We start from the raw sequence: 57,671 nt of genomic DNA, 5'->3' as shown, positions 1-57,671 counted from the left end.
TAATTAGTCATGGCTTCCCAGTTTGGAGTAAAGAAGGCATTTAAGCCATCGACTGCACCAGGTAAACGTACTGCCTGAATCACCAGGATCGTGAATAAAATCACCAGCAATGGCATAAAGATTTTATTCGCCAGTTCTACCCCACGGCGTACTCCACCGTAAAGGATCAGCATCACCGCTGCCCAAACGACTACCAGACCAAAAAACAGTACCGGAACAAAACCGAAGGTCAGGCCTTCACCATTTTGCAGATAGGTATTGAAGAAGAAGCCTTGAGTATCGGTTCCCCACTGTTGTCCGAAGGAATAGAACATATAACTGCCAGCCCAGGACAATACGCTGGCATAATAAATCCCGATGATCAGGGTCACCATCACCTGCCACCAACCCAGAGATTCTGCATTCATGAGTTTTTTATAGGCCATCGGTGGTGCTTTGCGGAACTTGTGTCCAACTGCATAATCTAAAAACAATAATGGCAAACCTGCTGCGAAAATCGCAATCAGATAAGGAATCAGGAATGCGCCTCCGCCATTTTCATAGGCAACGTATGGAAAGCGCCAAATATTCCCTAACCCTACTGCAGAGCCAATCGCTGCAATAATAAATCCTGATCGTGCCGACCAATTCTCTCGAGTATCTGTCATAGAACACCTAAACCTTAGGTCTCTTTAGATGCTGCTTATTGTGGTTATCGCGCGAGCAAAAAAAGTACCAATAAAAATAATTCTGGGTGCTTCAATTGGAGCCTTGCCTTGTGAGCTTCAGCTTCTAAATCAGCCAACGGTCTAGCATGTCAAATCCTGGATAAAGCATCTTGCCCACACTGTCCGTGTATATGGATTTAACAATACTGAGTTTTAAGTATGATTTGTGTAAATTCTGCTCCTAATATTAATTTTTTATAATATATCTTGTTCAACCGTTCAATATTTCTCCAGGCTTAGCTTGATTTATTAAGTTATAAGTGAATTAACTTTTAGGAATATATTGTTTTTTAAGTATATCTTGATGAGTTATAAAAATTATTCCTGTTCTCTTCTTATTGAATAGCTGAACTTTAAAAACTCAGATCATGAGCAAATGTGCGCATGATCTGAACACTTAAAATTTAAATCATTATTCAGGCTTTAATCACCAGTATTCGTTCTTCCTGCATGTCACGAATTGCAGACTGGATGCCTTCACGCCCTAATCCCGAATCCTTTACACCGCCATACGGCATATTATCAACACGGAAGGATGGAATGTCGTTGATGATCACGCCACCGACATGCAACTGGTTCCAGGCATATAGCATCTTGTTCAGGTTCTGGGTATAAACACCCGCCTGCAAACCAAAACGACTGCTGTTGATGCATTCAATCCCGGCCTCAAAATCGCTGTATTTTTCCAAGATTGCCATTGGACCAAACACTTCATCTTTATACACTTCTAGCCCATGATCGACATCTTCCAGTAAGGTCGGCTCAAACATCACGCCATCCAGCTTGCCGCCACTGAGCACTTTAGCGCCTTTCTTCACGGCTTTATCCAGCCATTTTTTCAAACGTTGGGCTTCAGCTTCCTTGATCATTGGACCGACTAGGGTGGTGTCCAAATCCGGATCCGCTGGTTTAAGCTTTTTCAGTTTGGTTACCAGTTTTTTCTTCACCTCAGCGTAGATATCTTGATGCACCAAAATACGCTGCACGCTGATGCAGACCTGTCCGGCATGACCAAAAGCACCACCGATCAGGCGATCAATAAAGCTATCCGTAATTTCAGTATCCGGCTCGATCATTACTGCGGCATTACCACCCAGTTCCAGCGTGACTTTCTTGCGCCCTGCCCGCGCTTTCATATCCCAACCGACCACATCAGAACCGGTAAAGCTGAGCATTTTGAAACGGTCATCTGTCACCAGTACATCCGCCAGTTCACGTGGACAGGGCAGTATCGAGAACGCATTTGGTGGTAAATCAGTCTCTGCCAGAATCTCAGCAATCTTTAAGGCAGATACCGGTGTCAGGCTGGCAGGTTTTAAGACAAAGGGACAACCCGCTGCAATTGCAGGCGCAATCTTGTGAGCGGTCAGATTCAGCGGAAAATTAAAAGGACTGATCAGGGAGACGGCGCCAATCGGAACCTGTTTCACAAAACCCTGATAGCCCGATGCAGCTGCTGTAACTGCTAATGGCATCATACGGCCTGAATCAACCTGAGTCACGGCATCAGCAGCAATCTGGAAAGTATTGATCAGACGTTCCACTTCAGCTGCGGCAGCTTTACGTGGCTTACCCCCCTCAGCAATCAGAATCTCGGTCAACTGACTGCGAATTTCATTAAAGCGCTTCACACAGTGCAACAGGATTTTCTGTTTCTGATAAGGCTCCAGAGCCGCCATTTCCGCTTCGGCTTTGACTGCTGCTTTAATGGCTTTTTCCAGAATTTTGGCATCTGCCAATGACACACGTGCGCAAACCTTATGCGTATATTTATCCTGAACCTCCAGCCACTCTGAGGTTTCCACTGGCTTACCTGCAACATAAAGCGGATAGTCGATTACTGCTCGGGGTTTAGTCATGTCATGTCCTTTCAGGGTCACGCAATATTTCGATATATTTGATTATATGCTCAAGATCCAGTGACATGCGTTTTTAAAATGTAGACCTTGATTGAAATGGCTGAAAAGCCTGCTATGCAATTGTTCTAGATCTAGCAAAATAAAACTGAACAATTAAGCTCAATCTGACTGGATGGTTCCCTACTTGCTGCCATATACATTTTGAAAATTACCTATATGATGCAGCTAGCCAGAAATACTAAAAATATGGATTTAGGTCATAAAACTGCTCAATTTGAGTCAAGCACAAGGAAATTCAACCTATGCACGCAAGAATCATCAATACTTTATTATGCGGACTGGCGCTGAGTAGCGTCAGCCATGCCGATATCATTGGTCTGAAAGCAGATGCCAGCTACTGGAATTTTGACGGATATAGCCAGTCTGACAATGCCAATAAACATGATCTGGACCGTCAAGGTACGGCACAGCTGTCTGTAGCTTTGGAACATCCGGTACCGTTGTTGCCAAATGCGAAAATCAAATATGTAAATCTCGACAGCAACAGCGAGCAAAGCACTGTACTTAATGCTTCAGATATCGAGCTGAACAATATTGACTATATTCTGTATTACGAATTGCTGGATACGGTTGTGCATGCGGATGTCGGTGTCGGCTTAACAAACTTAGATGGTACGGTGAAAAACCTGAACGCCGGTGCTTTAAGCCAATATGATCTGGATGAATACAGCCCTCTGCTCTACGCAACAGCAGGTGTCAAACTGCCATTTACCGGGATGAGCGCCAAAGCTGAAGCTGTTTACAGCCATGGCAGCGACACTAAAAAGACCGATGTACAAGCTGAACTTCAATACGACTTTATTGATAATCTAGCGGTAGACCTTGGTGCCAAACTGGGTTATCGCATGATGAAAATTGATGCGGAGCAAAATAATGTGCCAGATCTTCAGCTGGAATTTAAAGGTCCTTATATTGGTCTGGACATGCACTTTTAATGAAAAGAATGACTTACATAATACCACTTACATTCTGTAAGCCCAGGCGTACAACATAAGCTGTTATCTGCGTCTTTCAAGCTACATTAAGCTGCAGTATCTTAAACCCATAGAGAGCAGGATGCTCCAAAACATAAAAACAAAAATAAGCAGATGCACCAGGACGTGAGGTACGACAGGAGTTATACCTAAATCACGAAATACGGAAAAGCCCCGATAGGATATCGGGGCTTTTTTCCATCTATTGTTTTTCTCTGTTGTTCTATCAGGCTTTTCTTCTATAAATGCTTACAGTCCTCGGCTAAAAAAGCAACATTTCTAAAAATGCCTTATTGCTAAGCTAAAGACCCCTGCAGATATTGAGATTTACAATCATGGTCAAGAAAGTTCTGATTATCACCTCGAACGAAGGCATTGAACACGATGAATTAGTCCAGCCCCTGGATTTCTTGCAGTCACATGGTTTTGTGGTGATTCATGCTGCAGAAAAAAATGAAGATGTCCACACCATGGAAGCTGACAGCAAGCCAAGTGCACAATACACACCTGATACAACCATGCATGAAGTCAGTGTAGAAGATTATGATCTGCTGGTGATTCCTGGCGGAACAGTGAATGCGGATAAATTACGTACCAATGAAGATGCTCAACGCATCATCCAGTACTTTGCCGATAACCAGAAACCGATTGCGGCAATCTGTCATGGTCCATGGGCACTGATTGATGCGGGTCGCGTCAAAGATAAAAACCTGACTTCTTATAAGAGTATCAAGCTGGATCTAGAGAATGCCGGTGCAAAATGGGTCGATGAAGAAGTACACCGTTGCAATACCAATGGCTGGGTGCTGATTACTTCACGTAATCCGGATGATTTACCGGCTTTTAATACTGCAATTGTGGAAGAACTGGAAGCGGATATGGATATTATTCCGTAATCCTAAACCGTTCTCAAAAAGAAACCCCAGCTTGTGGGGTTTCTTTTTTTATTCTTTTTATTTAGGAATGCTGCCTTTCAGGCTTTTTAAATATTCCACGACATCTTTATTACCTGCCATTTCAGCCAGCTCTAAAGCAGTATAAGTACTGCGATGATCGACATCTGCACCTTTACTCACCAGTAACTTTACCACTTCAAGATGATCATTTTCGGCAGCAGCCTGTAATGCGCTATAGCCTTCTTTATCGGCGGAGTTAACGTTTAGACCCTCTTGTAAGCCCTGCTCGACCTGTTCAACGTCGCCGACTGAAGCCCAGTACACCAGTTCAGGAAGATGTAGTTCATCATCATCTTCAGGGATTGGGGAGATCGAATTGAATTCCATATACTTTACCCATTACTATTTTTACTTAAATAATGGACTATATCTTGCCATAAGTTCTTCTTCAGTCCTTCCTGTAATTTTTGATATTTTTTTATAATCAGGTAAAGGACATTCCTCTAGTAAGAGATGAATTGCTTTATTCGTTTTCAAATCAAGATGTAATATAAACCCATAATTTTTCAATAAATTTAAATCTATTTTCTTACTTACAGCTGCAGGAAATTCGTTTAAAAATTTATAAAACTCAATAATTAAGTCATCGGTAAGCCGCAAACTACGTTCTGTTAGATCAATTAAACAAGATAAATCACTTTGATTAATTTTTGACTCTATTTCTTCATCACTTAAATCAGCATATGCTATATTTAAATTATTAGCTTTAAAGAACTGTATACGAACTTTATCGTTAATTTCATTTCTAATATTCCACATTGAAAGCAAAGTATTGTAATTAGCGAAGAGAGTTCTTAGATAGGCTACGTTCAACCATTTAGTTTCTTTTTGGTCTGTAATAAAAACTAATTCATGATATTCGAATTGATAATTTTGACCCATACCAATAATTGATGGAACAGCAAGAAATCTCTGATAGGGATGTGAAGTTAAATTACCGTAATAATTATATTTAGTAGCAAGTAATGATTGATGTATTTCATCTGCGATCAAAATCCATTTATTAAGTATATCTAGCTTTCTTCTTTCTGCAGTTAGCTTTTCTTGTCTTAAATAGACCCTATACCCCTACTATTGCACCAATTAATGAAGAAACAAGTGCCATAGCTATAGGGAAAATATAATCTTTAATAACATTTGATTCTTGTTTAAGTTGCAAAATTGCTTCAGCTATTAATTGTTCTTCATTCATCTTTTAGAATTTATTTTTAAAAATTAGATTCTTATAACATAAAAAAGCCCCCTTTCGGAGGCTTCATTTTAAAACTCAATTTTTTAAGCTTTCGACACTGCTGGCTCGACTGAACCAATCTTGTTAGCCTCATTTTCATGCATGATCAATGCAACCGCAATTGCTGTAATCAGAACCGGTAAACCGACTGCCATAAAGTTGAAGTGTGCAGGCAGGTTCATACCCAGTAAGCCACCAATCAGGATTGGACCTACAATCGCACCCATACGACCAATCGCAGAAGACCAGCCAATACCTGTAGAACGTACTGCCAGTGGGTAGTACTGCGCTACATAACTGTATAGCAACATTTGTGAACCGATTGATGCTGCACCAGCCAGGAACACCAAGATATAAAGTAAGAACTGGTTAGACGCAAAGCCCATTGAGCTCATCACAATCGCACCCATAATACCCAGGAACATCAGTACTGGTTTCAGGTGGAAACGGTCAGCCAGAATACCACCGCCGACGATACCAACTACTGCACCCACATTCATGACCATCATGAACATCAGGCTGTTATCCATTGAGTAGCCCGCAGTCATCATTAGTTTTGGCAACCAGCTGCTAAGTGCATACATCGTCAGCAAGCAAGTGAAGAATGCTACCCAGAACAATAATGTATTGACTGCACGACCGCGGCGGAACAGGCTAACCACGTTCGCAGCTTCAGGTACATTTTCCTGGGGTAAAGTGAATACTGTATTTTCAGTTACTTTTAAATCTGGTGCCATACGACGCACAATCTCTCGTGCTTCCGCTTGGCGATTTTGTTTCACCATAAATGAAATAGATTCAGGTAAAAACTTCCAGATCACAGGTAATAAGAACAGTGGAATTCCCGCGATAAAGAACATGATCTGCCAACCAAAATCTGGAGTAAACCATGAGCCAAGTAAAGCGGCCATGACACCACCTACGGCATAGCCACTGAACATTGTGGTTACTAAGGTACTACGCATCTTTTGTGGCGCATATTCAGAAGTCAGTGCTACCAGGTTTGGCATTACACCACCAATGCCTAAACCAGCAAGGAAACGTAAAATCCCAAACTCAGTCGGGTTAGATGCAAAGCCGCCCGCGAAAGTTAAACCACTAAACAGCACGATACAGATCATGATCACTTTTTTACGGCCAATCTTGTCTGCCAGCGAACCAAAAATCATAGCACCAAACATCATGCCTGCAAGTGCTGTACTGGCCAGCATACCTGCTTGTACTGCGCTTAAGCCCCAATCTTGCATTAAGAGTGGCAGCGTCACACCATTAATTGCTAAATCGTAGCCATCAAATAAGATAATGAGTAAACACCAAGCAACTACATTGAAGTGAAAAGGCGTAAATTTCGCATTATCGACTACAGAATTAACATCTATTTTTTCCGTTGTCATCGTTCTCATCTCCCATGAGTACTTGTCCATAAATCCTGCTGACTATTACGACAAAACAGTCAGTTCGAGCGAATATACTGAAGTGGATTTCGCGTTACAATAAGACCATAGTTAAGGTAAATTAAAGCTTTAGAGATATACATTTATGTGATTATTCACGTTGTTATTAATATTTAAATGCTTGTTTTATATATTTAAAATCTATTTTTAAGTGGGTCTTTTAGTAATTTTTCTAAGCAAGAAATATATTTTGATTTCTATTAAAAATTATGAATTTAAACGTTGAAACCCCTTATTTGAAGGGGTTTCAACGTTTTTAAAGATTAAAAATGAATATAAGAACCAGTGGGTCATTAAGCCTTGACAGTTTTAAGCTTCGGCTCTGCCATTGGATCTGCATTTACAACGCGGTCTTTACGCACAATCAGTGATACGGCAATGGCTACAATCACCACTGGTAGGCCAACAGCCATGAAGTTCAGCTGATGTGGTAATTCCATACCCAGCAGCATCCCGATCAGGATTGGACCGACAATTGCCCCACTACGCCCTACCGCTGAAGCCCAACCAATACCGGTTGAACGAACAGTTAATGGATAGTATTGCGCCACATAGCTATAAAGCAGAATCTGACCACCAATCGCTGAAGCACCTGCCACGGCAACCAGGAAGTAAATCACAGGTTGAGGAGATTTAAAGCCTAATAGCGATAATGCCACTGCACCTGACAAACATAGAGTGATAATCACAGGTTTTAAGTGGAATTTGTCTGCTAGGATACCGCCGCCTACGGTACCAATGACTGCACCAATATTCATTGCCAGCAGGAACATTAAACTGTTACCTAACGAATAGCCTGCTGCCATCATCAGTTTCGGTAACCAGCTGCCTAAGGCATACAGTGTCAGTAAACACATAAAGAAGGCTAACCAGAATAACAGTGTGCTTGCGGTACTCCCCTGCTTAAACAGGCTGCTCACAAAAGCAGGTTCAGCAATTTTAATCTCGCTTAAAGCCAATTGAGTCTGGTCATTTAAACTGAGCTGATCATCTAAACGCTGCATCATTTGACGAGCATTATCATGCTTCTGCGCTTTCACCAAGAATGTCAGAGATTCTGGCAGGAATTTCCAGATTAGAGGCAATAACAGTAAAGGCACACCTGCGATAAAGAACATGATTTGCCAACCAAAATTAGGAGTAAACCATGCACCTAATAAAGCAGCCATTACACCACCCACCGCATAACCACTGAACATGGTAGTGACCAAAGTTGCACGTAAGCGTGGCATATTCAAAAGTTAAAGCCACCAGGTTCGGCATTACACCGCCAATGCCTAAACCAACAAGGAAACGTAAAATACCGAATTCTGTCGGGTTAGACGCAAAGCCACCTGCAAAGGTAAAACCGCTAAACAGCACCACACAGATCATGATGACTTTCTTACGGCCAATCTTGTCTGCCAGCGTACCAAACATCATCGCGCCAAACATCATGCCTGCAAGTGCTGTAATCGCCAGCATACCCGCCTGTACTGCACTTAAAGACCACTCCTGCATTAAGAGCAGTAAAGCCACGCCATTATTGCCAGGTCATAACCATCAAATAAAATAATCAGCAAACACCAGAACACGACATTAAAGTGAAATGGAGTAAATTTGGCCTTATCAATGACCTCATTCACATTGACTGTATTCATTGTGACGTCTCACCTCCTGTGAGTTTTCAATTTCATTGTTTTAAACCGCGACACATGACATTTAACTATTTAATCTTATTTTTATTGATTTATCCCGCCATGCTTTCGCAACAGCCCTAGTTGAGCACGCTGAGCTTTGCTCAAATACTATACAAAGGTCGCAAAATGGCATAGAAAGTTAGACCGTGTGGTTCAGTTTTTAATTAATTTAATAGCAGACTAGGAAAGACAATTACATGAATATTCAAGTTTTAGAAGATAGAAGATCCATATTTAATATGGCTTGAAGATGAATTTGGGGACATATCCGCTCCATAGACTGGTTTAGTATACGCCTCTCAATTTTATTTTTATGTGATATTTCAGTCGAAATGACATATAAATAACATTTATTTGATTAAATTCTTCCCATAAAAAAACACCCCCTTCTATTGAAGGGGGTGTTTAGAATAATGAGCTGGCGATGACTTACTCTCACATGGGAAACCCCACACTACCATCAGCGCTAAGAGGTTTCACTTCTGAGTTCGGGAAGGGATCAGGTGGTTCACTCTTGCTATGGTCGCCAGCACAACTGTTTATGACTTTGCGTTTGGTCTTATTTAGATGCCAATGCTTGGTCAAATGAGTTTAACAGATAATATCTGAGTTGCAGTATTTTGTTCTTTAGCGTTCACTAAATCAAGTTTTTGTTTGATCGTTAGATCAATATGAAATCAATTGAGCGTTACACAACAACTGTTTGGGTGTTGTATAGTCAAGCCTCACGAGCAATTAGTATTGGTCAGCTTCACATATCGCTATGCTTCCACATCCAACCTATCAACGTCGTAGTCTTCAACGGCTCTTTAGGTGACATAAAGTCACAGGGAAATCTTATCTTGAGGTAGGCTTCCCGCTTAGATGCTTTCAGCGGTTATCCCTTCCGAACATAGCTACCCGGCGATGCGACTGGCGTCACAACCGGTACACCAGAGGTTCGTCCACTCTGGTCCTCTCGTACTAGGAGCAGATCCTCTCAAATTTCCAGCGCCCACGGTAGATAGGGACCGAACTGTCTCACGACGTTCTAAACCCAGCTCGCGTACCTCTTTAAATGGCGAACAGCCATACCCTTGGGACCTGCTTCAGCCCCAGGATGAGATGAGCCGACATCGAGGTGCCAAACACCGCCGTCGATATGAACTCTTGGGCGGTATCAGCCTGTTATCCCCAGAGTACCTTTTATCCGTTGAGCGATGGCCCTTCCATACAGAACCACCGGATCACTAAGACCTACTTTCGTACCTGCTCGACTTGTGGGTCTCGCAGTTAAGCGCGCTTTTGCCTTTATACTCTACGCGTGATTTCCGACCACGCTGAGCGCACCTTCGTACTCCTCCGTTACTCTTTAGGAGGAGACCGCCCCAGTCAAACTACCCACCAGACATGGTCCTCGTCCCGGATAACGGGACAGAGTTAGAACCTCAATATTACCAGGGTGGTATTTCAAGGACGGCTCCATGGCAACTAGCGTCGCCACTTCAAAGCCTCCCACCTATCCTACACAAGTAAGATCAAAGTTCAATGTCAAGCTGCAGTAAAGGTTCACGGGGTCTTTCCGTCTAGCCGCGGGTACACCGCATCTTCACGGCGATTTCGATTTCACTGAGCCTCTGCTGGAGACAGCGCCCCCATCATTATGCCATTCGTGCAGGTCGGAACTTACCCGACAAGGAATTTCGCTACCTTAGGACCGTTATAGTTACGGCCGCCGTTTACTGGGGCTTCGATCAATAGCTTCGCTTGCGCTAACCACATCAATTAACCTTCCAGCACCGGGCAGGCATCACACCCTATACGTCCACTTTCGTGTTTGCAGAGTGCTATGTTTTTAATAAACAGTTGCAGGGGCCTGGTTTCTGAGGCTGCCAACAGCTCAAGGAGCAAGTCCTATCACCGCCGGCAGCGTACCTTCTCCCGAAGTTACGGTACCATTTTGCCTAGTTCCTTCAGCAGAGTTCTCTCAAGCGCTTTGGTCTACTCGACCTGACCACCTGTGTCGGTTTCGGGTACGATTCCTGTTTAACTGAAGCTTAGAGACTTTTCCTGGAAGTATGGTATCAGCCACTTCACTGCACAAGTGCAGCTTGCTATCAGTTCTCAGCATAGAGTACCCCGGATTTGCCTAAGATACATGCCTACAACCTTCCACCTGGACAACCAACGCCAGGCTGACTTAACCTTCTCCGTCCTCTCATCGCATTAAACAGAAGTATTGGAATATTAACCAATTTCCCATCGACTACGCCTCTCGGCCTCGCCTTAGGGGTCGACTCACCCAGCCCCGATTAACGTTGGACTGGAACCCTTGGTCTTTCAGCGAGCGGGTTTTTCACCCGCTTTGTCGTTACTCACGTCAGCATTCGCACTTCTGATACCTCCAGCAGACTTCTCAATCCACCTTCATCGGCTTACAGAACGCTCCCCTACCACTTGCAATAAATTGCAAATCCGCAGCTTCGGCATATAGTTTTAGCCCCGTTACATCTTCCGCGCAGGCCGACTCGACTAGTGAGCTATTACGCTTTCTTTAAAGGGTGGCTGCTTCTAAGCCAACCTCCTAGCTGTCTATGCCTTCCCACATCGTTTCCCACTTAACTATAATTTAGGGGCCTTAGCTGGCGGTCTGGATTGTTTTCCTCTTGACTACGGACGTTAGCACCCGCAGTCTGTCTCCCGGATAGTACTCATTGGTATTCGGAGTTTGCATCGGTTTGGTAAGTCGGGATGACCCCCTAGCCGAAACAGTGCTCTACCCCCAATGGTATTCGTCCGAGGCGCTACCTAAATAGCTTTCGGGGAGAACCAGCTATCACCGAGTTTGATTAGCCTTTCACCCCTATCCACAAGTCATCCCCTGGCTTTTCAACGACAGTGGGTTCGGTCCTCCAGTCAGTGTTACCTAACCTTCAACCTGCTCATGGATAGATCACCCGGTTTCGGGTCTATACCCAGCAACTAAACGCCCTATTAAGACTCGGTTTCCCTACGGCTCCCCTATTCGGTTAACCTCGCTACTGAATATAAGTCGCTGACCCATTATACAAAAGGTACGCAGTCACCGAACAAGTCGGCTCCCACTGCTTGTATGCATGCGGTTTCAGGATCTATTTCACTCCCCTCACAGGGGTTCTTTTCGCCTTTCCCTCACGGTACTGGTTCACTATCGGTCAGTCAGGAGTATTTAGCCTTGGAGGATGGTCCCCCCATATTCAGACAAGGTTTCACGTGCCTCGCCCTACTCGACATCATCATATCAGCCCTTTCGTGTACAGGACTATCACCCACTATGGTTGCACTTCCCAGAGCATTCCACTAAAACTGATATGACTTAATGGGCTGTTCCCCGTTCGCTCGCCGCTACTGAGGGAATCTCAATTGATTTCTTTTCCTAGAGGTACTGAGATGTTTCACTTCCCTCCGTTCGCCTCGTATGACTATGTATTCATCATACGATACCTGGCTTATACCAGGTGGGTTTCCCCATTCAGACATCTCCGGATCACAGGATATTTGCCGCCTCCCCGGAGCTTTTCGCAGGCTATCACGTCTTTCTTCGCCTCTGACTGCCAAGGCATCCACCACATGCACTTAATTACTTGACTATACAACCCCAAACAGTCGTTAATCCTTACAAGTAAGATTAACAACAAGATCAACTAGTAAACTAGCCTTTCTCACAGTTAGAGTTTCGTGCACTTAAGCACTGTACAGCTTCAATTAGATTCATATACCAAAACGCTTGATTCAGTTTAATCGCTAGAACTCATTTCTTAATCTTCATGTCTCAGTAATAAATTACTGTTAATGTTGATCTTAAAACGAGTTTGAACAAATTATTTCAACTCAAATATATTCTGTTAATGATTCACTGTATCCTCGTCGGACTACAGTCAACTGTGATAAATCACAGAGCTTAATAACAATGCCGCGCATTATACGCAACTTAATCACTAAGCTCTATAAGCTATCAGTTCGTTTGCTTACTACGTAGTCTTTCAACTGCGCGAAGCGTAGCTTCTTGCTTAAATTTCAAGGAAAAGCATGCTTTTCTTATCTTGAAATTTGGTGGAGACTAGGAGAGTCGAACTCCTGACCTCCTGCGTGCAAAGCAGGCGCTCTACCAACTAAGCTAAGTCCCCAGCTTATCATATAGGATTCAATGTTCTGATTTTCTGTTTGCAGATGGTGGGTCTGACAAGACTTGAACTTGTGACCCCACGCTTATCAAGCGTGTGCTCTAACCAACTGAGCTACAGACCCTCAGATACATCGTCATGAAGAACAACTTGTTGTGGATTCTTACCAATCGTCAATCTTTCGTTAAGGAGGTGATCCAGCCGCAGGTTCCCCTACGGCTACCTTGTTACGACTTCACCCCAGTCATCGGCCACACCGTGGTAAGCGTCCTCCTTGCGGTTAGACTACCTACTTCTGGTGCAACAAACTCCCATGGTGTGACGGGCGGTGTGTACAAGGCCCGGGAACGTATTCACCGCGGCATTCTGATCCGCGATTACTAGCGATTCCGACTTCACGCAGTCGAGTTGCAGACTGCGATCCGGACTACGATCGGCTTTTTGAGATTAGCATCCTCTCGCGAGGTAGCAACCCTTTGTACCGACCATTGTAGCACGTGTGTAGCCCTGGCCGTAAGGGCCATGATGACTTGACGTCGTCCCCGCCTTCCTCCAGTTTGTCACTGGCAGTATCCTTAAAGTTCCCGGCATGACCCGCTGGCAAATAAGGAAAAGGGTTGCGCTCGTTGCGGGACTTAACCCAACATCTCACGACACGAGCTGACGACAGCCATGCAGCACCTGTATCTAAGTTCCCGAAGGCACCAATCCATCTCTGGAAAGTTCTTAGTATGTCAAGGCCAGGTAAGGTTCTTCGCGTTGCATCGAATTAAACCACATGCTCCACCGCTTGTGCGGGCCCCCGTCAATTCATTTGAGTTTTAGTCTTGCGACCGTACTCCCCAGGCGGTCTACTTATCGCGTTAGCTGCGCCACTAAAGCCTCAAAGGCCCCAACGGCTAGTAGACATCGTTTACGGCATGGACTACCAGGGTATCTAATCCTGTTTGCTCCCCATGCTTTCGTACCTCAGCGTCAGTATTAGGCCAGATGGCTGCCTTCGCCATCGGTATTCCTCCAGATCTCTACGCATTTCACCGCTACACCTGGAATTCTACCATCCTCTCCCATACTCTAGCTTTCCAGTATCGAATGCAATTCCTAAGTTAAGCTCAGGGATTTCACATCCGACTTAAAAAGCCGCCTACGCACGCTTTACGCCCAGTAAATCCGATTAACGCTCGCACCCTCTGTATTACCGCGGCTGCTGGCACAGAGTTAGCCGGTGCTTATTCTGCGAGTAACGTCCACTCTCTTTAGGTATTAACTAAAGGAGCCTCCTCCTCGCTTAAAGTGCTTTACAACCAAAAGGCCTTCTTCACACACGCGGCATGGCTGGATCAGGCTTCCGCCCATTGTCCAATATTCCCCACTGCTGCCTCCCGTAGGAGTCTGGGCCGTGTCTCAGTCCCAGTGTGGCGGATCATCCTCTCAGACCCGCTACAGATCGTCGCCTTGGTAGGCCTTTACCCCACCAACTAGCTAATCCGACTTAGGCTCATCTATTAGCGCAAGGTCCGAAGATCCCCTGCTTTCCCCCGTAGGGCGTATGCGGTATTAGCGTTCCTTTCGGAACGTTGTCCCCCACTAATAGGCAGATTCCTAAGCATTACTCACCCGTCCGCCGCTAGGATATGTAGCAAGCTACATCTCCCCGCTCGACTTGCATGTGTTAAGCCTGCCGCCAGCGTTCAATCTGAGCCATGATCAAACTCTTCAGTTTAAAATCAATAGTGCTTTATTCAAAGCACCAAATCTTGGCTCATCAATTTTCTGACAAATATTTCTCAAATAAACTTCGAGTAATTTCTACCATCAATCAATGAAAATAATTTCGATCAATCAACCAGTAAAAATCCACACAAGTTGTTCTTCATAATCTCTTAATGATCTTTCTAACACCTCGTCAGTGCCAGAAGCTGGACTTAAAACACCGGATAACTCAGCATCTCGCTTCGTTCATCACCGTGTATCTCGTCGGTATGGGTGCATTCTAGAGGATTTCAGAATCATTGCAACCCCCAATTCACTATATTTTTCACGTATGTATCTTTTTTCTACGAAAATCACTAAAAAATCGCTTTTTTATCTAAAATTTAACCGTTTTTTTGAAATAAAACCTGTATTCAGTGCAATTCATTTTAAAACGGTTATTTTCATTAAGACCTAATAGCTCTCAAAAAAGTACTAAATCTTAATAAGACTGTGAAATTTCAGCTCTGTATTCAGAATTTTTCAAAACTTGCTTATATCAGCTTACATATTTTGCTATTTTCTATCCGACTAATAGATATAGGTCCTATCAGTAAAGTCAGTTTGCTGCTTTCATAGCGACTTCTTTTTCTAGTTCCAGGTTTTAAAAAGTAAAAATAGTCGAATCAGCCGTATTCAGCTTTATATAAGTTACGAAACCTGACTTTTTAATATCTATATAAAGCCAAAGAGAATATTAAGATAGCTAAGCTACGTATTGGCGATACTTATGTCCCACCCAGTGATGCATGACTTCTTCAATCACTTCTTTCTTACCTTTATAGTCCTCAGCAGCAAATAACAATTTAGCCCGACGAGGTAACCGCTCTTTGACTAAGGAAAAGAGAAGATAGTGTGATGCGAGATCGAGTTGCTGTAATAAAGTATATGCCTGTTTAAAAGATTTCTGTTTCTGCTCAGGCGTATCGTATTCAAATAGAAAACGTAAAATAAAATCAATTTCCTGATCAAAAATATCCTGAGTCCGATAGTGATACATAAACACTGCTTACCCTCTTATTTTAAATTTCTAGATCTTCTTTGAGACCTGATGTGATCAGCATACTGATAACTTTCTGGATGTCAGTATCTATCCGGCGATCTGTAGTGGATTTAAAGCAAATAAAAAATTTGATTTTTAAAAGATAATATAGAAAGGAAAAGTGGAGTTTTTCAAATAAAAAAGGAAGAGATCTCTCCCAAAATCTCTCCCTCGGAATTGAATCTTTACCCGATCCAGTATGTCATTATTATAGTTATTTGCTTCAGTATCTTAAAAAAAGTCTCTTGGGGAAGAGACTATAAGTTGTGGAGTTATTTATTATTACCACTACCCTCTAGATGTGCTTAAAGCGAATTCTCTAGATGAATAAATCTTATACATAATAATAGGGAAACGCAAGGGATTCGGCAAAATTTAACTCTTGTTTTTATAAGGTTTTTTTTGAATTTGCTTATTTGATTTTTGAATATAGAGTCATATAAAAAAAAGCAGGCCGAAGCCTGCTTTTAATTCAATAACTTAGAAAGTGTCTTAATTAACAAAGGTCACTTTTGCAATCGCTTTTTTGCTCGCCTGAACAATCAAAGTCACGTTTTCTTTCACAGAAAAAGACGTATCAACTGGTTGCCAGTCTACTTTTACTGCACCACGACCCAGCGCATCTTTGGCTTGTGCCGAGTTTTTAGTCAGACCCGCTTCACGCAGGATTGAAGTAATAAAGATTTCACCACCGAACTCGCTTAATGAAATGGTTACTTCCGGTGTGCCTTCAGGAAGTTCACCCTCAGTAATGATATTACCCGCGCCTTTATGTGCATGCTCAGCAGCCTCGCTTCCATGGAAACGCTCAACCAGTTCCAGTGCAAGAATGCGTTTCACTTCCTGTGGATTACGACCTTCTTCAATCTCTTTCAGCAATACCTGAATTTCCTCTACAGATTTGAAGCTAAGCAGATCGAAATAACGCTCAATCAACGAATCCGGCATTGACAGTACTTTCTGGTACATTGCACCCGGCGCATCAAATACGCCAATATAGTTACCTAAAGATTTAGACATTTTATTAACGCCATCTAAACCTTCAAGAATTGGTACTGTAATACAGACTTGTGGCTCCTGGTCATAACGCCCCTGAAGAGTACGACCCATCAACAAGTTAAAGGTCTGGTCTGTACCACCCAACTCTACGTCTGCTTCTAGTGCTACTGAGTCATAACCTTGTACCAGTGGATACAGGAATTCATGAATCGCAATCGGTTGCTGGTTGTTATAACGTTTTGTGAAGTCATCACGCTCAAGCATACGGGCAACAGTTTGCTGTGATGCCAGTTGAATCAGATCAGCAGCAGTTTTTTGTGCAAACCATTCCGAGTTAAACACCACTTTGGTTTTGTTTGGATCAAGAATTTTAAATACTTGTTCTTGATAAGTTTTAGCGTTTTCTAAAACTTGCTCTCGCGATAATGGTGGACGTGTTGCACTTTTGCCGGTTGGATCACCGATCATCGCAGTATAGTCACCAATCAGGAAGAAAACTTCGTGGCCCAGGTCTTGGAACACTTTTAGCTTATTGATCAGTACAGTATGACCTAAGTGCAAGTCAGGTGCAGTGGGGTCAAAACCCGCTTTAATTTTTAGTGGACGATTCTGCTTTAATTTCTTTAGAAGATCTTCTTCAGAAATAATTTCGTGTGTGCCTCGTTGGATGAGGGCAAGTTGTTCTTCAGCCGGCAGGAAATTTGACATCACAAAACCCAAATACATCAGTTATTCAATTTGTGCGATATACTAACACTTTTTCAGCATATTGCAGGCTTAAGAATAACCATGACAGCGATCTATATTGGGGTAATGACCGGCACAAGCATGGATGGTGTCGATATTGTTGCTGCTTCTTTTGATCCACTCCAGCTTCATGCCACCCTCACCCTACCTTTTGATCATGATCTTCGTGATGAATTGATGGCGCTTACACTGCCAGGCGATAATGAAATTGACCGCATGGGTAAAGCAGATGTTGCGCTGGCACAGATGATTGGTCATGGTATTAATGCGCTGATAGAAAAAAATAAGCTGGATCGCACACAAATCAAAGCCATTGGCTCACATGGACAGACTATTCGCCACCGTCCTGAACATGGTTTTACACTGCAGATCGGTGATCCAAACATTATTACTGAAATTACCCAGATTCCAGTGATTTCCGATTTCCGTCGCCGTGACCTGGCGGCTGGTGGCCAAGGTGCACCGCTAGTTCCGGCTTTCCATCAGGATATTTTTCAGCATGACAGCATTCACCGGGTGATTCTAAACCTGGGCGGTATTGCCAATGTCAGTATTCTACCTGCCGGTCAGCCAGATCAAGTCTACGGCTTTGATACTGGTCCAGCCAATATTCTGATGGATGCCTGGTGTGAGCGTTATACCGGCCAGCCTTTTGATGAAAATGGCAACTGGGCAGCCTATGGTACACCCATCCGTAGCCTGTTAGATCGTTTGCAGGAACATGCATTTTTCTCCAAAGAACCCCCTAAAAGTACTGGCCGTGAAGACTTCAACCTAGAATGGCTGGATGAACAGATTGCCGACTGGCGTAGCGCTTTAGAATATGATGAGCTGGAAGATACTCCAGAAAATGTTCAGGCGACGCTCATGAAGCTCACCACACGTGCCATTAAAAAAGCGATTTATCGCTCTGGTCTGGATACAGGTGAAGTCTATGTTTGTGGAGGTGGTGCTTATAATTCACATCTACTGGAACAGCTGCGCTGGCGTTTGCGCAAACATCACTGGAGTGTGCAAACCACAGCTGATTTAGGCTTAAATCCAACATGGGTCGAAGGTACTGCCTTTGCCTGGCTGGCGATGCGCTTTATGAATCAGCTGAGTGGCAATTTGCCAGCTGTGACCGGGGCTTCAGGCTATCGTGTGCTCGGTACGATTACAGCAGTTTAATCTCATGAACTCTTATAACTATATATAGGTATAAAAAGGTCTGCATTATTGCAGACCTTTTTTCCATCTCTGTTATTGCATCATCAGTTTGGCATTCTCATTCCGAAACGCACGTAAAATCTGCTGACCTGCCCGTCCGGTTGGAGTTAAGCCTAAACGGATCTGCTCTTGGCGGATCGCCTGACGGGTTTTATCCCCAATCAAACCATCCACTGCACCAATGTCATAACCTTTATTGAGCAAAAATTGCTGAATCTCTCGACGTTCTGCACGTGATGTGCCAGCATCATCGGTTGGCCATGTTTGCACCAAGCCACCTTTACCTTGCAAACGATCTGACAGATGTGCAATGGCTAAAGCATAGCTTTCGGCTGCATTATAACTATAGATGGCGTCAAAGTTTTTAAAGACCAGGAACACCGGGCCATTGGCACCGGCAGGCGCCAATAAACCAGCTTGAGAGGATTCCGATAAATTCCCTTGAACTAATGCCGAACCATCGGCACGAACCAGACCTTGATTGATCCAACTACTCAAGGATTTTTTATTACGACGCCCTTCACCCAAAACTGACATACCTTGAGGAATTTTGACTTCAAAACCCCATGGCTGCCCGGTTTGCCAGCCGCGTTTTTTCAAGAAGTTGGCTGTTGAAGCCAAGGCATCCGGGATGCTGCTGACGAGATCACGACGCCCATCACCATCAAAATCGACCGCCAGTTCATCATAAGTGGATGGCATAAACTGGGTATGACCAAAAGCTCCTGCCCATGAACCTTTAAGCTGGTTTTCATAGACATCACCACGTTGCAACAGCTTCATGGTAGTAAAGAACTCACCACGGAAATAGCTTTGACGACGACCTTCACAACTCAAAGTACCGAGTGCCTGCAATAAAGGATATTTACCAGAAATATCACCATAATTACTTTCCACGCCCCAGACTGCCACCACAGTTTCAGCCGGAATGCCATAAGCAGCACTAACTCGATTTAATACGTCGCGATGCTGCTGTAATTTCTGACGACCCTGCTGTACGCGCTCCTCATCGACCAGACCAGACAGATAGTCCCAAATTGGCGTTGAGAATTCTGGCTGATAGTTGAGTCTTTCAATTACAGAATAATCAGGGGTTAAATTTTGAGTATATCGGTCATAGGTCGCTGCATGGACACCTTTAGCGAGTGCCTGGGGTTTTAATCCAGCCAGACAGCTTTGAAATGAACTGGAACTTGGCGTATAGATGCCAGGACTCGAGGACAGCTTTGATGTACTTACACGCTGTCCATTAATGATCAGTTCAGCCTGTGCCTGAGAGGCAGCCAGAACGATTGAGCCAAGAAAAAGTGCAAGCCGTTGCATAGTACCCTTGAATACTTATATTTCGAATTATGTTCCTATTCACCTTATCAGCTTGTGGATAAAATTAAAGCACAAATACGTAAAATTTAAATTCATATTTTCTTCACTTTTAAATTTATTTGTAAGTTTTGAATTTAAAAACTTATCCACAAGATGCTTTAAATTCAAATTTGAACTAACTTTTAAATTTAAATTCAAAGCCATGTTATCAGCCTTTTAAATTCAAAATTGACTGTATGGATAACCAACATCACATAAGCTTAATAACAAGTAATTGCAGACACTTAGGATTTAAATTCATTTATAAAATACAAGAAGGATTTTTAAATTCAAAACTTTGAATTCATTCCTTGGCTTTTAAATCTATTGTTTTGAATTTAAATTCAAAATAGAAAATTTAAATTCAAATGACCTCTTTTTAAATTTGAATTTATTTCTATGAATTTAAATTCAAAGTACACTTTGTAAGTTTTAAATTCATTTTAAATTTAAATCTGCATAGCCGAACTAATGCAGTAACAGATTAAATTTGCATCAATTATTTATAAATTATTGTCTGTTTTATAAGCAATTGATTTTTAAAATAATCCGATAAATGGCAGGGTATTTTCAAAGAGGCGCAATCATGCCTGAAAGCCGACAAATAAAAAAGCGACCACAGGTGTGATCGCTTTTTTATCAGCAAGTTAAAGCTTAGATGCTCATATCTTCGCTCAATGCCAATGGATTCGGTAAAATCTTCGCCAGTTGACGACATAGCGTAGTCAATTGTGCACTGTCGGTTGGCATTAGGGTGATGTGACCAATCTTACGGCCTTCACGTTCTGACTTATTGTATAAGTGCAAATGCGCGCCTTCCAAGGCTAGAACATCTTCAGATTTTGGATGTTGACCGATGATATTCACCAGCACGGTTGGACGGATCACCTCAGTTGAACCTAAAGGCAATCCAGCCACCGCACGCACATGGTTTTCAAACTGCGAACACACTGCACCTTCAATCGACCAGTGACCTGAATTATGCACACGGGGTGCCATCTCGTTGGCGTATAGCCCCTTATCTGTCACAAACAGCTCAAGAGTTAATACACCCACATAGTTCAGATGATTCAGCAGGCGAGTAATATAGTCCTGCGCGACTGGCTGCAAGTCCGCACTGTTGGGTGCAGGTACAATCGAATGAGACAGAATGCCATTATGATGATGATTTTCAGCCAATGGCCAGGTCTTCACATCACCATCTTGACCACGTACCGCAATAATTGAGACTTCACGCGAGAAGGTAACAAAACTTTCTGCAATCAGTTCACCGGCAGGACCCAGTTCTGCCCAAGCCTGATCAATCTGATCTGCTGTACGCAGTACAAACTGGCCTTTGCCATCATAACCGCCACGTGAAGTTTTCAGTACGATTGGCAAGCCCAGCTCCGCGACAGCGGCTTTTAAGCTTTCTAGAGAGGTGACTGCTTTATACGGTGCTACCGGAATTGCCAATTCATCAAACAGGGCTTTTTCAGACAGACGATGCTGTGCAATTGCCAAAGCCTGACGTGGCGGATGCAGGTCTTTGTTTTTCGTTAAAACATCTACATCCGCCAGTGGTGTATTTTCAAACTCAAGGCTGAACACATCTGCACTGTTGATAAAGTCTTGCAGACCATTTTCAGCCTTGGTGGAAAATACCGGACCTAATGCAGCCGAAGGGCAGTCTGTAGTGGCTTCAAAGAAAGTACATTGAATGTTTAAAGGCAATGCCGCTTGTGCCATCATTCGACCGAGCTGACCGCCACCAAAAATACCGATGGTTTTATCCATTGTGTTTTATCCCGTATTAAGCTTGGCCTGGAATATTGTTGCTAGCGACTTTATCCGTTTGTGCAGCACGGAAATCTGCAACATTTTTCGCGATGTCTGGACGGGTCAGACCTAAAATTTGCGCTGCCATAATGGCTGCATTGGTCGCACCTGCTGGCCCAATCGCCAAGGTACCCACGGCAATACCTGCTGGCATTTGTACAATTGAAAGCAATGAATCGACACCATTTAAAATCGAAGATTTTACCGGCACACCCAATACCGGCAGATCGGTTTTTGCGGCACACATACCGGGTAAATGCGCTGCACCACCAGCACCGGCAATAATTACCTGAATACCACGATCACGTGCTTGTTCTGCATATTCAAACAGACGGTCAGGGGTACGGTGTGCAGAAACGACTTCGGCTTCAAATGGGACACCAAGCTGCTTAAGCATATTGGCAGTGTGTTCGAGAGTTGCCCAGTCTGATTGAGAACCCATGATAATACCTACTAGAGGAGCATCTTGTGCAGCAGCCGCATTCATTGCAATGTTTCCAGAGATTAAAGTAAGAGAAGATAAATCTCGACGAGAGAGCCAAGCTTTAATGGGAGTGCGTATTATAGACTGAAAATTCAGCTTCATAAAATTTAACGGTCAAAGCAAGGCCCGATTTTTCTTATTTTTTAATGAAATCTCAAAATCTGTAATAAAAATAGGGAAGTACACCACTTGAATGATATTAGGGGCTACGGAACACGAAATAGACACAGCCACACAGGCATAATCCTGCCCAGAGATAATCCAGTTTAAATGGCTGTTTAAACATAAATAGCATAAAGGGCACAAAGACCAGTAGCGTCACCACTTCCTGGGTGATCTTCATCTGACCGACTGCGAGTCCGTGTTGCGCCATCAGCCGTGTTGCAGGAATCATCAGGCTATATTCAAATAAAGCAATGACCCAGCTAAATAAAATGATCTTCCACATTGGGGCATCATGCGGCAAAAATTTCAGATGACCATACCAGGCCAATGTCATAAAGCAGTTTGCACAAATAAGCAGGAGCAGGGGCCAGAACATAGCGGATGCCGGTAGAAAATTTACAGGATATTTTACGGATTATTGCAGCAAAAGATAATCGTGAAGCTTGGTTTTTTATCACATCTAGCATCGTTTCTTCACATAAAAAATCACGCCAGAATGCCTATCTTTTCCCGCAAAGCCTTGCTATCGTTGCCGGTAAATCGAATAAATCATGACAACAGCACAGAAAACAAAGTGATGTGTCAGTACAAAATGGAGTGAAGTAGATGCATCTGCATATCTTGGGCATTTGTGGCACCTTTATGGGCTCGCTGGCCTTACTCGCGCGAGACCTCGGACATAAGGTGACAGGTTCAGACCAGAACGTGTATCCACCAATGTCGACCCAACTGGAAAATGCAGGCATTACTTTAATGCAGGGCTATGACCGTAGCCACCTACAACCACATCCGGATCTGGTCATTGTTGGTAATGCCATGAAGCGTAGTATTGATGCCGTGGAATATATGCTGAATGAAGGTCTGCCTTATATTTCCGGGCCACAATTTCTTGCAGATCACGTACTGCAAGGTAAACACGTGTTAGGGGTAGCCGGTACGCACGGTAAAACCACGACGACAACAATGCTGGCGTGGGTACTAGACCAGGCAGGGTTAGAGCCAGGCTTCCTGATTGGCGGTGTACCACTGGGCTTTTCTGAAAGTGCACGTTTAGGTGGCGGCAAATACTTCTGTGTAGAAGCCGATGAATACGATTCTGCTTTCTTCGACAAGCGCTCCAAGTTCGTGCATTACCATCCTAAGACTGCGATTCTGAATAATCTGGAATTTGATCACGCCGATATCTTTGATGATCTGGCCGCAATTCAAAAACAGTTCCATCACTTGGTACGCACTATTCCGTCTGAAGGTCGCATCATTGCACCGATTACGGAAACCAATATTGATGAAGTACTAGAGCAGGGCTGCTGGACACCGATAGTTCGCACTTCACTGGATGCCAATGAAAAAGCTGAACTCTCTGCACAACAGTTGTCTGCTGATGGTTCACATTTTAAAGTGCTTCAGCATGGCGTAGTGAAAGGCGAAGTAAAATGGAATATGACGGGTCAGCACTCTGTTGCCAATGCTCTGGCAACTATTGCTGCTGCTGAGCATGTCGGTGTATCCATTGAAACTGCCTGTGAAGCACTCTCCAATTTTGGCGGTGTAAAACGCCGTATGGAGCTGCTCGGTACGGTACGTGGTATCGAAGTCTATGATGATTTTGCCCATCATCCGACTGCAATTGATACTACCCTCGACGGCGCACGCAAGCGTCTGGGTGAACGTAAGCTTTGGGCGATTATTGAACCGCGTTCGAATACCATGCGTATGGGCAGTCACAAAGAGGGTTTGGCTTATTCAGCACGTCTGGCGGATGAAGTGATCTGGTATCAGCCTGAAGGTCTGGATTGGGATCTGCAACCTGTGATTGAGGCTGCACCAAATAAAGCTGTGGTAGCACGTACTTTGGATGAGATCATTCAAACTGTTGTTACTGAAGCAGGGGAAGGCGATGCTGTGGTGATCATGTCCAATGGCGGTTTTGGTGGCTTGCATCGGAAACTGATTAGCGCCTTACAGTAAATTATCTAAATCAATACTTGTAGCCTTTATTCCATAAGATTTCTCAAGGATCGTAGATACATATCTATGGTCCTTTTTTAATATAAAAAATACTTAATTTTTTAAGGAATTAACTATTTTACCAATGATCTAATCCTAAAGTCCTGCTAGCTTAAAGTCATTACGTGTTTCTCAGCTGACAGTCGTCATAGCTAAATACGACTGCCAATCCTCCACAATAATCACTAAAAAGGATAGTTGCCATGTCAAATACAATGAAAGCAATGGTTTACTATGGCGCCAATGACATCCGCTTTGAAGAACGTCCCATCCCGAAAATCTTGCAGCCCGATGATGCCGTTATCAAACTGACTAAGGTCACGATCTGCGGGACCGACCTCGGCATCTGGAAAGGTAAAACCCGGAAATTGAACAGGTGGCAAAAGAAAAAACTGGCGACTTTAATGGCCGGATTCTCGGTCATGAAGGCATTGGCATCATTGAAGAAGTCGGTTCAGCAGTCAAAAACTTTAAAAAGGATGATCGGGTCATTATTTCCTGCGTCAGCCGCTGCGGTACCTGTGAAAATTGCCAGAAACAGCTGTATGCACACTGTCGTAATGACGGTGGCTGGATTATGGGTTATATGATTGATGGTACCCATGCCGAATATGTCTGTACACCTTTTGCTGACACTTCTCTTTACCATTTACCTGAAGGCTTAAATGAAGACGTCGCCGTCTTCCTGTCCGATATCCTGCCAACCTCACATGAAATTGGTGTGCAATATGGTGATGTCAAACCGGGTGACAATGTCGCGATCGTAGGTGCAGGGCCAATCGGGATGAGTGCCTTGCTCACTGCTCAATTTTATTCTCCAGTCAATATTATTATGGTAGATATGGATGATAACCGGCTGGAATTTGCCAAAACGGTAGGCGCAACTCATATCGTTAACTCTGGTAAAGAAGATGCCATTCAAAAGATTTTAGAAATTACCGATGGACGCGGTGTCGACTGTGCCATTGAGGCGGTAGGGGTAGAACCGACCTGGAATATTTGCCAGCATGTCGTGAAAGAGGGTGGACATATCGCCAACGTCGGCGTACATGGTAAAGCAGTGAATTTTGAACTGAACAAACTGTGGATTAAGAACCTGACCATTACTACCGGTCTGGTCAATGCCAATACCACTGGCATGCTGCTCAAGACCTGCTGTTCCGGCAAAATACCACTAGAAAAACTGGCCACGCATCACTTTAAATTTAACGAGTTTGAAAAGGCCTATGATGTGTTTAAACACGCGGCTGATGAAAAAGCCCTAAAAGTGATGATTGACATGAACTAATGCAAATCAGACAAAAAAAGTCCGCCATGCGGACTTTTTTATTTTTAGTCTGGATTCACCAGATCAGAAATAGGGGACATAACCACGTTGTTTATAACCCTGAGGTGAAACCAGCTGTTGATGATTTTCGTCAACACGATACAAGATCTCGAGCAAGCCATCCAGATCTTGCTGGTTCAGATAATGCGGCTGAAAAGTGCTATGACCCAGCTTGGAAAAGAACGAAGCAATCTCGCTATGCTTATGTACATATTTCATCGACCACTCAGCAAAGCTTGGCGCTTCCACGGTTGTATCAGCGAAACGATACACCTGCTGATGCCGACGGTCTTTCGAAATACTTTGAAAAAGCTGCTCTACAATCTCAGGTTCACCCTGCAAACACTGGAAAAACTTTCCATGTGCATAATACAGTGCTCCATAGATCTGATGCTCATAATTGAACTTTCGTGCAATTGCTAAAATATCACTCAGGTCTTGTAATAGATCTTGTTCTGTTTCGATGCGCATACTGGCATAACAGAGTTGTAGCATGAATGATTCCTTTAAATTTCAAGTATTGATTTTATAGTCAATATATTGGGTTTAGGTTATTTTTTAATCAAATATCAGCTATTTCTTACACTGTTTTCAGTTTGCATTTTGTAGCTAAATTATTAAAAATTAAAGAGACATCATTGAAAAATAATTACTCGAATGATAATGCTTTTAATGAGGGTGAAACATGCTAAAAGATCTTTTCATCACGTTAAGCTTGTTATGTCTGTGTTTCGCGCTAGTCATCGTGTTGCATAGCTGGGGCTTGCAACGTGAGATTAACATGCTGATCAGCAGCATGCTATTAACTTGGGCACTATTGATTTGTGTGGATCATCGCGCCTTTTTTCAGACCAGCATCTCCCTGATCATCGTTATTTTGATCATGCTGCAACAGTATGAACAGATTGTCTGGATGGGATTAGGACTCTTCAGTGGCACTCTGCTTTATAGATTGCCACAAGCCCATAAACAGGGCTTATCGTCTTTTATCCATTTGAATCTTTTTATTCCAACGGGGTGGTTTAAAAGGCTAAAGTCGCTACGTCATGTAAATTCCGATCACGCTTAAACATGACATGCACATAAGAGCATTGTGGAATAATTTTCAGCTGTTTCTGACGTGCAAATTCGACCAGAATATCCAGCATTTTACGGGCCACACCTTTACCACGCAGTGCATGTGAGACCCAGGTATGGTCAGCAACAATGGTGTCCGGTTCACGCCATTGATAAGTAATTTCTGCTACGCGCTGACCATTGTCTTCCATGTAAAATACACCGCCGCGCTTTGAGTCCTGATGTTTGATGTCGCTCATTTTCTTACCTGTTGTACTAATCCAGGATCAACCTGTTATATCGTCATATCCTCATCCATTAAACATCTTATAGATGTTTAGTCCCATCTTTGAGTTAGATGAAGTCCTACTGAAGTACATCCCGTATGCTTTCATTTTTGTCAAACACCGACTTGGCAAAAGGGCAGAGTGGAATAATTTTCAGAGCATGCATTCTGGCAAAACCGACCGCAGCTTCGACCAGCTGCTGTCCAACACGCTGTCCGCGTAGGCTGTCATCCACCCAGGTATGATCAATAATGAACTTATCATCACCTGCCCGGGAATATGTCATCTCTGCCAGGCGCTGGTCTTTCTGCGCCACATACCATTCCCCTTTAGTTCCTTGTTCCTGGTGTTCAATCTGCATAGGTTTACCTCAAGATTTTATCTCAGACTGCCATAGTCCTCAGCTTTACAATGTTGCAATTTTTTTAATTCCGCTGAGTAAAATTACAGCCTGCCTCATGTGAAATTTTCTGGCAAAAGCATAGAATGTGCCGATCCTGTATTGATCCTCCCTCATGTCTGCTTCTGCTCAACCTCTTTCTGTTACACGCCAATGGATCTGTGTGATTACCTTGGCCTATGCCGCTTTTATTTTTAATACGACCGAGTTTATTCCAGTAGCACTACTGAGCGATATAGGAAAGAGCTTTGCCATGACTCCAAGAGAAGTCGGGCTGATGCTGACTATTTATGCCTGGGTAGTCGCATTACTGTCTTTACCGATCATGCTACTCACTAGAAATATTGAACGCCGTTTCCTACTTACACTGCTATTTATGGTCTTTATTGCCAGTCATGTGCTGTCTTATTTTGCCTGGAGTTTCATTGTCCTGGTTATCAGTCGGATCGGAATTGCAGTTGCTCATGCACTGTTCTGGTCAATCACGGCATCACTGACAGTGCGTGTAGCACCGAAAGGAAAAGAATTTCAGGCCTTAGGCCTACTATCTACCGGTACTGCGATGGCAATGGTACTCGGGATTCCTTTTGGCCGGATGATTGGCGAAGCGTATGGCTGGCGTAACAGTTTTGGGCTAATTGCAGTAATTGCCACGTTAGTCTGCTTTATTCTGGTCAAAACTTTGCCACATTTACCGAGTATTAACTCAGGCTCCTTTAGCAGTTTAAAAAGCCTGATCAGACGACCCAGCCTGATGCTACTTTTTGCACTGACTGTATTGGTGATCAGTGCCCAGTTCACAGCCTATAGTTATATCGAACCTTTTGCGTTGAATGTGGCACATTTCAGTTCTGCACAGACCACAACATTGCTGCTGATCTATGGCGGAGCAGGCTTCCTGGGTTCCTACTTGTTTGGTAAATTTGCACCACAGTTTCCACGACTGACGATTCCATTTTTCACTTTAGGGCTGGGTATATCGATGCTCTTGCTATTGCCAATGTCAGTGAGCCTTTTTGGCTTAAATAGCCTGAGTCTTATGTGGGGAGTCAGTATTATTGGTTTTAGTCTGGCTTTACAGGCAAAGACTTTAAACCTCGCCTCAGATGCCACCGATGTAGCCATGGCAATCTTTTCAGGTTTATACAATGTCGGGATTGGTGGGGGTGCATTACTCGGCGGGATCGTGACCGCGCAAATTGGCTTGGGCTGTATCGGCTGGATGGGAGGATTATTGGCATTTTTTGGATTTGCGCTTAGTGTGTTTCTGGTACGCCGTCCTGATTTTCTTAAAGCTTAGTGAATGATTTTTGTAAATAAAATTGTATCCCTAATTAAAATCTGTCATGCTTAATTTATATTGAGCTATCGCTCAGACAAAATTTAGTTTGAACAAGGGGAGTAGCCTCCTCCAAACGTTTAAGAATGAAATTTCAGTTTTTGAACGTGTCAGAATATCGTCATTACACTTTGCAAAAAGTCGGTATCTGAGCATCTTTAGGTTACACTTGATGTAAAAAAGTGAAACACTAAGATGTAGGCAAGACCTTGATCATGTTGTTATAGATGTTTTTCATCTGGCAGCTGGTCAAGGTTTTTTTATGGCCAGTCGTCCGATGTGGAGAATTCACATGGAAACCATTGGTACGCTCTGGCTGTATCTTATCTTTTTCGCGATTGTCGCAGTCATGCTGGTGATCGATTTTGTCGGCTTTAAACATCAGCATGGTCAGGAAGTCAAAGTCCGTACTGCTGCCTACTGGAGTATTGCCTGGGTCAGTGTCGCGACTTTATTTGGTGGTGGATTATGGCTGTATCTGGAGCAAACTGCAGGTGCGGCAATTGCCAATACCAAGGTCATGGAATACTTTGCCGGTTATCTGCTGGAAAAATCCCTGGCAATTGATAATGTCTTTGTCTGGCTGATGATCTTTGCCGCCTTTGCCATTCCACCAGCGCTACAACGTAAATTGCTGTTATATGGTGTACTGGGTGCAATTGTGCTCAGAACAATCTTTATTTTTATTGGTGCCTGGTTTGTACAGGAATTCTCGTGGATTCTGTATGTCTTCGGTGCGTTCCTGGTGTATACCGGCTTCAAATTCCTGCGTGGTCAGCATGAAGAAGACAGCAATATTGAAGATATGGCCATTCTGAAATGGCTACGTAAACATATGCGTATCACCCCGCAACTTCAGGGCGATAAATTCTTTGTCCGTCAAAATGGTTTGCTTTGGGCAACGCCGTTATTCTTGGTGCTGATTCTGGTCGAAGCCTCTGATGTCATCTTCGCAGTCGATTCTATTCCGGCTATTTTTGCTGTCACCACCGACCCCTTCATTGTGCTTACTGCGAACCTGATGGCAATTTTAGGCCTGCGTGCAATGTTCTTCCTGCTCTCGGGTGCAGCCTCAAAAATGCATTATCTGCCTTATGGCCTAGGTTTGATTTTGGTCTTTATCGGCTTTAAGATGCTGATGCTGGATGTATTCCATATGCCGATCTGGATTTCACTGAGCTTTATTGTGATTGTCTTGACTGTGACCGCGATCTTGTCGATTCGTCATAGCAAGAAACATAACGAAACTACGCTGTAAGATTAAGCATCAAAAAAGCCTGCATCAGCAGGCTTTTTTATTTGTCTACAAGTTTGGCTGCACACACATGCTCTGTTGAAATTACGCGTGATTATTTGATCTCATAAAAAATACGCATGGTTAAATATGAATGTTCATATAAACATGCTAATTTTTCAGCTACAATCAATCGAAAAAATCAAAAAGCGCAGGTTTTAAATGTCTTCTATCATTGCAACGACGGCAGTACGCGGTCGCTTCCTGGATATCAAGAATACGGTTGCCCAAGCGCGTGAAATTCACGACCAAGTGCGATATGTAGAAGATGGCTTGCTCATCAGCCAGAATGGTGAGATTCAATGGTTTGGCAGCTGGGAAGAGGGGCAGCAGCATCTGCCTGAAGGAGTGCAGGTGGCTCATTATCCTGAGCAGCTGATCGTACCAGGTTTTATTGATACCCATATCCATTTTCCGCAAACCGAAATGGTCGGTGCTTATGGTGAACAACTTCTAGAATGGTTAAATACCTATACTTTTCCGACTGAGATCCAGTTCCAGGATCCAGCTTATTCAGAAAAAATTGCCGAATTTTTTGTAGAAGAATTACTTAAAAACGGCACCACGACCGCATTGGTCTTTTGTACCGTCCATCCTGAATCAGTCAATGCTTTATTTAATGCAGCGACGACGCGTAATATGCGTCTGATTGCGGGTAAAGTGCTAATGGACCGTCATGCACCGGAAGCACTGACGGACACCGCAGAAACAGCGTATACCGACTCTAAAAAGTTGATTGAAAAGTGGCATGGCAAGGGCCGTAACCTGTATGCGATCACGCCACGCTTTGCTCCAACTTCGACAGCTGAACAGCTGAAAAAAGCAGGACAACTTAAAGCGGAATATCCGGATGTGTATGTGCATACTCATCTCAGTGAAAACAAGAATGAGATTGCCTGGGTCAAGGAATTGTTCCCAGAACATCAGGGTTATTTAGATGTTTACCATCACTATGGTCTGACCGGTTCTAAATCGGTATTTGCTCATTGTGTGCATCTGGAAGAGCAGGAGTGGGATTGCATGCATCAGACCGACTCGGCTATTGCCTTCTGTCCGACCTCAAATCTGTTCCTGGGCAGTGGTTTATTCCCTTTGAAAAAGGCTTGGGACAAAGGCGTTAAAGTGGGACTGGGCACCGATATCGGGGCAGGGACCTCATTTAATCAGCTGCAAACCCTGAATGAAGCCTATAAGGTGCAGCAGTTGCAAGGTAATAAACTGTCTGCCTTTGAATCGCTATATCATGCGACACTAGGTGGAGCCAAAGCCTTGAGTCTGGAGGATCAACTCGGCAACTTTAATATCGGTAAAGAAGCTGACTTTGTTGTATTAGATCTGAATGCGACGGCGTTACAACAGCTGCGTCAAAGCAAAGCCAAAAATATTGAAGATGCATTTTTTGCACTGATTATGCTGGGTGATGACCGTAATATTGCAGCGACTTATGTTTCTGGAGAGGCGGTTTATGTCAAAACAACAGCTCAGGAAAAAGCCTGAAAAATCACGCCGTCGCATATGGTTCATGCTATCAGCAATAGCCATTGGCTGCGCTTTTTTACTCAAGCGCGATTCACAATTGCCGAAAAAATGATTACATTAACACAGGGCAAAACAGGTGCATCTGCCTGCTGGATGTATTAAAATTGCTGATATATCAGGTGTTGCAGGTCAACACCTTTTTTATTTTGCTATTTTTACTTTTTAGGTATCTACCCATGACCGTTCAAATGAGCGTAATGATTTCCGCTGAAGAAATTCAAGCTAAAGTCAAAGAGCTTGGTGCTCAAATCGATGCACACTATGCCCATAGTGACAAAGAACTTGTGCTCATCGGTTTGTTACGTGGTTCAGTGATTTTTATGGCCGATTTATGTCGTGTGATTTCAAAACCACATGAACTGGATTTCATGACTGTGTCCAGTTATGGTGGTGGCACGGTATCGTCACGTGATGTAAAAATCCTGAAAGATTTAGACGGTGAAATCCGTGGTAAAGATGTACTGGTGGTAGAAGACATCATCGATTCCGGCAATACGCTGAGCAAAGTTCTGGAAATTCTGCAAACCCGTAACCCAAACTCGATTCAGCTCTGTACCTTGGTCAGCAAACCTTCACGCCGTGAAATTAATCTGGATGTGCAGTTCCTTGGCTTTGAAGTCGAAGACAAGTTTATTGTCGGTTACGGTCTGGACTATGACCAGAAGTACCGCCATTTGCCTTTTATTGGTGAAATTGGTCTTTAAGAGATCCAACTTTAAAAAGTGGCGATAGCCACTTTTTTTATGTCTGCTTCACATGAACAAAAAGCTAACATTCCGTTTCAGGACTTCGCTAGATTGAAGACTTGACTTATCCGATGATGATTTCTGAACATGACTTAAAAACAAAGACATGATAAGAAAGGAGCATACATATGTGGTCACTTATAGTTGCAATTGTTATTGGTTTTATCGCAGGTTTAATTGCGCGTGCAATCCATCCTGGAGATGACAAGGCAGGCTTTATTATGACAACCCTACTGGGGATTGCCGGTTCATTACTTGCGACCTATGGCGGTCGTATGCTAGGTCTTTATGAGGAAGGTTCAGCAGCAGGCTTTATTGCTTCGGTGATTGGTGCCATTATCATTCTGTTTATCTACAACATGGTCACCAAACGCAGAACTGTCTAAATATTTAATTGAATAATTTCTGTTTTGCATTGAAAAAAGCACCCTGTCGGGTGCTTTTTTATTGCTAGCTTTTTCAAGATTCAATTCAAAGCTTCTGCTCTCGATATACTTCAGATGACCAAGCAAAAGTTAAGATTAAAGACCGAGTTCTGTCAGAATCTTTTCAATCTGTTCAGCCGGATAGGCACCCATGACTTTAAAACCATTCGAGAAAATAATTGCTGGGGTACCTTGAATATTTAGGGATTTAGCCAAGGCCAAGTTGCGTTCTACCGGATTAGCGCAGCGATTGCCAGATTTAGGCTGAATACCTTTACTAATCAGATCCTCCCAGGCCTGAGCCGGATTTTTTTCACAATAAATCTGTCGTGAAGGGGCTATAGATTGCGCTTTCAGTGGCAGAACAAAAGTGTAAAGGGTTACGTCATTAAGCTTTTTAAGTTCTAGTTCAAGCTGTTTGCAATAGGGGCAATTGGGGTCAGAAAAAATCGCCAACTGACGCTTGCCAGTGCCTCGTACTGTTTTCAATGCATCCTGTAAAGGCAGCTTTTTCCAGTCGATACTGTTCTGTTTCAGCACCAGATCCCGGGTAAGATTTTGCTTATCGGCAAGGCGAATCATAGACCCACCGATGAGATGCTTGGCATCCTCGTTCAGGTAAACCACTTGTCCATCCATAGAACCACTATAGATCCCTTTCATTTCAGTAGTCTGAAGATTTTCAATCTTCAGGTCTGGGCTATGTTTGGCCAGGTTAGCTTTGACTGTATTGATATCGGCAAAGCTAAGGCTCGTAGCCAATACCGTCATGGCCAGCAGTAGGATAGGTTTCAGCATGAATCTCCTGCTCATGTCAGAGTAAAGTAGTGCTGATTCTATGCGTTTCATGCAGAAAAATCAGATAATTTATGTACTATCACGGTTCAATATTCTTGATGTTTCACGTGGAACATAAACTGCTCATGAAATAGAGGTAACCGGATTAATCTCTACAGAAATATGCACGATTTCTTCATGAATAGAAATCGCTTCACGGACCTGATCAGGGCTTAAATCTAGCGTAGTCTCCAGCGCCACAAAACAGGCAAACTTGCCTTTCCCAACGCGGGAAACATGCAGGTCAGAAAGTTTTACTAAAGGACCAAATTCCGCGACAACTTCCCGGATTTCATCTACCACCGGTGCATCCATATCGGCATCCAGCAGGGTTTTGGCAGTCTGTTTCAATAAACCAATAGACCAGCGTGCGACCAGAACTGAGCCAACAATCCCGAGCACAGCATCCAGAATATCCCAGCCGAAATACTTACCGGCAAGCAGGGCTATGATGGCAAAGACTGAAGTCAGGGCATCTGCTACTACATGCATAAATGCTGCCTGATGATTCAGGTCATGCTGATGGTCAGAATGGCTAGGATGATGCTCATGATCGTGGTGATGCCCATGAGCATGTTCATGTCCACCATCATGCAGCAACCAGGCACAGATCAGATTAATAAATAAACCTAAAATCGCAATAGGAATAGCTTCATTATAGTGAATCTCTACCGGAGCAAACAGGCGTTCAATCGAATGAAAAGCCATAAAGCCCGCAATCACCAATAGCATGATGGCACTACTATAACCTGCCAGAATTTCAATACGCCAAGTCCCCATATTAAAGCGAGGATCATCGGCATAATGACGTGCTGCTTTGTAGGCGGCAAAGGCAAGTCCCAAGGCCAGGACATGGGAACTCATATGCCAGCCATCTGCCAGCAAGGCCATGGATTGAAAGACCCAGCCACCCATAATCTCAAATACCATCATCACGGCAGTCAGGATTGTGGCGAGCAGTATTTTCTTCTGTGCCAGTGGATTGCCTTGATCAAACTGATGGTTGTGCTGTGGAGCGGTATTGTTTTGCATTCGAGTGGTCTTATTTATATACTCCCCCTTAGTATATTTATTTTTGGAGACTTGTGGTGAGTCATTTGCATGAAGATAAAAAAATATTAAATCGTGTACGGCGTTTAAAAGGTCAGATTCATGCGGTGGAAGCCTCACTGACACAACAAGAACCTAGCTGTATTGATGTGCTACAACAGGTCGCTGCCATTAAGGGGGCGGTGAATGGTCTGATGAATGAACTGATTGAGGAGCACCTTAGAGAGCATGTAATCAAAGATCCAGAAGCTGTCAATGAACAGGATCTTCAGGAATTTTTAAAATTGCTCAAGCGTTATGGCTAATTTTTTCTGCTGAATATTTTTGTTTTGTTTACAGCAAGATAATTGACCGCTTTTTCATCTAACCGATACACTGCTTTCCATTCAAATTTTTATTCAACATCATTTTTCTGGAAGCGTGATGTTGAACTTCTATGGCAGCAGCATGACAATAAATACCACATGGCGACCATTCGCCATGGTCAGCCTTACATTGATTATGGGAACTATCGGCACGGCACTGGCCAGCCCGCTTTACCCTATTTATCAACAGGTTTGGCATCTATCTCCAAGCCAGATTACTTATATTTTTGTCGCCTATATGTTTGGCTGTCTAGGCTCTCTGTTGTTTCTGGGACGAACCAGTAACAGTATTGGTTTTTTAAGAACCTTACAAATCGGCTTGGTATTTATCAGTCTAGGCTTAATCATTTCCATCTTTGCAGACAATGCACTGATTTTATCAGTGGGGCGTTTCATTATCGGGATTGCCTCAGGTCTCATGACCACTTCTGCCATGATTGGCATGATGCAAACCATTCCAGAGAGTCATAAGCAGTTTGCGCCGCAACTGGTATCGATTCTGACTGCGGTTGGCTTTGGTCTGGGTCCGTTGGTCGGCGGAATCATTGCGCAGTTTTCTCAGACGCCACTGATTACTCCATATCTGCCTATTATTTGGGGGGCAGTACTGTGTTTTATTGGCTTGTTCTGGTTAAAAGTGCCAGCATTTGAACGTCAGCCCTTTAGTATTGCACCGAAATTACTGCGTCCTGAGCCTCAATATCATGCTTTGTTTATGATCGTGGGTTTGACCGCATTTTGTGCCTTTGCTGCCTTTAGTTTATTTGCCTCACTGTCGCCCTCTTTTCTGCAGGATATTCTGCCTTGGCATGGGCCTCTAGTCAGTGGTACCGCCATCACCTGCATTTTGTTGATTTCTGCCATGGTGCAGTTCTTTGCTAAAGCGGTTGCTGCAAAGAAATGTCTGAATATTGGCTTGATCATTATGTTTGCGAGTCTGATAAGTCTTGCACTGTGTATGCTCCTCAAAACGAGCATCTTATTTTTTGTCAGTGATATTCTGTTTGGAATTGGACATGGTTTTGCCCTGATGGGTGCCTTTGGCGTGATTCATGCAATCACAACTTTACAGAATCGGGCCGCAGTCATGTCGACCTATCTGTTTATGGGTTATTTAGGCACAATTGTGCCGATTATTGCAGTGGGTTATCTGGCCGATCATTTTGGCTTGGGTTTTGCTGTCATCAGCTTCTGTGCGGTGATTAGTATTTTATGTGTAATTCTCTGGGTATCACATCAGAAACTGTGTGTAAAAGGCTGATATAAAAAACCCTCTATGGAGGGCTTTTTATATATCTTGAAGATTATTTTCCAATACAGAACGACCCAAAGATCTTGCCCAACAGGTCATCCGCACTAAAGTCACCGGTGATCTCACCTAGAGCATTCTGTGCCAGACGCAAGGATTCTGCCACTAACTCACCTGCGTTATATACTACCAGTTGTTCACGAGCTTCAGCCAGATACACCTGGGTACGCTTCATTGCGTCTAAATGACGAGTACGGGCAATAAAGGTATCTTCTTCAGGCTGGAAGCCTGCATGCGCTGTAATCGCATCTATGAGCGCTTGTACACCGGTTTCCTGCTTGGCTGAGACAGTGATATGACGGAAACCCTGAAAATCATCGATGATAGCTTCGGCATCGGTCAAATCTGCTTTATTACCAATCAGCATCAGGCGTTTCGGTTCAATATGTTCAGCAAAATATTCCTGTGCCAGTTGTAATGGATCATCACCCTGACTCAGGTCATAGACCAGCAACAGCAGATCCGCCTGTTCAATTTCCTTGATTGCACGACGAATCCCTTCTTTTTCCACGATATCACCCGTTTCACGCAGACCGGCAGTATCAGTCAGGGTAATTGGCAAACCATTTAAGGTAATTTTCTCATGCAAAACGTCACGTGTCGTACCCGCAATATCGGTCACAATGGCGCGTTCAATCCCGGCCAAAGCATTCAGCAAGGACGATTTACCGGCATTAGGTTTACCGGCAATGACCACCTGCAAACCTTCACGTAGAAGCTGGCCCTGACGCGCAGATTGCTGTACTTGAGTGATTGCACTGGATACGCCATCCAGCAGATTTAGGATCTTGCCATCCGCCAGAAAATCAATTTCTTCTTCCGGGAAATCAATTGCCGCTTCTACATGCAGACGCAAATGAATCAGCTGCTCAAGTACGGCATTCACCTTGGTCGAAAATGCGCCTTGCAGAGAACGTACTGCCGAACGTGCAGCCGCTTGCGATGTCGCATCAATCAGGTCAGCAATGGCTTCAGCCTGGACCAGATCCAGCTTGCCATTTTCAAAGGCACGCATGGAGAATTCACCCGCTTTGGCTGCTATTGCCCCAAGTTCCAGCAAACGTGCCAGCAGGGCATTCTGAATCACTGGACCACCATGGCCTTGCAATTCAACCACATCTTCGCCCGTGAAAGAATTTGGATTCGGAAAGCAGATCGCTAAACCTTCATCCATGACTTCACCTGCCGCATCATAGAACTGGCGAAAACCGGCAAATCGGGCTTTAGGCAATTCTTTTCGAGTTAGCGCCTGGGCAATTGCATAAGATTTTGGACCAGACAGACGAATCACCCCAACGCCGCCACGCCCCGGTGGTGTCGCAATCGCAGCAATCGTAGTGGTTGGGTTGAGCATAAAATTCACCTGCAGAAGAACAAAAAGTACAGCCAAAAAAAATCCGCCTAAGATTACCATCTTAAGCGGATTTATTCAGCCCGTCAGTTCAACTTAGTTGACTGGCTTTGCCTCATCACGTTGTGCACGATCTTTGGCAACAGACTTGTTGATCAAGCTTTGCTGCAGGATGGTAATCAGGTTGTTGACAATCCAGTACAGCACCAGACCAGCCGGGAAGAACAGTAAGAATACTGTAAAGATCACTGGCATGATCTTGAACACTTTCGCCTGCATTGGATCAGTCGGTTGTGGGTTCAACGACTGCTGGATATACATGGTTGCACCCATCAGCAATGGCAGGATGAACCAAGGATCCATTGAAGATAAATCCTGAATCCACAGCATCCATGGTGCATGACGCAGTTCCACAGATTCCATCAGTACCCAGTACAATGCCAGGAAGATTGGCATTTGCAGCAAGAGCGGTAAACAGCCGGCAAGTGGATTTACCTGCTCGCGTTTGTACAGTGCCATCATCTCTTGAGAGAAGCGCATACGGTCTTCACCGAACTCTTCTTTCATACGCTGCATTTCTGGCGCAATCACACGCATTTTCGCCATAGAGCGGTAACTCTTCGACGACAATGGCCACAGGATCAGTTTTACCAGAATAGTCAACAGAATGATCGCCCAGCCCCAGTTACCTACCAGGCCATGGAAAAATTCCAGACCAACAAATAGTAGTTTGGCAATCGGCCATAACCAGCCATAATCTACAGTCTGGTTCAGACCTGTTGCCAGATCTTTGAGCTCTGACTGGATTTTTGGACCAGAATAGAAGGTCGCATCAATTTCAGCCACAGTACCGGCAGGTACATTGAAGGTCGGAGAGGTAAAGCCAATGATATTCATGTTATCAGTTGACTTACGTGATTCCAGCTTCGCCGTATAGGCCTCGCCATTGCCCTGTGTCAGTTTCAGGTTACCTGGTACCCATGCACTGACAAAGTAGTGCTGCACCATCGCAACCCAGCCGCCTTTGGCTTCAGTGCTGAGTTTTTCTTCAACAAAGTTGTCAAATTTCAACTTGTTGTAATGCTCATCCGGGGTACCCCAAGCGCCACCTAAGAAAGTACCTAAAGTAAAGATACCTTGATCAGATTTGCCTGGATCCTCAGAATTGTCACGCTTGATCTGGCCAAACATTTGACCTTGCCAAGCCTGTCCACTGCGGTTGATAACCTTGTGGTTCACGACAACTGGATATTCACCTTCAGTAAAATTGAAGGTTTTGATGACTTCTACACCATCTGCCGTCTTGAATACCATTGGTACAGACAGAACTTTTACATTCTCGCCATCTTTATTTTTGACTGCCTTGGCATCTGCCAGGGTATAAGCAGTTTTTTCTAGCTCATAGCTTGGACGGCCATTACGGCTGCTGTCCGGTCCATTTAGACCAATTAAACCTGACTGCGCGACATAAGTACGTTTCGCATCGCTTTCCAGCATGACGAAAGGTTCATCGCTGTCTTTGTTTTTGTCATGATTGAGTAATTCAACACGAACAATATCACCACCTTTAGGATTAATCCAAAGATGATAAAGGTCAGTTTGTACTGAAATAAGCTGCTGACTTACAGGTGCTGTAGCATCCGTGGCTTGCTGCGCTGGAACATTTGCTTGTGGCACATCAGAAGCGGCGGTAGCCGTCTGAGCATTTGGCAAATCTGCTGACACTTCTTGCGACACAACTGCAGTTTCCTGCTGAGGTTGAGTTTCCGCATTTCCATAATCTTTTTGCCACGCCAAAATGAGCAAATATGCGACAACAAACATAGCCCCGAGAATTGCAATCCTGGCCCATTGTTGCATATGTATTACCCCAAGTGGTGAGAGTGATTTTGGTTCAATAAACGATCACGAAAGGGTACAGCAACGTGAAGCGTTTGAGAATCTATTTGCTGAAATGAAATAAAACGAATCGCTTTCGGAGGAACAGGATCGTATCCTGAGCCACCCCACGGATGACAACGGCAAATACGTTTAGTAGCCAGCCACACACCACGCACAGCTCCATGTGTATGGACTGCTTCCAAGGAATATTGAGAACATGTTGGAAGATAACGACAGCGTGGTCCAAGTAAAGGACTAATCGCAATCTGATAGAAACGTATTAACCAATGCAGTAAACGTACCATTGGCCATCTCTACTTTTGTGGGGAGGGAGCTATTTTTATATGCTTTTTGGCAAGACGGTTGAGTTTCTGCCAAGCAAATTGTAGTTGCTGGTGCAATTCTGCATTCGGGACTGTATCAATACCAGCTTTTGGCATCACCACAATATCCAGATCGCTGAGCTGCTGTTGATGCAGGCGAAAACTTTCGCGAGCAAGACGTTTTACTCGATTTCGTTCATGCGCACGGCGCACTTTTTTCTTGGCAACAACTAAACCCAAACGGCTATTTGGCAGTTCGGACGGTTTTGCAAGAAATAAGAAATGGGGTTGATGCACTTTTAAAAGCGCACCATCAAAGACACCTTTATAATCGGCAGCACAGCGTAATCGTAACTCTGTGCCAAAACCATAAAGTGTTGTCATATCACCCAAAGTCGGCGAAGCCTAACTGATTAAACAGTTAAGCTGTGACGACCTTTTGCACGACGGCGAGCTAGAACTTGACGACCAGCTTTAGTAGCCATACGAGCACGGAAACCATGAACGCGTTTACGCTTTAATTCAGATGGTTGGAATGTACGTTTCATGTCGAAACTCCAAAAATGATCTTTCTATGAAGGTCCGCGATTTTAGTGCTCATTGCTTGAGCTGTCAATGCAAAAGCATATTTCTTTTCAAATTAGTCTAGGGATTGGCTTGCCTGATACTTTTCAAATTGTGTAGTCAAAGAGTGAATAAAATAGTTAACCACAATATAAATAATTGTTTTAATGTTATATTTTAGTTATTAACATCTATATCAACAGATTTATCCACAATACTATACACAATTCAAATTTAGATTCTCGTTTTGAATTTAAATTTAAACCGGGTGTTGGTTATCCACAGAAAGTCCGGATCTTATAAATAAATTCAAATTTATAAATTTAAATTTATTACTATTAGGGAGCTGTTTTTCTGTGGAAAATGCATTTTTAATTTTAATAAACATAATCTTATATTGTGGATAAAACTGTTTCTATAATTTTTATACTTTGTGGATAACTTTATGCTATATTTTATCCACAGCTTGCGGATAAACTTATCCACACTAGTTTTTAAATTTAAATTTATGCATGAAAAGCGCTTTTTTGAACGATTTATGCTGAATATTTCATGACAGATGTGGATAACTTGGTTAGAATGGCGACCCGCTTTTAGGTGCGGCAATGGCTTTTGAATAAACAATGGAATGAATAGGGGATTCACATGCTTTGGACAGACTGCTTAAATCGCTTGCGACAAGAGCTCTCTGGAAATGTCTTTACAATGTGGATACGCCCACTGGTTGCAGAGGAACTGGACGATACCCTTCGTCTTTATGCACCGAACCCTTACTGGACGCGTTACATTCAAGAACATCATCTGGAGCTGATCTCGATTCTGGCAGAACAGTTATCTGAAGGCCGGATCCGTAAAGTTGAAATTCTGGTGGATTCCCGACCTGGTGCGATTTTATCTGCCAGTGAACAGCCAGCGACCACCACGGCTGCTTTAGAAACACAGCCAATGAGTACGCCTGCGCCTCGCCTACGTAAAGAAAAAGAAGAATCGGTTAAAAATAGCCGCAAGCGTCAGCTAAATCCCTTATTCACTTTTTCTCTATTTGTGGAAGGCCGCTCGAATCAGATGGCCGCAGAAACCTGCCGTAAGGTTTTGACCCAGCTCGGTGCATCTCAACATAACCCATTATTTTTGTATGGCCCGACCGGTCTGGGTAAAACCCACTTGATGCAGGCAGTAGGGAATGCATTATTGCAAGCCAAACCGAATGCCCGCGTGATGTATATGACCGCAGAAAGCTTTGTGCAGGACTTTGTCAGCTCGCTGCAGCAGGGCAAGGTTGAAGAATTCAAGAAAAACTGTCGTTCTCTGGATTTATTACTGGTCGATGATATTCATTTATTGGCGGGTAAAGAGGCTAGTCTGGTTGAGTTTTTCTATACTTTTAACGCACTGTTGGATGAATCGAAACAGATCATCTTGACCTCGGATCGTTATCCGAAAGAATTGACGGAGCTGGATCCACGTCTGGTTTCACGTTTCTCATGGGGTTTGTCGGTAGGGGTTGAACCGCCCGATATTGAAACCCGTATTGAAATTTTACTTAAAAAAGCCGAAAGCAATGAAGTTGACCTGCCACGTAACTGCGCACTGTTTATCGCACAACAAGTGGTCGCCAATGTGCGTGAGCTTGAAGGTGCATTAAATAAAGTGGTGGCGATTTCCCGCTTTAAAGGCACACCGATTGATCTGGATGTAGTGCGTGAATCCTTAAAAGATGTTTTGGCGATTCGCGCCCGCACCATTAGTACTGAAAATATTCAGCGTGTGGTCAGTGAATATTTCCGTATTCCGCTGAAAGAACTGGTCGGTCCGAAACGTACCCGTATTTATGCACGTCCGCGTCAGCTTGCAATGGGTCTGGCACGTGAATTGACCGGAGACAGTTTCCCGGAAATTGGCATGGCATTTGGTGGTCGTGACCACAGTACCGTGATGCACGCCTGTGAAAAAGTATTGAGTCTGCGTGAGGAAGATCCGATCTTCAACGAGGACTATAAAAACCTGCAGCGCCTGCTGCAAAGCTAAGCCAAAACGCTCAAATTCTGCGCTTGCTATGCGGCTTTTTTTGCCGCATAGTACAGTGCTAAATAATTAACTTTTCCATATTAATCTTCAGTTTTCAGAGGAATGTACCGTGCGTTTAAAAATCGCGAAAGAGAGCTTACTGAATGTTCTATCACATGTCGTAGGAGCGGTTGAACGTCGCCATACCTTAAACATTCTGTCTAACCTGAAAATTCAAGTGACAGCTCAAGCATTAACGGTGACTGGTTCAGATCTTGAGGTAGAACTGGTAGCAAGTATGCCTCTGAATGAAGGTGCATGTTTGCAAGCCGGTGAAACCACGGTTCCTGCACGTAAGCTGGTTGATATCTGTAAATCTTTGCCATCAGCTGCGTTGGTAGATCTGCAAATTACTGAAGATCAGCGCTGTATTTTGAAGTCTGGAAACAGCCGTTTTGTGCTCGGTACCTTGCCTGCTGAAGACTATCCATTGCTGTCGACTGAAAACAGTCAGGGCACCCAGGTAACTGTGACCCAGCGTGAACTAAAACGCCTGTTTGAAAAAACTGCGTTTGCGATGGCGGTACAGGATGTACGTTTCTACCTGACCGGTACATTACTGGAAATTGATGCTAACCAATTGCGTGCAGTGACTACGGATGGTCACCGTCTGGCGCTGTGTGAAACAGCTGCGCAATCGACTGCAGCTCAGCCAATCCAGGCGATTGTGCCACGTAAGGCAGTAGGTGAATTACAGCGTTTACTTAGTGTTGAAGATGATCAGTTATCATTGCTGATTGGTCGTGAATTGCTAAATGTAACTATCACTGTTGCAAACCGTGATAAGGAGCAGGGGGATACTACAGTACGTTTCACCACCAAATTGATTGATGGTAAATTCCCTGACTATCGCCGTGTGATTCCACGTGGTGGTGACAAGCACGTGATCATCGCACATGACGTATTTAAGCAATCTCTGCAACGTGTTGCGATTTTGAGTAATGAGAAACTTCGTGGTGTATTCCTGAACTTTAATGCGGATTCACTGCAACTGCGTGCCAATAACCCGGAGCAGGATGAAGCGATTGAAGATCTGGCCATTCAGTATGCGGATGCACCCATGGAAATGTCTTTCAATGCGCAATATTTGCTAGAAGTCTTGGGTGTGCTGGACGGTGATGATGTCTCCATGAGCATGACCGAAGCAAACCAGTCGGTGTTGGTTCAGGATCCTGCACATACTGATCAAACTTATGTGGTCATGCCGATGCGCGTTTAAGCGGCAGCATCCAGGCACAAGCTAATCATGCATATTACGCGTCTGCATATAGAGCGTGTACGAAATTTAAAAACGGTTGCTCTCCAGGGATTGCAGCCGTTTAACGTTTTTTATGGCCAGAATGGTTCAGGCAAGACCTCTATTCTGGAAGCCATTCACCTGTTGGCCACAGGGCGTTCTTTTCGTACCCATATTCCTAAAAATTACATTCAGCACAGTGCTGCGGATGCGATCGTGTTTGCCCAGTCTGATGCTGAAAAAGTCGGTATGCAGAAAATGGCCAGTGGTGAGCAGTTGATCAAGGTAAATGGTGATCTGGTGGCGACCCAGGGGCAGCTGGCCAAGCTGCTACCTTTGCAGCTGATTGATCCACAAAGCACCGATATTATCGATCATGGTGCCAAGCCACGCCGACAGTTATTGGACTGGTTAATGTTCCACGTGGAACCAGAGTTCTATCATGCCTGGCAATATTATTCGCGTGCCTTGAAGCAGCGCAACAGCTTGCTAAAGTCCAGGCGCTATCTCAGTCTGTCAGAGCTGGAGCCGTGGAACCATATGCTCAGTCAATATGGTGAGATTCTGCATTCACAACGGGTCGGTATTGTCGAGCAATGGAAAGTTTTCTTTGAGGAAGACCTGAAACATTTGCTGCCAGATCTCACGATTAGCCTGGATTATAGCCCTGGCTTTCATGCTGAAACTGGCCTGCTCAATGACCTGACCAATCATCATGAGCGGGACGTTGAAAGACGCTATACAGAATACGGCCCACATCGCGCAGATTTGCGCCTGAAGACCCCTCTGGGAGATGCAGATGTGATCCTGTCTCGTGGACAGAAAAAGCTGCTGCTGATGGCGTTAAAACTGTCTCAAATTGCAATGCTACATTCTTGTAATAAGGAAACTGTGGTATTATTAGATGATCTGACAGCAGAATTAGATTTAACCGCCCAACAACGTTTAATTGAGCGATTGAGCCAACTTGGTAGTCAAGTTTTTATTACCACTTTAGACCACGAATCAGTACAAAAGCATTTACATGATTTGTCTATCTCATATCAGTTATTCAATGTTGAAAACGGTATCGTTCAGGTTGTTGTGCAATAGTATTTTAAAGTTTTACCCATCTTTGGATAGACCTATTTTTCACTAGGGAGAAACCATGAGTTCAGAAGATCAAGCTGCTTCTCAACCAGAACAAACCATTGAAAAGGCTTATGATTCCTCTAGCATCAAGGTATTACGTGGTTTAGACGCTGTGCGTAAGCGTCCGGGCATGTACATTGGTGATACAGACGACGGTACAGGCTTACACCACATGGTTTTCGAGGTGGTCGACAACTCGATTGATGAGGCGCTGGCAGGTCACTGTGATGAAATTTTAGTGACTATTCATGAAGATGAATCGGTGTCAGTATCAGATAACGGCCGTGGTATTCCAACTGATATTCATCCTGAAGAAGGTGTGTCTGCAGCAGAAGTAATTCTGACTATTCTACATGCCGGCGGTAAGTTTGATGACAACAGCTATAAGGTCTCTGGTGGTCTGCACGGGGTAGGTGTTTCGGTTGTAAATGCCCTGTCAGAAAAACTGGAACTGACCATTCATCGTGCTGGTCATATTCATCAGCAGGAATACCGTCATGGCGATTCACAGTACCCGTTAAAAGTCATCGGTGATACAGACCGAACCGGTACCCGTGTACGTTTCTGGCCAAGTGCTGAAACCTTTAGTCAGACCATTTTCAATGTCGATATTCTGGCGCGCCGTTTACGTGAACTGTCGTTCCTGAATGCCGGTGTGCGTATCGTACTGCGTGATGAACGCATTAATGCTGAATATGTATTTGATTATGAAGGTGGTCTGTCCGAATTTGTGAAATATATCAATGAGGGCAAAACTCACCTGAATGATATCTTCCATTTTACTACGATGGCGGAGAACGGGATCGGGGTAGAAGTGGCATTGCAATGGAATGATTCTTATCAGGAAAATGTACGCTGCTTTACCAACAACATCCCGCAAAAGGATGGTGGTACGCATTTAGCCGGTTTCCGTGCTGCACTGACCCGTGGTTTAAATAACTATATGGAAAGTGAAAATATTCTGAAAAAAGAAAAAGTTGCAGTATCTGGTGATGATGCACGTGAAGGCTTGACTGCGATTGTATCGGTGAAAGTACCGGATCCGAAATTCTCATCACAGACCAAAGAAAAGCTGGTGTCGAGCGAAGTAAAAACTGCGGTCGAACAGGCCATGAATAAGTCATTCTCAGAGTACTTGTTAGAGAATCCGCAAGCAGCGAAATCAATCGCGGGTAAAATCATAGATGCCGCACGTGCCCGGGATGCAGCGCGTAAAGCACGTGAAATGACACGTCGTAAGAGTGCGTTAGACATTGCCGGTCTTCCAGGTAAACTGGCAGACTGTCAGGAAAAAGATCCAGCATTGTCTGAACTGTACCTGGTCGAGGGCGACTCGGCGGGTGGTTCTGCGAAACAGGGCCGTAACCGTAAGATGCAGGCAATCTTGCCACTGAAAGGTAAAATCCTGAATGTAGAACGTGCACGTTTCGACCGTATGATTTCATCGGCTGAAGTAGGGACGCTGATTACTGCACTGGGCTGTGGTATTGGCCGTGAAGAATACAACCCGGACAAGTTGCGTTATCACAAAATTATTATCATGACCGATGCTGACGTAGATGGTTCGCACATCCGTACCTTGCTGTTGACCTTCTTCTTCCGTCAAATGCCGGAACTGGTAGAACGTGGTCATATTTATATTGCACAGCCACCGCTATACAAGCTGAAAAAAGGCAAGCAGGAACAGTACATTAAGGATAATGATGCACTGGAAACTTACCTGATTTCGAATGCGATTGATGAACTTGAACTGCACATCAGTGCGGATGCACCTGCTATTCGTGGTGATGCACTGGCAAATGTGATTGCAGATTACCAGACCTCGCAAAAAAGCTTGAATCGTTTAACCCTGCGTTATCCTGCAACATTGCTGGATGGTCTGTTGGCGCTTGAAGCATTTAAACTGGATCAGGCAGCTGATCTGGATTATGTAGAAAACTGGGCAATGCAGTTGCGTCAACACATCGAAGACAAGCAACCAAGCCTGCGTCCTGAGCTGGGTATTGAAACCTTCGAGAAGGAAGATGCAGAAGGCAACAAGTCTGTGACTTATCTGCCACGTATCACGATTTATATCCATAACCTGCCACATGTTTATCTGCTTGATTCAGGTCTGTTGGGTTCAAGTGAATATGCACGTTTATTGAAGAACTCGAAGAGCTGGTTTACGTTACTTGAAGAGGGTGCTTACCTGCAAAAAGGTGAGCGCAAGATTCTAGTGAATAGCTTCCATGAAGTATGGCAGCACATCCTGCAAGACTCACGTCGCGGCATGATGATCCAGCGTTATAAAGGTCTGGGTGAGATGAATGCGGATCAGCTGTGGGAAACCACTATGGATCCAGAAAACCGTAATATGCTACAGGTGACGGTACAGGATGCGATTGAAGCAGATCGTATGTTCTCTTGCTTGATGGGTGACGACGTAGAACCACGCCGTGCCTTCATTGAAGAGAATGCTCTGAATGCAGATATCGATGCATAACTGATACACAATACACTTAAAAAAGCACCTTTCGGGGTGCTTTTTTTATGATCAATTTATGCTAGTGTCATTTTAACTGGTTAGCATATTCAGCAGCTGATCAGTGATTCTGGCACCCTATCTGGTGATTTTTTTATTCGCAGTATTTGTCTGATCTGGGCCAGCCTATAGCAATAAAGAGGTTTATCCATGGATAGCCAGCTTGAAGAAGTTCGTGAAATTTGGGCTAATGCATTCTATACCGGTCATTATGAGGTTCTGCGTCAGTATGAACATGAAGACTTTAAGGTAGTGTTTGAGCAGAAAAACCGTGTAGAAACCAGTTATGTCCGTTATGACAGGATTGCGCATGCGGTCAAGAATGGGGTCTGGAAGCCGCATAAGCCTGAAGTAGAATATGAAGATTACGAATATAATGCAGATCAGACGGAATGCTGTGTGATGACTGGTTTGGCTAAAGATAAACATCGTATTCAGGAATTATGGCGCTATGAAAATGAATGGAAAATCATTGAACTTCGATTTCTAAAATCCTAGATTTTCAATCGCTTAACAAATTTATAAAAATAAAGTAATTAATAAATCAAAATATGTATGAATATTCCCATTCCTAAATAAGTTCAAAGCTTGATCAATAGTGTGGATAACTCTAAAGTTATCCATATTTATTTATGTGAATAAGATAGTATTTATCCACAATAGGTTCACTTTTAAATCAGCTCTTATTTCAAATTCAAATTTATTCTCTGGTGACTTGTGGGTAAATATTTTTAAATTTAAAATAATGTTTTAAATTTAAATGAGCAGCTTATGCGGGATTTCTGCGTTTGAGCCAAAACTGTCCAAAACAGATTAGTTTGCTTACTTTTTTATAGAAAATTAAAATAAATATTATATAAAATAAACGCTTATGTGGTTAATGTAGTTTTATTTAATAGTGGGCGTGGAACTTATTTTTTCTTGAAAATTTAAATGTAGTTAAACTACATAATTATTTTAATAATCAAGTGAAATTTAATTTTATTTTTAAAATCACTGGGTTAAATATGGTTATTACTGGTTTATTCTTTGGGTTGCTTTTCTAGATCAGTATTTATATTCGAACTTTGCTGAACTACTTTCTACAAGTTAGAAAGAGGAGTAAAAATTAAATAACTTCTGTTAAACAGAGTTTTTGATGAAGAAACTTGAAAAATAGAAACAGGTGATTTGATCTGTCTTAATTAAAGAATAAAAAGCGCCTAGAAGGCGCTTTTTATTCTTTTAGTACATTTACGGTGTCAGAATGACTTTACGACAGTCTTCTTCCTTTTTATCAAAAATACGGTAACCTTCCGCAGCATCTTCCAGTTTCATGCGATGGGTAATAATCACATCTGGAGACAGATCTCCATTTTCAATATGTTCGAGCAACTGCGGCAAGTATTTATGCACATGGGTTTGTCCCATTTTAAAGGTCAAACCTTTGTCAAAGGCATCACCAAACAGGAAGCCATGAATTGGACCGGCATAAACCCCAGGTACACTCACCACACCGCCACGGCGGACCGCTGCAATACATTGTCTGAGCGCTGAACCACTCGAACCTTCTAATTTCAGGTTGGTCATTACGGTTTCCAGAACACTCCCTTTGGCTTCGAAACCAACGGCATCAATAACCGCATCAACACCGCGATAACCTGCTGTATTTTGAATAATAAATTCAGCTGCATCGACTTCATCAAAGTTGACCGGAATGACCCCATAGGTTTGATGAGCAAATCGCAAGCGATAAGGGTGATGGTCTACCATGAAGATCTGTTCGGCACCGAGCATCCGTGCACAAGCTGCAGATAACAGACCGACTGGACCAGCACCATAAATTGCCACTGTAGAACCACGGGTGACTTGAGCATTGGTTACTGCCTGCCAGGCTGTTGGCAGAATATCGGTCAGGAATAATACTTTTTCATCAGGCAAGGAGCCGGGAACCTTAAACGGTCCGACATTACCTTTGGGAATCCGCACATATTCAGCCTGACCACCCGGAACACCACCATACAGGTGGCTAAAGCCAAACAAGGCTGCTCCTGGTGGAATCTGTTTTTTATTGAGAATTGCACCACGACCCGTATTGGTATTTTCACAGGCAGCCATCAGTTCATGTTCACAGAAAAAACAGTGACCGCATGCAATGACAAAGGGAATGATCACCCGGTCACCTTTTTTGACTTCTGTCACTGCAGGGCCGACTTCTTCTACAACTCCCATAAATTCATGGCCGAAAATATCACCGTCTTCAGTGGCCGGGATTTTACCCCGGTATAGATGTAGATCTGAGCCACAGATAGCGGTGGCTGTCACCCTTAAAATAACGTCATCTGGTTCCTGAATCACTGGATCTGGAACAGATTCAACTCGTACATCCCGAGCACCATGATAGGTAAGAGCACGCATGCGGATTTCCTCTCTAGTTCAACATAAATAGTCTCAAATAAGGCTGCTGATTATTAAAAAGCCTTTTTATTAGAGCCTTATAACCTGACCTAGAGCTGTAAATTAATGTATGAAATAAGGAAGCCGAGTGTTTAAAAAATAAACTTATATAGTATTTGCGTAATTCACTACAAAATATGTCAAAAATCGAGTAAATGATTAACCAAGCTGAGAAGTGTAGGAAAATAGGTAAGAGAAAAGATTTACTAATAGCAGAGAAAATATAAACCCATAAAAAAAGGATCAGTAACTATAGTTAATGATCCTTGAAGCTTTAAACAAATATTAAAATTAGCTTTCCCTAGAAAGACTGTTCCAGTTCCTCTAATTCCATCATCAGTTCCAGCATCTGTTCTTCAGCAGTTTCCAGTTGTGCTTTCAGTTCAGTCTGCTCATTCATGAGCTTAAGCAATTCATCCTTACGCGCTGCATCATACAGACCAGTATCTGACAGCTTTTCTTCAATTGCAGCCAGTTTTGGCTGCAACTTTCCGATCTGGCTTTCACATTTTTCAATATTTTTGCGAATCGGCCGAGTCCGCTCACGTTGGCGAGCAGCCTCCTTGCGTTGGGCTTCTTTATCCATTTTACTTGGTACAGGTTTCGCTTCAGCTTGCTGTGTTTTCATCACTTCAGCAGTTTTAGGCGCATTTTTTAATAATTCTGCACGTGCCTGACGTAACCACTCGGCATAAGCCACCAGATCGCCATCAAATTCAGTACATTTGCCGTTATGAACTAACAGCAGCTCATCACAGACACTGGCGATCAGCTGACGTTCATGCGAAACCAGCACGACAGCACCTTTGAAATCTTGTAGTGCCATCGTTAAAGCATGACGCATATCCAGGTCCAGATGGTTGGTTGGTTCATCCAGAATCAGCACGTTTGGACGTTGCCATACGATTAATGCAAGTGCTAAACGGGCGCGTTCACCGCCCGAGAAACTTTCACTTGGTGTATCCATGCGTTCGCCGCTAAAGCCGAAGCTGCCGAGGAAAGAACGCAAGCTGGCCTCACTGATTTTAGGATCAGCGATACGTGCCAGCTGCAACATCGGGCTGGCGCTACCATCCAGTGCATCCATCTGGTGCTGGGCAAAGTAGCCAATATTTAACAATTCCGAGTCTTTACGAAGACCTTTAATTAAAGCTAAATCACCGACGAGAGATTTAATCAAAGTCGATTTACCAGCACCATTCATCCCCAGCAGACCAATACGGCTATTGGGAGTAATTTGCAGGGTAACATTACGCACAATCAGCTTGTCGCCATAACCGATATCGGCATTTTCCAGCTGTAGTAATGGTGAACTCATTTTGGTTGGTTCACGGAAGCTGAAAGTAAACGGCGTATCTACATGCGCAACGGAGAGTTCCTGCATACGCTCCAGCTGCTTGATTCGGCTCTGGGCCTGTTTTGCCTTGGTGGCTTTGGCCTTAAAACGGTCAATAAATTTTTGCAGATGGGCACGCACTTCAAGTTGCTTTTCATAGGCTTGTTGCTGCTGTGCCAGACGTTCGCTACGGGTACGCTCGAAAGTCGAGTAATTACCGGTATAAAGTGTCAGTTCCTGATTTTCGATATGTAAAATATGATCGGTAATGGCATCCAGGAAATCCCGGTCATGTGAAATCAGCACCAAGGTGCCTTCATAGGCTTTGAGCCAATCTTCTAGCCAAAGAATCGCATCTAAATCTAAATGGTTGGTCGGTTCATCCAGTAATAACAGATCAGAACGGCTCATCAAGGTACGCGCCAGATTCAGACGCATACGCCATCCCCCTGAAAAACTGGCAACATCCAGCTCGGATTGATAATCCATAAAGCCCAAACCTGCCATCAGCTGTGAAGCCTTAGAGGGTGCTACATAACCGGAAATTTCGTCAAAGCGGCCATAGAGGCGTGCCAGTTCAGCATCATCCAGTTGTTCAAGATGATTCAGCTTTTGTTGGATATCCCAGTATTCCTCATCACCGGACAGGACAAAATCAATCGCCTTCATATTCAAGGCTTTGATTTCCTGGGCCATATGCGCCACAGTCCAGACTGCAGGACGGGTCAGGGAACCACTGTCAGACTCAATCCCACCCAAGAGTGCTGAAAATAGGGTCGACTTGCCGGCTCCATTGACACCGGTCAGGCCAATTTTCCATCCAGGATGCAATTGCATGGAGGCTTTCTGGAAAAGGATGCGTCCACCGCGGCGTATGGTTAACTGATCTAACTGAATCATGGAACTGTACTGACATTCGACAAGAAGAATGGCGCTATTCTAAAGGAAAGCCCATCAAAATAAAAAAATCTTGCTGGAGAATTCACAGGATCCTGCACTTCATCCATAACATAGATTCATATTTTTGAATCTATGTTTAAATAGAACAGGTATTTTTAATGACAAACAAGATGATATTGAAATATAAATTTCAGTAAAAAATAACCAAGAATAAATAGAGTAGAGCAAAATGAAAAAAGGATCTTTGATTTTAGCAGCCTTGACTGTACTTGCCTCAAATATGAGTTTTGCCAAGGTAGATATCTGCGTCTTTGATTTATTGGGCAAATCTGGTGAATCTTACAAGTTACTAGAAGAATGGCAATTAGTGAGCAAGCAATGGGGGACTGAAGTACAACTTCTTGCTTATCAGGATGAAGCCAAAGTCGATCAGGACTTTAAAGCAGGCAAATGTGATGGACTGTTTATGACCTCCATGCGTGCCCGGGCCTATAACAAATTTGCCGGTTCAATTGATGCTATTGGTGGTGTGCCTAGCAATGATATTGCCATGAAAGCCATTAGCTATGTACTGGATCAGCGTAATGCCAAACGTCTGGTGTCTACCATTGGTAAAGACAAGTTTGAAGTTGCCGGAATTGTGCAAATTGGTACGGCATATATTTTTGTACGGGATCGTGCCATAAACAAGATTGAACAGGTTAAAGATAAGAAATTTGCAGTTTTGCATTATGACTATGCACAAAAAGTCATGGTAAATAGGATTGAAGCTGTGCCAGTTATGTCGGAAATTTCTAATTTTATTCGCCGTTTTAATCAGGGCGAAGTCGATATTGTGGCTGCACCTGCTTATGCTTTTAAGCCGCTAGAACTGTCTAAGGGCTTGGGGAATAAAGGTGCAATGATCAAGTTCCCTGTAGTAAATGTGACGGCAGATTTAATTATTCGGCCAAATAAATTTCCGGACAAATTTGCAGCACACTCACGTGCCTGGTTCATCAAACAGTTACCGAAAACCATTGCTACTGTTAAACGTATGGAAGCAGAAATTCCAGCTAAATATACGCTAAATTTAAGTCGTGAGGACTATACCAGTTACCAGAAAATTCTCCGAGATGGCCGGATTGATCTGACTAATCAGGGCATCTATGACCCAAATATGATGCGGGTATTGAAACGTGCGCGTTGTACGGTAGAACGTACCAATTTTGAATGCTCATTAGGCGGAGAATAGTGCTCTAATGTATTTGTTTGTAAATTGAATTAAAAAAATGTAAGTTTTTAGGATTTTAAATAAATCGCTAAAAAATTGATATCTATGGACTTCCTTATATCCAAAATGTGAATACGGGACACATTTTGATAATAGGGGACAAACTCCCTAAATATAATGGAGTAAATACTCTATTTTTTTTAAAGAAACTTGCTAATATTTGTCACAAGTATGGAAACTCCATCGAAGAACAAGATTTTGCAAGGATTATTAGAATGAAAAAAACACTTCTAGCATTGGCGGCGTTTTCTGCCGTTAGTTTCGCAGGTACAGCGCAAGCGAAAAAAGTCGATATCTGTGTTTTCGACTTACTGGGCAAATCTGGTGAGTCTTTTCAGATGGCTCAGGAATGGGCACTGGCAGCAAAATCATGGGGGGCAGAAATTAATCTGATTGCCCGTCAGGATGAAGCAGTTGCAGATAATGATTTTAAAGCGGGTAAATGTGACGGCGTATTTATGACGGCGATGCGTGCACGTCAATACAATAAATTTGCTGGCTCTATTGATGCGCTCGGCGGCGTGCCAAGTAATGCAATTGCACAGCGTGCCATTACCTTTGCTTTGGATAAACGTAATGCTGCCAAGATGGTCAGTAATTTAGGCGGCAAAAAATATGAAATTGCCGGTATTGCACCACTGGGCTCGGCTTTTATCTTTGTGCGTGACAAAAACATCAACTCGATTGAAAAAGCCGCCGGTAAAAAGTTTGCTGTACTGGGCTATGACGATGCACAAAAAATCATGGTGCAGCGTGTAGGTGCCCAGGCAGTCGTGTCTGATGTATCCAACTTTGTGGCCAAGTTTAATAATGGTCAGGTAGATATGGTAGGTGCACCTGCTTATGCTTATAAGCCGCTAGAAATCTATAAAGGCTTGGGTAATAGTGGCGCGATGTTTAACTTCCCGGTGCTGCATGTCACTTCAGACTTTGTGATCCGTCCTGAAAGCTTCCCGGCAGGTTTTGGACAGAAATCACGTGATTGGTTTGTTAAGAACTTGCCAAAAAGCATGGCGATGATCAACCGTTTAGAAGCCGGTATTCCAGCCAAATATAAAATGAACCTGAGTGCAGAAGACAAGACCAAATATCAAAAAATGCTTCGTGATGGTCGTATGGATATGACCAAGCGGGGAATTTATGATGCTTCGATGATGAGTGTACTGAAACGTGCCCGCTGTTCTGTCGACAAGGCAAACTTCGAATGTTCACTACCGGGTGAATAAACTGATTTTAAAAGGAAAAAAGCCTGGAAAATTCCAGGCTTTCTTTATGTTAAGGCAGGCAACTTTACCATTGCCTGCGACTTGAAAATGATTAGAATGAATATCAGTCATGCTGTCATCTTTCTCATAAAAACAATGATATGCAGCAGTCCTGATAAAACAAAAACAATTTTTTAAGGAATAAAATATGAAAATTTGGTTGAAGGCGTTCGCACTCGGTACAGGCATAGTCGCAGCCTCCGGTACAGTACAGGCGAAGCAAATCGTCTGTGTATTTGATCTGGTCGGTAAGAATGGCGATGTGTACGCTGTGATGAAAGATTATCAGCTGGCTGCAAAAAACTGGGGTGCAAATATCGAGCTGCGGGTAAATACCAATGAAGCTGTGGTTGCAGAAGACTTTAAAGCCGGGAAATGTGATGGTATTAGCGTCACAGGGATGCGCGGACGCCAGTTCAATAATTTTACCGGTTCACTGGATGCTATTGGTGCGATCCCAGATCTGAATCTGGCAGTTAAAGTGATGCAAGGACTGGCAAGCAAGACTTTTGCCAAACATATGTTACAAGGCAAATATGAAGTCGCCGGAGTCATTCCAGTGGGTGATGCTTTCCTGCTGGTCAATGACCGCAGTATTAATACCGTAGCTAAAGCAGCAGGCAAAAAAATTGCTGTACTGGATTATGACGAAGCGCAAAAAATCATGGTGCAACAGGTAGGTGCACAGGCGGTCAGCGCTGATGTCACCAACTTCGGTGCCAAGTTTAACAATGGTCAGGTTGATATCATTGGCGCACCTGCTGCCGTATTCAAACCCTTAGAACTGCATAAAGGTCTAGGCAGCAAAGGTGCGATTGTGAATTATCCGATTTTACAGGTGACAGGTAATATCATCATCCGCCCAGATAAATTCCCGGCAGGTTTTGGGCAAAAGTCACGTGAATGGGTGAAAGGGGAATTGCCACGCGCTTTTGGAATTTTAGGTAAAATGAAAGCTGATATTCCCTCTAAATACTGGATGGATATTCCAGCAGCAGACAAACCTGGTTATCAGAAAATGATGCGTGAAGCGCGGATTGATCTGACGAAGCGCGGTATTTATGACAAACGTATGATGAAGCTGTTATGGCAGTTCCGCTGTAAGCAGGACCCGAAAAACTTTGAGTGTGCACTACAGGATGAAAATTATAAACAATCCTGATAAATTTACTCTGATTAAGCTTTAATTTACAAAGACTGACCATATATTGAGTATGCTATACTTGAAATATGGTCTTTCTTTTTAAAGATGCCCGAACCGAACAGAGGAATCCATCATGAATGCTCAAGCACTTGTGCTGACTGACAATGCTGCCAATAAAGTACGCCAATTGCGTGACAGTGAAGGTAACCAAGATCTTATGCTACGTGTCTATGTGACTGGTGGCGGCTGTTCAGGTTTCTCTTATGGCTTCAACTTTGCTGAAAGCCAGAATGAAGATGATGCAGAATTTATTAACGGCGATGTGAAGATGCTGGTCGACTCACTTAGCTATCAGTACCTGGTAGGTTCAGTCGTTGACTATATTGAAGGGTTGGAAGGTTCTCGCTTTGTGGTACAAAACCCGAATGCTACGACTACATGTGGCTGTGGTTCATCTTTCTCGATCTAAACATGATTTGAGATTTAGACCATAGAAATCAAAAAGTCCTCATCATGAGGACTTTTTTATACGCTATTTTTATAGTTAAGCCTCAAGTTTCACCGCTTCAAGCAGGTCAAAGATCACGGTTGTCACATCCTGACTCAGCTCACGATTATTAAAAATCTCCTCTGTACACGACAAAAATAGATAACTCATTGAAATAATGTCATAATAATTGTTTTCTAACGACGAATACTATGACACATCTCAATGAGTTATATCTTATCTTAAACAAATATCTAAAATGGAACAAGTCACATTTAAAGTGCTTTGCGCTCATCATGCTTGTGATTATTTTAAAGCAAACATGTAATCTTTCTTCTGCATCTAAAGCCTTGCCCATCAAGTGCTTACCACAATCATTTTATCGACGTATGCAGCGCTTCTTTGCAGGTCAGTATTTTGATTATCGTCAAATTTCTCAGTTGATTTTCAATATGTTTTCATTCGACCAAGTGCAACTGACTTTAGATAGAACCAATTGGAAATGGGGAAAACGAAATATTAATATCCTGATGCTCGCAATCGTTTATCGTGGAATAGCGATACCTATCCTTTGGACATTGCTTAATAAACGTGGAAATTCAGATACGAAAGAGCGTATTGCTTTGATTCAACGCTTTATAGCCATTTTTGGTAAAGACCGTATTGTGAATGTGTTCGCAGACAGAGAGTTTATCGGTGAGCAGTGGTTTACATGGTTAATTGAACAAGACATCAACTTCTGCATTCGTGTTAAAAAAACTTCATTGTCACCAATCATTTAGGAAAGAATCATAAAATTAGTGATTTATTTCGCCATCTTAAAGTTGGTCAAATTGAATGTCGTAAACGACGGATTTTGGTTGGTCGGGTGAAACTATATATAAGTGCACTACAGTTAGAAAATGGAGAGCTTTTACTCGTCGTTTCTCCTCAGTTTAATGCCAATGCTATTCAGGATTATGCATTACGCTGGGAAATTGAAACCTTATTCAGTTGTCTCAAAGGACGCGGGTTTAATCTTGAAAATACGCGCTTGACAGACCCTAGACGAGTGAAAAAATTGATTGCGGTGTTAGCTATAAGCTTCTGTTGGTGTTACTTAACGGGTGAATGGCAACATGATCAAAAAAA

The 57,671-nt window shown here is 43.4% G+C and carries 47 protein-coding genes, 2 tRNA genes, 3 rRNA genes and 3 pseudogenes (1 of these 55 running past the window's edge); 24 read left to right on the top strand and 31 right to left on the bottom strand.

From position 1 onward, the window contains the following. Both HADU_RS12535 and HADU_RS12530 read right to left on the bottom strand, forming a co-directional pair. Positions 1 to 647, bottom strand: the beginning of a protein-coding gene (locus HADU_RS12535; RefSeq protein ID WP_004814063.1) for a sodium-dependent transporter. The gene continues 829 nt to the left of window position 1, outside the view; 647 of the gene's 1,476 nt are visible here — the first part of the coding sequence; its start codon is at positions 645 to 647; its stop codon lies beyond the left edge, outside the window. Positions 648 to 1,123: 476 nt separating this feature from the next. After that, positions 1,124 to 2,566 carry an aldehyde dehydrogenase family protein gene (locus tag HADU_RS12530; protein WP_008306961.1) on the bottom strand — a complete coding sequence of 481 codons (1,443 nt, stop codon included), beginning with the start codon at positions 2,564 to 2,566 and terminating at the stop codon, positions 1,124 to 1,126. 302 nt (positions 2,567 to 2,868) lie between these two features. Here HADU_RS12530 and HADU_RS12525 point away from each other — a divergent pair, with 302 nt between their 5' ends. Continuing rightward, a complete protein-coding gene (locus tag HADU_RS12525; protein ID WP_008306960.1) occupies positions 2,869 to 3,561 on the top strand; it encodes a TIGR04219 family outer membrane beta-barrel protein in 693 nt (230 codons plus the stop codon). 374 nt (positions 3,562 to 3,935) lie between these two features. After that, positions 3,936 to 4,496, top strand: a complete 561-nt coding sequence (locus tag HADU_RS12520; protein ID WP_008306959.1) for a type 1 glutamine amidotransferase domain-containing protein — start codon at positions 3,936 to 3,938, stop codon at positions 4,494 to 4,496. Positions 4,497 to 4,553: 57 nt separating this feature from the next. Here HADU_RS12520 and HADU_RS12515 read toward each other — a convergent pair whose 3' ends face one another. The 12 genes and pseudogenes from HADU_RS12515 to tyrS form a co-directional block, all read right to left on the bottom strand. Continuing rightward, positions 4,554 to 4,883, bottom strand: coding sequence for an ankyrin repeat domain-containing protein (locus HADU_RS12515; RefSeq protein WP_008306958.1), 330 nt, complete (start codon positions 4,881 to 4,883; stop codon positions 4,554 to 4,556). 21 nt (positions 4,884 to 4,904) lie between these two features. Further along, entirely contained in the window at positions 4,905 to 5,549 is a 645-nt protein-coding gene (locus HADU_RS12510) for a hypothetical protein (RefSeq protein WP_004814056.1), read from the bottom strand. Between the two features lie 67 nt (positions 5,550 to 5,616). Further along, entirely contained in the window at positions 5,617 to 5,748 is a 132-nt protein-coding gene (locus tag HADU_RS16035; protein ID WP_260396158.1) for a hypothetical protein, read from the bottom strand. 83 nt (positions 5,749 to 5,831) lie between these two features. After that, entirely contained in the window at positions 5,832 to 7,181 is a 1,350-nt protein-coding gene (locus HADU_RS12505; protein WP_008306956.1) for an aromatic acid/H+ symport family MFS transporter, read from the bottom strand. A 353-nt stretch (positions 7,182 to 7,534) separates the two neighbouring features. After that, positions 7,535 to 8,881, bottom strand: a pseudogene (locus HADU_RS12500) (MFS transporter). A 455-nt stretch (positions 8,882 to 9,336) separates the two neighbouring features. Continuing rightward, positions 9,337 to 9,451 (bottom strand): 5S ribosomal RNA (gene rrf / locus HADU_RS12495). A 183-nt stretch (positions 9,452 to 9,634) separates the two neighbouring features. Then, positions 9,635 to 12,528, bottom strand: a 23S ribosomal RNA gene (locus HADU_RS12490). 461 nt (positions 12,529 to 12,989) lie between these two features. Next, positions 12,990 to 13,065, bottom strand: a tRNA-Ala gene (locus HADU_RS12485). Positions 13,066 to 13,109: 44 nt separating this feature from the next. Beyond that, positions 13,110 to 13,186: transfer RNA gene (locus tag HADU_RS12480), tRNA-Ile, on the bottom strand. A 61-nt stretch (positions 13,187 to 13,247) separates the two neighbouring features. Next, a 16S ribosomal RNA gene (locus HADU_RS12475) occupies positions 13,248 to 14,785 on the bottom strand. Together the 16S, 23S and 5S rRNA genes with 2 tRNA genes alongside form the textbook arrangement of a ribosomal RNA operon. A gap of 735 nt (positions 14,786 to 15,520) precedes the next feature. Beyond that, on the bottom strand, positions 15,521 to 15,814 hold the full coding sequence (locus HADU_RS12470) for a hypothetical protein (RefSeq protein ID WP_008306955.1): 294 nt from the start codon (positions 15,812 to 15,814) through the stop codon (positions 15,521 to 15,523). A 534-nt stretch (positions 15,815 to 16,348) separates the two neighbouring features. Beyond that, positions 16,349 to 17,581 carry a tyrosine--tRNA ligase gene (tyrS, locus tag HADU_RS12465; RefSeq protein ID WP_008306954.1) on the bottom strand — a complete coding sequence of 411 codons (1,233 nt, stop codon included), beginning with the start codon at positions 17,579 to 17,581 and terminating at the stop codon, positions 16,349 to 16,351. A 63-nt stretch (positions 17,582 to 17,644) separates the two neighbouring features. Between tyrS and HADU_RS12460 the strand changes: the two genes are divergently transcribed. Further along, entirely contained in the window at positions 17,645 to 18,772 is a 1,128-nt protein-coding gene (locus HADU_RS12460) for an anhydro-N-acetylmuramic acid kinase (protein WP_004813956.1), read from the top strand. A 72-nt stretch (positions 18,773 to 18,844) separates the two neighbouring features. On the opposite strand, the gene HADU_RS12455 is transcribed toward HADU_RS12460, so the two are convergent. The 4 genes from HADU_RS12455 to HADU_RS12440 all read right to left on the bottom strand — a co-directional run bounded on the left by HADU_RS12455 (position 18,845) and on the right by HADU_RS12440 (position 23,016). After that, the gene (locus HADU_RS12455; RefSeq protein ID WP_008306952.1) at positions 18,845 to 20,134 is read right to left on the bottom strand and encodes a lytic murein transglycosylase; all 1,290 of its coding nucleotides are present in this window, start codon (positions 20,132 to 20,134) and stop codon (positions 18,845 to 18,847) included. Positions 20,135 to 20,827: 693 nt separating this feature from the next. After that, positions 20,828 to 21,949 carry a 5-(carboxyamino)imidazole ribonucleotide synthase gene (locus tag HADU_RS12450; RefSeq protein WP_004813959.1) on the bottom strand — a complete coding sequence of 374 codons (1,122 nt, stop codon included), beginning with the start codon at positions 21,947 to 21,949 and terminating at the stop codon, positions 20,828 to 20,830. 16 nt (positions 21,950 to 21,965) lie between these two features. Next, positions 21,966 to 22,478 carry a 5-(carboxyamino)imidazole ribonucleotide mutase gene (gene purE, locus HADU_RS12445; RefSeq protein ID WP_004813961.1) on the bottom strand — a complete coding sequence of 171 codons (513 nt, stop codon included), beginning with the start codon at positions 22,476 to 22,478 and terminating at the stop codon, positions 21,966 to 21,968. 196 nt (positions 22,479 to 22,674) lie between these two features. Then, complete coding sequence (locus tag HADU_RS12440) at positions 22,675 to 23,016, bottom strand: DMT family protein (protein WP_004813962.1); 342 nt, start codon at positions 23,014 to 23,016, stop codon at positions 22,675 to 22,677. A gap of 5 nt (positions 23,017 to 23,021) precedes the next feature. On the opposite strand from HADU_RS12440, the gene HADU_RS15575 reads away from it, so the two are divergent. The 3 genes from HADU_RS15575 to HADU_RS12430 all read left to right on the top strand — a co-directional run bounded on the left by HADU_RS15575 (position 23,022) and on the right by HADU_RS12430 (position 25,935). Then, positions 23,022 to 23,195, top strand: coding sequence for a hypothetical protein (locus HADU_RS15575; RefSeq protein WP_017401641.1), 174 nt, complete (start codon positions 23,022 to 23,024; stop codon positions 23,193 to 23,195). Between the two features lie 51 nt (positions 23,196 to 23,246). Continuing rightward, positions 23,247 to 24,608, top strand: coding sequence for a UDP-N-acetylmuramate:L-alanyl-gamma-D-glutamyl-meso-diaminopimelate ligase (gene mpl, locus HADU_RS12435; RefSeq protein WP_004813964.1), 1,362 nt, complete (start codon positions 23,247 to 23,249; stop codon positions 24,606 to 24,608). A 415-nt stretch (positions 24,609 to 25,023) separates the two neighbouring features. Next, the gene (locus HADU_RS12430) at positions 25,024 to 25,935 is read left to right on the top strand and encodes a zinc-binding dehydrogenase (protein ID WP_008306943.1); all 912 of its coding nucleotides are present in this window, start codon (positions 25,024 to 25,026) and stop codon (positions 25,933 to 25,935) included. Between the two features lie 63 nt (positions 25,936 to 25,998). Here HADU_RS12430 and HADU_RS12425 read toward each other — a convergent pair whose 3' ends face one another. After that, positions 25,999 to 26,469, bottom strand: coding sequence for a BLUF domain-containing protein (locus tag HADU_RS12425; protein ID WP_008306942.1), 471 nt, complete (start codon positions 26,467 to 26,469; stop codon positions 25,999 to 26,001). A 190-nt stretch (positions 26,470 to 26,659) separates the two neighbouring features. Here HADU_RS12425 and HADU_RS15425 point away from each other — a divergent pair, with 190 nt between their 5' ends. Beyond that, positions 26,660 to 27,043, top strand: coding sequence for a hypothetical protein (locus tag HADU_RS15425; RefSeq protein ID WP_005220468.1), 384 nt, complete (start codon positions 26,660 to 26,662; stop codon positions 27,041 to 27,043). On the opposite strand, the gene HADU_RS12420 is transcribed toward HADU_RS15425, so the two are convergent. Next, the gene (locus HADU_RS12420) at positions 26,997 to 27,290 is read right to left on the bottom strand and encodes a GNAT family N-acetyltransferase (protein WP_008306938.1); all 294 of its coding nucleotides are present in this window, start codon (positions 27,288 to 27,290) and stop codon (positions 26,997 to 26,999) included. The genes HADU_RS15425 and HADU_RS12420 overlap by 47 nt on opposite strands. 106 nt (positions 27,291 to 27,396) lie before the next feature. Further along, positions 27,397 to 27,678 (bottom strand): GNAT family N-acetyltransferase, encoded by a 282-nt coding sequence (locus HADU_RS12415; protein WP_004813975.1) that lies wholly within the window; start codon positions 27,676 to 27,678, stop codon positions 27,397 to 27,399. A 154-nt stretch (positions 27,679 to 27,832) separates the two neighbouring features. Between HADU_RS12415 and HADU_RS12410 the strand changes: the two genes are divergently transcribed. The 5 genes from HADU_RS12410 to HADU_RS12390 all read left to right on the top strand — a co-directional run bounded on the left by HADU_RS12410 (position 27,833) and on the right by HADU_RS12390 (position 33,021). After that, complete coding sequence (locus HADU_RS12410; protein ID WP_008306936.1) at positions 27,833 to 29,017, top strand: sugar transporter; 1,185 nt, start codon at positions 27,833 to 27,835, stop codon at positions 29,015 to 29,017. Between the two features lie 331 nt (positions 29,018 to 29,348). Beyond that, the gene (locus HADU_RS12405) at positions 29,349 to 30,314 is read left to right on the top strand and encodes a TerC family protein (protein WP_008306934.1); all 966 of its coding nucleotides are present in this window, start codon (positions 29,349 to 29,351) and stop codon (positions 30,312 to 30,314) included. Positions 30,315 to 30,512: 198 nt separating this feature from the next. After that, positions 30,513 to 31,847 (top strand): guanine deaminase, encoded by a 1,335-nt coding sequence (gene guaD / locus HADU_RS12400; RefSeq protein ID WP_008306932.1) that lies wholly within the window; start codon positions 30,513 to 30,515, stop codon positions 31,845 to 31,847. 218 nt (positions 31,848 to 32,065) lie between these two features. Then, complete coding sequence (gene hpt, locus HADU_RS12395; protein ID WP_008306930.1) at positions 32,066 to 32,593, top strand: hypoxanthine phosphoribosyltransferase; 528 nt, start codon at positions 32,066 to 32,068, stop codon at positions 32,591 to 32,593. Positions 32,594 to 32,763: 170 nt separating this feature from the next. Next, positions 32,764 to 33,021 carry a GlsB/YeaQ/YmgE family stress response membrane protein gene (locus tag HADU_RS12390; RefSeq protein ID WP_004813984.1) on the top strand — a complete coding sequence of 86 codons (258 nt, stop codon included), beginning with the start codon at positions 32,764 to 32,766 and terminating at the stop codon, positions 33,019 to 33,021. 135 nt (positions 33,022 to 33,156) lie between these two features. Here the strand turns inward: HADU_RS12390 and HADU_RS12385 are convergent, their stop codons facing one another. After that, positions 33,157 to 33,858: a DsbC family protein gene (locus HADU_RS12385; protein ID WP_008306929.1), complete on the bottom strand. Its 702-nt coding sequence runs from the start codon at positions 33,856 to 33,858 to the stop codon at positions 33,157 to 33,159. Between the two features lie 123 nt (positions 33,859 to 33,981). After that, a complete protein-coding gene (dmeF, locus tag HADU_RS12380) occupies positions 33,982 to 34,929 on the bottom strand; it encodes a CDF family Co(II)/Ni(II) efflux transporter DmeF (RefSeq protein ID WP_004813988.1) in 948 nt (315 codons plus the stop codon). A gap of 56 nt (positions 34,930 to 34,985) precedes the next feature. Here dmeF and HADU_RS12375 point away from each other — a divergent pair, with 56 nt between their 5' ends. Together HADU_RS12375 and HADU_RS12370 are read left to right on the top strand one after the other, a co-directional pair. Then, positions 34,986 to 35,252 carry a metal/formaldehyde-sensitive transcriptional repressor gene (locus tag HADU_RS12375; RefSeq protein WP_004813991.1) on the top strand — a complete coding sequence of 89 codons (267 nt, stop codon included), beginning with the start codon at positions 34,986 to 34,988 and terminating at the stop codon, positions 35,250 to 35,252. A 175-nt stretch (positions 35,253 to 35,427) separates the two neighbouring features. After that, positions 35,428 to 36,573: an MFS transporter gene (locus HADU_RS12370; protein ID WP_034592988.1), complete on the top strand. Its 1,146-nt coding sequence runs from the start codon at positions 35,428 to 35,430 to the stop codon at positions 36,571 to 36,573. Between the two features lie 43 nt (positions 36,574 to 36,616). On the opposite strand, the gene mnmE is transcribed toward HADU_RS12370, so the two are convergent. From mnmE to rpmH, 5 genes are all read right to left on the bottom strand, one after another. Then, on the bottom strand, positions 36,617 to 37,975 hold the full coding sequence (gene mnmE, locus HADU_RS12365) for a tRNA uridine-5-carboxymethylaminomethyl(34) synthesis GTPase MnmE (protein ID WP_034592968.1): 1,359 nt from the start codon (positions 37,973 to 37,975) through the stop codon (positions 36,617 to 36,619). Positions 37,976 to 38,068: 93 nt separating this feature from the next. Next, positions 38,069 to 39,832: a membrane protein insertase YidC gene (gene yidC / locus HADU_RS12360; RefSeq protein WP_004814010.1), complete on the bottom strand. Its 1,764-nt coding sequence runs from the start codon at positions 39,830 to 39,832 to the stop codon at positions 38,069 to 38,071. Positions 39,833 to 39,837: 5 nt separating this feature from the next. After that, positions 39,838 to 40,158, bottom strand: coding sequence for a membrane protein insertion efficiency factor YidD (yidD, locus tag HADU_RS15420; RefSeq protein ID WP_004814012.1), 321 nt, complete (start codon positions 40,156 to 40,158; stop codon positions 39,838 to 39,840). A 9-nt stretch (positions 40,159 to 40,167) separates the two neighbouring features. Then, positions 40,168 to 40,560 carry a ribonuclease P protein component gene (rnpA, locus tag HADU_RS12355; RefSeq protein ID WP_004814013.1) on the bottom strand — a complete coding sequence of 131 codons (393 nt, stop codon included), beginning with the start codon at positions 40,558 to 40,560 and terminating at the stop codon, positions 40,168 to 40,170. 29 nt (positions 40,561 to 40,589) lie between these two features. After that, the gene (gene rpmH, locus HADU_RS12350; RefSeq protein ID WP_000831329.1) at positions 40,590 to 40,724 is read right to left on the bottom strand and encodes a 50S ribosomal protein L34; all 135 of its coding nucleotides are present in this window, start codon (positions 40,722 to 40,724) and stop codon (positions 40,590 to 40,592) included. A 661-nt stretch (positions 40,725 to 41,385) separates the two neighbouring features. Between rpmH and dnaA the strand changes: the two genes are divergently transcribed. The 5 genes from dnaA to HADU_RS12325 all read left to right on the top strand — a co-directional run bounded on the left by dnaA (position 41,386) and on the right by HADU_RS12325 (position 48,197). Beyond that, on the top strand, positions 41,386 to 42,768 hold the full coding sequence (gene dnaA, locus HADU_RS12345; RefSeq protein ID WP_004814014.1) for a chromosomal replication initiator protein DnaA: 1,383 nt from the start codon (positions 41,386 to 41,388) through the stop codon (positions 42,766 to 42,768). Between the two features lie 109 nt (positions 42,769 to 42,877). Next, positions 42,878 to 44,026: a DNA polymerase III subunit beta gene (gene dnaN, locus HADU_RS12340; protein ID WP_008306875.1), complete on the top strand. Its 1,149-nt coding sequence runs from the start codon at positions 42,878 to 42,880 to the stop codon at positions 44,024 to 44,026. A 27-nt stretch (positions 44,027 to 44,053) separates the two neighbouring features. After that, a complete protein-coding gene (gene recF / locus HADU_RS12335) occupies positions 44,054 to 45,136 on the top strand; it encodes a DNA replication/repair protein RecF (protein ID WP_008306874.1) in 1,083 nt (360 codons plus the stop codon). Between the two features lie 55 nt (positions 45,137 to 45,191). After that, positions 45,192 to 47,660: a DNA topoisomerase (ATP-hydrolyzing) subunit B gene (gene gyrB / locus HADU_RS12330; protein WP_008306873.1), complete on the top strand. Its 2,469-nt coding sequence runs from the start codon at positions 45,192 to 45,194 to the stop codon at positions 47,658 to 47,660. 189 nt (positions 47,661 to 47,849) lie between these two features. Further along, positions 47,850 to 48,197 (top strand): hypothetical protein, encoded by a 348-nt coding sequence (locus HADU_RS12325; RefSeq protein ID WP_008306872.1) that lies wholly within the window; start codon positions 47,850 to 47,852, stop codon positions 48,195 to 48,197. A gap of 735 nt (positions 48,198 to 48,932) precedes the next feature. Here the strand turns inward: HADU_RS12325 and HADU_RS12320 are convergent. Together HADU_RS12320 and HADU_RS12315 are read right to left on the bottom strand one after the other, a co-directional pair. Next, positions 48,933 to 50,096, bottom strand: coding sequence for a zinc-dependent alcohol dehydrogenase (locus HADU_RS12320; protein ID WP_002045824.1), 1,164 nt, complete (start codon positions 50,094 to 50,096; stop codon positions 48,933 to 48,935). 340 nt (positions 50,097 to 50,436) lie between these two features. Beyond that, positions 50,437 to 52,371, bottom strand: a complete 1,935-nt coding sequence (locus HADU_RS12315; RefSeq protein ID WP_008306871.1) for an ATP-binding cassette domain-containing protein — start codon at positions 52,369 to 52,371, stop codon at positions 50,437 to 50,439. Positions 52,372 to 52,600: 229 nt separating this feature from the next. On the opposite strand from HADU_RS12315, the gene HADU_RS12310 reads away from it, so the two are divergent. The 4 genes from HADU_RS12310 (at position 52,601) to erpA (ending at position 56,522) form a co-directional block, all read left to right on the top strand. Beyond that, on the top strand, positions 52,601 to 53,605 hold the full coding sequence (locus HADU_RS12310; protein ID WP_005220459.1) for a putative solute-binding protein: 1,005 nt from the start codon (positions 52,601 to 52,603) through the stop codon (positions 53,603 to 53,605). A 254-nt stretch (positions 53,606 to 53,859) separates the two neighbouring features. Beyond that, entirely contained in the window at positions 53,860 to 54,870 is a 1,011-nt protein-coding gene (locus tag HADU_RS12305) for a putative solute-binding protein (protein WP_004814025.1), read from the top strand. Between the two features lie 187 nt (positions 54,871 to 55,057). Further along, positions 55,058 to 56,071 (top strand): putative solute-binding protein, encoded by a 1,014-nt coding sequence (locus HADU_RS12300; RefSeq protein ID WP_008306870.1) that lies wholly within the window; start codon positions 55,058 to 55,060, stop codon positions 56,069 to 56,071. A gap of 115 nt (positions 56,072 to 56,186) precedes the next feature. Then, positions 56,187 to 56,522, top strand: a complete 336-nt coding sequence (erpA, locus tag HADU_RS12295; RefSeq protein ID WP_004814030.1) for an iron-sulfur cluster insertion protein ErpA — start codon at positions 56,187 to 56,189, stop codon at positions 56,520 to 56,522. Positions 56,523 to 56,597: 75 nt separating this feature from the next. Here erpA and HADU_RS15930 read toward each other — a convergent pair. Further along, positions 56,598 to 56,681, bottom strand: a pseudogene (locus HADU_RS15930) (hypothetical protein); the annotation flags it as partial. A gap of 71 nt (positions 56,682 to 56,752) precedes the next feature. Between HADU_RS15930 and HADU_RS15415 the strand changes: the two are divergent. After that, positions 56,753 to 57,671, top strand: a pseudogene (locus HADU_RS15415) (IS4-like element ISAba1 family transposase); the annotation flags it as partial.

The organism is Acinetobacter sp. HA (assembly GCF_000264725.1).
In the GTDB taxonomy this organism is placed as follows: Bacteria; Pseudomonadota; Gammaproteobacteria; order Pseudomonadales; family Moraxellaceae; genus Acinetobacter; species Acinetobacter schindleri.
Note: the sequence above shows the minus strand (reverse complement) of the source record. Positions and strands in the feature narration are given on the sequence as shown.

Coding starts and splice junctions, on each gene's coding strand:
- HADU_RS12530 (WP_008306961.1), bottom strand. CDS start 2,566: ATGACTAAACCCCGAGCAGTAATCGACTATCCGCTTTATGTTGCAGGT.
- HADU_RS12525 (WP_008306960.1), top strand. CDS start 2,869: ATGCACGCAAGAATCATCAATACTTTATTATGCGGACTGGCGCTGAGT.
- HADU_RS12520 (WP_008306959.1), top strand. CDS start 3,936: ATGGTCAAGAAAGTTCTGATTATCACCTCGAACGAAGGCATTGAACAC.
- HADU_RS12515 (WP_008306958.1), bottom strand. CDS start 4,883: ATGGAATTCAATTCGATCTCCCCAATCCCTGAAGATGATGATGAACTA.
- HADU_RS16035 (WP_260396158.1), bottom strand. CDS start 5,748: ATGAATGAAGAACAATTAATAGCTGAAGCAATTTTGCAACTTAAACAA.
- HADU_RS12505 (WP_008306956.1), bottom strand. CDS start 7,181: ATGACAACGGAAAAAATAGATGTTAATTCTGTAGTCGATAATGCGAAA.
- HADU_RS12470 (WP_008306955.1), bottom strand. CDS start 15,814: ATGTATCACTATCGGACTCAGGATATTTTTGATCAGGAAATTGATTTT.
- tyrS (WP_008306954.1), bottom strand. CDS start 17,581: ATGTATTTGGGTTTTGTGATGTCAAATTTCCTGCCGGCTGAAGAACAA.
- HADU_RS12460 (WP_004813956.1), top strand. CDS start 17,645: ATGACAGCGATCTATATTGGGGTAATGACCGGCACAAGCATGGATGGT.
- HADU_RS12455 (WP_008306952.1), bottom strand. CDS start 20,134: ATGCAACGGCTTGCACTTTTTCTTGGCTCAATCGTTCTGGCTGCCTCT.
- HADU_RS12450 (WP_004813959.1), bottom strand. CDS start 21,949: ATGGATAAAACCATCGGTATTTTTGGTGGCGGTCAGCTCGGTCGAATG.
- purE (WP_004813961.1), bottom strand. CDS start 22,478: ATGAATGCGGCTGCTGCACAAGATGCTCCTCTAGTAGGTATTATCATG.
- HADU_RS12440 (WP_004813962.1), bottom strand. CDS start 23,016: ATGTTCTGGCCCCTGCTCCTGCTTATTTGTGCAAACTGCTTTATGACA.
- HADU_RS15575 (WP_017401641.1), top strand. CDS start 23,022: ATGCCGGTAGAAAATTTACAGGATATTTTACGGATTATTGCAGCAAAA.
- mpl (WP_004813964.1), top strand. CDS start 23,247: ATGCATCTGCATATCTTGGGCATTTGTGGCACCTTTATGGGCTCGCTG.
- HADU_RS12425 (WP_008306942.1), bottom strand. CDS start 26,469: ATGCTACAACTCTGTTATGCCAGTATGCGCATCGAAACAGAACAAGAT.
- HADU_RS15425 (WP_005220468.1), top strand. CDS start 26,660: ATGCTAAAAGATCTTTTCATCACGTTAAGCTTGTTATGTCTGTGTTTC.
- HADU_RS12420 (WP_008306938.1), bottom strand. CDS start 27,290: ATGAGCGACATCAAACATCAGGACTCAAAGCGCGGCGGTGTATTTTAC.
- HADU_RS12415 (WP_004813975.1), bottom strand. CDS start 27,678: ATGCAGATTGAACACCAGGAACAAGGAACTAAAGGGGAATGGTATGTG.
- HADU_RS12410 (WP_008306936.1), top strand. CDS start 27,833: ATGTCTGCTTCTGCTCAACCTCTTTCTGTTACACGCCAATGGATCTGT.
- HADU_RS12405 (WP_008306934.1), top strand. CDS start 29,349: ATGGAAACCATTGGTACGCTCTGGCTGTATCTTATCTTTTTCGCGATT.
- guaD (WP_008306932.1), top strand. CDS start 30,513: ATGTCTTCTATCATTGCAACGACGGCAGTACGCGGTCGCTTCCTGGAT.
- hpt (WP_008306930.1), top strand. CDS start 32,066: ATGACCGTTCAAATGAGCGTAATGATTTCCGCTGAAGAAATTCAAGCT.
- HADU_RS12390 (WP_004813984.1), top strand. CDS start 32,764: ATGTGGTCACTTATAGTTGCAATTGTTATTGGTTTTATCGCAGGTTTA.
- HADU_RS12385 (WP_008306929.1), bottom strand. CDS start 33,858: ATGCTGAAACCTATCCTACTGCTGGCCATGACGGTATTGGCTACGAGC.
- dmeF (WP_004813988.1), bottom strand. CDS start 34,929: ATGCAAAACAATACCGCTCCACAGCACAACCATCAGTTTGATCAAGGC.
- HADU_RS12370 (WP_034592988.1), top strand. CDS start 35,428: ATGGTCAGCCTTACATTGATTATGGGAACTATCGGCACGGCACTGGCC.
- mnmE (WP_034592968.1), bottom strand. CDS start 37,975: ATGCTCAACCCAACCACTACGATTGCTGCGATTGCGACACCACCGGGG.
- yidC (WP_004814010.1), bottom strand. CDS start 39,832: ATGCAACAATGGGCCAGGATTGCAATTCTCGGGGCTATGTTTGTTGTC.
- yidD (WP_004814012.1), bottom strand. CDS start 40,158: ATGGTACGTTTACTGCATTGGTTAATACGTTTCTATCAGATTGCGATT.
- rnpA (WP_004814013.1), bottom strand. CDS start 40,560: ATGACAACACTTTATGGTTTTGGCACAGAGTTACGATTACGCTGTGCT.
- rpmH (WP_000831329.1), bottom strand. CDS start 40,724: ATGAAACGTACATTCCAACCATCTGAATTAAAGCGTAAACGCGTTCAT.
- dnaA (WP_004814014.1), top strand. CDS start 41,386: ATGCTTTGGACAGACTGCTTAAATCGCTTGCGACAAGAGCTCTCTGGA.
- recF (WP_008306874.1), top strand. CDS start 44,054: ATGCATATTACGCGTCTGCATATAGAGCGTGTACGAAATTTAAAAACG.
- gyrB (WP_008306873.1), top strand. CDS start 45,192: ATGAGTTCAGAAGATCAAGCTGCTTCTCAACCAGAACAAACCATTGAA.
- HADU_RS12325 (WP_008306872.1), top strand. CDS start 47,850: ATGGATAGCCAGCTTGAAGAAGTTCGTGAAATTTGGGCTAATGCATTC.
- HADU_RS12320 (WP_002045824.1), bottom strand. CDS start 50,096: ATGCGTGCTCTTACCTATCATGGTGCTCGGGATGTACGAGTTGAATCT.
- HADU_RS12315 (WP_008306871.1), bottom strand. CDS start 52,371: ATGATTCAGTTAGATCAGTTAACCATACGCCGCGGTGGACGCATCCTT.
- HADU_RS12310 (WP_005220459.1), top strand. CDS start 52,601: ATGAAAAAAGGATCTTTGATTTTAGCAGCCTTGACTGTACTTGCCTCA.
- HADU_RS12305 (WP_004814025.1), top strand. CDS start 53,860: ATGAAAAAAACACTTCTAGCATTGGCGGCGTTTTCTGCCGTTAGTTTC.
- HADU_RS12300 (WP_008306870.1), top strand. CDS start 55,058: ATGAAAATTTGGTTGAAGGCGTTCGCACTCGGTACAGGCATAGTCGCA.
- erpA (WP_004814030.1), top strand. CDS start 56,187: ATGAATGCTCAAGCACTTGTGCTGACTGACAATGCTGCCAATAAAGTA.